The organism is Bacillus sp. MMSF_3353, from assembly GCF_030733445.1.
GTDB classification, from domain to species: domain Bacteria; phylum Bacillota; class Bacilli; order Bacillales; family Bacillaceae_G; genus Bacillus_A; species Bacillus_A wiedmannii.
Genome location: NZ_JASHJA010000004.1, coordinates 460,770 through 518,440, shown reverse-complemented (window position 1 = coordinate 518,440; position 57,671 = coordinate 460,770). Strand labels below are relative to the sequence as shown.

Below are 57,671 nucleotides of genomic sequence, written 5' to 3'. Positions count from 1 at the left end.
ATATTCTATCAAAAGGGCACTTAGTTGAAGCTGAACGTGCGGATCTTGTAGGAGAGTACATCGGTCATACAGCTCAAAAAACAAGAGATTTAATAAAAAAAGCAATGGGAGGTATTTTGTTTATTGATGAGGCGTATTCATTAGCCCGAGGGGGAGAAAAAGATTTTGGGAAAGAAGCAATTGATACACTCGTAAAGCATATGGAAGATAAACAACACGGTTTTGTATTGATATTAGCCGGATATTCAAGAGAAATGAATCACTTTCTTTCATTAAATCCAGGTCTGCAATCACGTTTTCCGTTTATAATTGAATTTGCGGATTACTCAGTAAATCAGCTGTTAGAAATAGGGAAGAGGATGTATGAAGAACGTGAATACCAGTTATCGAAAGAGGCTGAATGGAAATTTAGAGATCATTTACATGCCGTAAAGTACTCATCGCAAATTACATCGTTTAGTAATGGAAGATATGTACGGAATATTGTTGAAAAATCGATTCGTACACAGGCTATGCGGTTGTTGCAAGAGGATACGTATGATAAATATGATTTAATTGGGATATCAAGTTGTGATTTGATGCTTGAAGAGGAGACGCACAGTACGTAAACTGTGCGTCTGTTTTTTGTATAAGTGCTTTTACTCTTTTTTTGCTTTTTCTTGATAAGATTTATGGAAGTGTTCCATTTTAGCGCTTTTTTCGTGTGCAGAATTAGGATCGTGTCCAATTTGACCTACTGAGCTTTTTTGAGCGCCTTTATTAACATGGTTTGTCATTTGTATTCACCTCGCTTTGAGGATTAGTATAAACATTATGTAAAGAAAAACTCATTAGAAAAGAAAAACCTCTTTACGATATGTAAAGAGGTTAGATTGCTATTTATGCATTGAACGTTCTTTTGTATCGATACGTCTATGCGGTAAATGCCATTTGTAATGAATAGAAACCATGCGGAAGCAAACAATTAAAATGAATAAGGTATATAGAGCCCAATCGCTAACAATAATTTGAGCGCCGATTAAGAAACCTGCTAGAATCGTCCAAAAGGCATATACTTCAGCTCGAAGGACGAGAGGTTTTCTGCGGGCTAAAAGATCGCGGATGATACCACCGCCAATACCAGTTAAAACAGCTGCTACGATTGTAGCGCTAATTGGTAAATTTAATTTTTGAGCATATAATGCTCCTTGTACGGCGAATGCTGATAAGCCAATAGCATCAGTGATATTTTCCCACTTTTTCCAATGTCTAATTAATTTATTAGGAAAAAGAAAAATAATCGTCATTGATAGTAGTGCGATTTGGAATAACATGTCTTGTTGCCAAAACGCGACAATCGGATAACCGATTAATAAATTACGAAGGGCACCTCCCCCAAATGCGGTTGCCATTCCTAAAATATACACCCCGAAAATATCATAATCCTCTTCCATTGCAACAATGGCTCCGCTTAGTGCGAAAGCGATTGTGCCTATGATGCTAAAAATCTCCCATGCCATGAATTTTCTCCCCCGCTAACTAGATGAAATGTGCTTCCTCTGCTATTATATTAGAAGGTTTAAATTTCGAAAAGGATGAGTGAACATATTTGATGGAAGAAAAAGAAAAAGTCATATTAGTAGGCTGTCAATTGCCACAAGATGATGATGAAAAGTTTATGCATTCCATGAAAGAGCTTGCATCGCTAGCGAAGACTGCACGAGCAGAATTGTTAGTGTCTACAACGCAAAAACGACCGAAGTTTCATCCGGCGACCTATATAGGTAAAGGTAAATTAGAAGAGCTTACAATGTTAACGGAAGAATTAGAACCGGATGTTATCGTATTTAATAACGAATTAACGCCGAGTCAAATTCGGAATTTATCCTCAGTATTAGATGCGAGGGTGATTGATCGAACGCAACTAATATTAGATATTTTTGCGCAACGTGCGAAGTCGAGGGAAGGTAAGCTTCAAGTAGAATTAGCTCAGTTGCAATATACAATGCCACGTCTTATGGGGCAAGGATTGTCTTTATCACGTCTTGGTGGTGGTATTGGAACGAGAGGGCCGGGTGAGACGAAACTTGAGACGGATCGTCGTCATATTCGATCACGCGTTGATGAAATAAAGAAACAACTTGCAGTTGTTGTGGAGCATCGAAAAAGATATCGTGAGAGAAGAAAAGATAATAAAGTATTTCAAGTTTCATTAATAGGGTATACGAATGCGGGAAAATCTACACTGTTTAATAGATTGACGGAAGCAGATACGTTTGAAGAAAACTTGTTGTTTGCAACGCTAGACCCGACGACAAGGAAGATGCCGTTACCTTCAGGTTATACAGTATTACTAACTGATACGGTGGGCTTTATACAAGATTTACCTACGTCATTAATTGCTGCTTTTCGTTCGACATTAGAAGAAGCTGGTGAAGCGGATGTTATTTTACATGTAGTTGATTCAGCGGATCCTAATTATGTAGGGCATGAGAAAACAGTAAAACAATTATTGTCAGAACTTGAAATTAATCATATTCCTATTATTACGTTATATAATAAAAAAGATGAATTACATCAAAACTTTATTCCGTTTCCGAAAAGTGACTTCTTAATGACTAGTGCCTTTGAACAAAGTGATTTATTGCATATAAAAGAAGCGATAGAAACGAAAATGAAGGAAGAAATGAATCGTTATCAAGTGGGAATTCCACCGAGTGAAGGTAAGTTGTTAACGCTATTAAAGACGGAGACGCTATTAACAAAGATGGAGTTTCTGGAAGATAAATTTGTATATAATTGCGTGGGGTATATTTTTGCTCATTCATCGCTTAATGTGCAATTAAAGAGATTTTTAGTGGAAGAAGGAGAAAATAAAAATGTTTGATCGTTTGAAAAATGGAGAAAAAATTGCTCCAATCGTAAAAGAAGTAGAGAGCCAGATTACAGAAGTACATAAACGCGCGGATGAAGTAATTGAAAGCAATCAGTTTCGAGTGTTAGAAAGTTTCCGTAAACATAAAATTAGTGACTCGCATTTTATTCCGACGACAGGTTACGGTTATGATGATATTGGCCGTGATACGTTAGAAAAAGTGTATGCGGATGTATTTGGAGCGGAAGCTGGTCTTGTTCGTCCGCAAATTATTTCAGGTACTCATGCTATTTCTACAGCGTTATTCGGTGTTTTACGTCCGGGAGATGAGTTATTGTACATCACTGGCAAACCGTATGATACATTAGAAGAAATCGTTGGTGTACGCGGAAAAGGTGTAGGTTCATTTAAAGAATATAATATTGGTTATAATGCAGTTCCGCTTACTGAAGAGGGGCTTGTTGATTTTGGAGCTGTTGCGACTGCAATTCATAGTAATACGAAGATGATTGGGATTCAGCGCTCAAAAGGTTATGCTACTCGTCCATCGTTTACTATTTCTCAAATTAAAGAGATGATAGCATTCGTTAAAGAAATTAAACCTGATGTTGTTGTGTTTGTAGATAACTGTTATGGTGAGTTTATTGAAGAGCAAGAACCATGTCATGTAGGTGCAGATTTAATGGCAGGTTCGCTTATTAAAAACCCTGGTGGTGGAATTGTTAAAACTGGTGGTTACATTGTTGGTAAAGAACAGTATGTTGAAGCGTGTGCATATCGTTTAACATCTCCGGGAATCGGTGCGGAAGCAGGGGCATCTTTATACAGTCTGCAAGAAATGTATCAAGGTTTCTTCTTAGCGCCGCATGTAGCGGGACAAGCGCTAAAAGGTGCGATTTTTACAGCTGCATTTTTAGAGAAGTTAGGAATGAATACATCACCAGCATGGAATGCACCAAGAACAGATTTAATTCAGTCTGTTCAATTTGATGATAAAGATCGTATGATTGCATTCTGCCAAGCGATTCAATATGCATCTCCAATTAATTCTCACTTCACTCCATATGCCAACTATATGCCGGGTTATGAAGATGATGTAATTATGGCTGCGGGAACGTTTATTCAAGGTGCAAGTATTGAATTGTCAGCTGATGGTCCAATTCGTCCGCCTTATGTTGCTTACGTGCAAGGTGGGTTAACTTATTCACATGTGAAGATTGCGATTTGTTCTGCAATTGATGCGTTAATTGAAAAAGAATTATTAACAATTTCTTAAGGGGAAGCTGTCGATTTCGACAGCTTTTTTCGTGTGAAAGTAATGATTAATCTCATTAGAAAAAAGAATGAAAAAATTTATAAAAAAATCATGTAAGAAAAGCTAACATCTATTGACACTAAACATAACATGGTATAAAATGAGAAGCAGTTAAGGCGAAGGAGGAACTGAAACAATGAAAGAAGATAGACGTTCTGCCCCGCTGTTTCCTATTGGTATTGTTATGGATTTAACACAATTATCTGCACGTCAAATTCGCTACTATGAAGAGCATAATCTTGTTTCTCCAACCCGTACAAAGGGGAATCGTAGATTATTTTCATTTAACGATGTAGATAAGTTGTTAGAGATTAAAGATTTATTAGATCAAGGCTTGAATATGGCTGGTATTAAACAAGTGTTACTAATGAAAGTAAATCAAACAGAAACAGTGAAAGTAAAAGAAGAAACGAAAGAAATTTCAAAAACTGAGCTTCGCAAAATACTTCGAGATGAACTACAACATACAGGTAGATTTAATCGGACTTCATTGCGACAAGGTGACATTTCAAGGTTTTTTCACTAAAGATAACTGATTCTGAAGGTGTTTAGAGGGACTAAGGAGGAATTTATAATGGCTAGGTACACAAGAGAAGATATTTTCCGTTTGGCGAAAGAAGAGAATGTAAAGTATATCCGCTTACAATTTACGGACCTTTTAGGAGTAATTAAAAACGTAGAAATTCCAGTGAGCCAATTAACAAAAGCTCTTGATAACAAAATGATGTTTGATGGATCTTCTATTGAAGGTTTCGTACGTATTGAAGAATCTGATATGTACTTATATCCAGATTTAGATACTTGGGTAATTTTCCCTTGGACAGCTGAAAAAGGAAAAGTAGCTCGATTAATCTGTGATATTTACAATGCAGATGGCACTCCATTTGATGGCGATCCACGTAACAACTTAAAGCGTGTATTAAAAGAAATGGAAGCATTGGGATTCTCAGATTTCAATCTTGGACCAGAGCCAGAATTCTTCCTATTTAAAGTAGATGAAAAAGGAAATCCAACATTAGAATTAAACGATAACGGTGGATACTTCGACCTTGCGCCGATGGATCTAGGGGAAAACTGTCGTCGTGATATCGTGCTTGAACTTGAAGAAATGGGCTTTGAAATTGAAGCGTCTCACCATGAGGTTGCTCCAGGGCAACATGAAATTGACTTTAAATATGCAAATGCAATTCGCTCATGTGATGACATTCAAACATTCAAACTTGTTGTAAAAACAATTGCTCGTAAACATGGTTTACACGCAACATTTATGCCAAAACCATTATATGGTGTGAACGGTTCAGGTATGCACTGTAACTTATCACTATTCAAAAATGGTGAGAACGTATTCTTCGATCAAAACGGTGACTTACAATTAAGTGATGATGCTCGTCACTTCATCGCAGGTATTTTAAAACACGCACCAGCATTTACAGCGGTAGCAAATCCAACTGTAAACTCTTACAAGCGTTTAGTACCTGGATACGAAGCTCCTTGTTACGTAGCATGGTCTGCGCAAAACCGTAGCCCATTAGTACGTATCCCTGCATCTCGTGGTATTAGTACACGCGTAGAAGTACGTAGTGTTGACCCAGCTGCAAACCCATATTTAGTAATGGCTACATTATTAGCAGCAGGTCTTGATGGAATTAAAAACAAATTAACTCCACCAGCTGCAGTAGACCGTAACATCTATGTAATGACAAAAGAAGAGCGCGAAGAAGCAGGTATCGTTGACTTACCAGCAACATTAGCGCAAGCATTAGTTACATTACAATCTAATGAAGTAGTATGCGGTGCACTAGGAGAACATTTACTTGAGCACTTCATCGAAGCAAAAGAGATTGAGTGGGACATCTTCCGCACGCAAGTTCACCAATGGGAACGCGACCAATATATGTCTCTATACTAAGAGAGAAAAAAGCCTTGATACTACGGTATCAGGGCTTTTTTTATTTGTGGGCAAATATAAAGGCTTGTGAAATGAATTAGATGGGTGCCCGCAAAATGCCCGAAAAAAGTCATGTGGATTATTTAAAATGCGTGCTAGCTATGAATGAAAATGTGGAAGTTGAAATATGGTGTGGATGTATTTAATTCGAAAATTAAGTATTGAAAAATATAGTACCTTGCAATGAATAATACTAAGTGGTATATTATGGATATAACGGGTACCGTGTATTGAATAGTACTGAAATAAGAAAGGGGGATTGACCTTGAACGTTCAGTTTAAAAAAGGCGTGTTAGAACTGTGTGTTTTAGCACTTGTGAAACGTAAAGATTGTTACGGCTATGAACTTGTTCAGCAAATCTCAAATAAATTTTTAATATCGGAAGGGTCAGTGTATCCTTTATTACGTCGTTTAACGAAAGAAGGATATTTTCAAACGTATTTAAAAGAATCTACAGAGGGACCGCCTCGTAAATATTATCAACTAACTGAGCAAGGGGAAACGCAACTGAATTTGTTAGTAACGGAGTGGCGTGATTTTGCAAAAGGCGTACAAGAAATTATTGAAGGGGTGGAATGGGATGAGTAAAGAACAGTTTCTTAAAGAATTATCAAGTCATCTTAGAAAGTTACCGGAAGAAGAGAGGGAAGATATTTTATTTGATTATGAAGAGCATTTTCAGTTTGGAATAGAAGAAGGAAAAACTGAATCGGAAATAATAAAGGGCCTTGGCTCTCCGAAAGTAATTGCAAAAGACTTACTTGCTTTGTATCGCTTTGACGAAATGAAAAAGGACCCATCAACTACCAATATAACAAGGGCTGTTATGGCAGCGATTGGACTTAGTTTGTTTAATTTTATTATTGTGTTAGGCCCGTTAGTTGCAATTATTGCTTTTATATTTTCCTTCTGGCTCGGTGGAATTGCTAGTGTAGTGACACCATTTTTCGTTATTGGAAAAGTATTTATGGGTACTTTTATATGGTTGGATTTATTCGTTAGTATAACGTTTGTTGGAGTAGGTTTGTTGTTATGTATTATCGCTTATTATAGTACGAAGTGGTTTAAAAAGTTATGCGTACGTTATGTAATATGGAACTTCAAAATGATAAAAGGGGAGTAGATGATGAAGAAAATATTGTTAGTAGCTATCGCTTGTATCATTATTGGAGTAATAGGGATTTCACAAACATATGAAAAAGTAGTGCAAACTGCAGAAGAAGGAAATAAAGAAGACGTAATTAAAAACGAAACACTAAAAAATATAGAAGTTAAGTTAGATGCTGGGGATATTGTTGTCCAAAAATCTCCCGACTCTTCTTTTTATGTAAAGCAATCAGGAGATGTACGTAAACACGAGGTTCGTATTGCCGAAGATGGTGACACATTAAAAATTATTGGGGAAAGAGAAAAAGGTGCTTCATTTGATTTTTCTTTTTACGATTTTAGATTTCAAACGTCTACAATAACTCTCCTTGTGCCTGAACGTTCATACCAAGAGATAAAAATAAATTCATCAGCTGGACAAATAGAAATAAGTGATGTGAAAAGTGATTGTGTAAGTGTTGGGACACTCGCTGGAGAAGTAGATTTGAAAAATGTCACAGCAAAAAGTGTGGAAGGATCTTCAAAAGCTGGTGAGGTGAGCTTTAAGAAGGTAATAGGAAAAGTAACTGCGAAGTCGGCTAGCGGGGAAGTGCATATTATGGATCATGATCCTAAATATGATGTAGAGGCAAGTTCAACCGCTGGGGATGTAGATATTACTTTATTAGAAAAACCACAAGATGCAGTTATAACGGGGCAAAGTGCTGCTGGCGAAGTAATGATTTTTAATGAAGAAAATAAAAATATAACAATTGGCAATGGTAGTAAAAAGATTAGTGGTAAAACAGCTGCTGGCGATGTGACGATTGAAACTCGTTCATAAGAAATAAAATGTATGAAAATCTATCAAAATACAAAAAAAGAAGATAATTACCGTATATAAATAAGGTAATTATCTTCTTTTATTATTCTTAATGTAAATCACGATATACGCCAATTACTTTTCCAATAACTGACACTTGTTTTAAAATGATAGGTTCTAATGAAGAGTTTTCCGGTTGTAGACGGAAATGGTCTTTTTCTTTATAGAAACGTTTAACAGTTGCTTCGTTATCTTCTGTTAAAGCGACTACAATTTCACCGTTGTATGCAGACTGTTGTTGGCGAACAACAACTAAATCCCCATCGAAAATACCAGCTTCAATCATACTATCTCCGGAAATACGTAACATAAATACTTGGTCTGCTCCAGCAACAATGCTAGCTGGAAGTGGGAAATGATCTTCTACACTTTCAACTGCTGTAATAGGTAATCCAGCAGTAACTTTTCCGACAATTGGAACTTGAATAACAGATTGTGTCTCTGTATCCATTCGGTTGTCACCTAAAATTTCAATTGCTCGTGGTTTTGTTGGATCGCGTCGAATATATCCTTTTTCTTCTAGTCGTGATAAATGTCCGTGCACTGTAGAACTAGAAGCGAGGCCGACTGCTTGACCGATTTCACGTACGGAAGGTGGATATCCTTTTTCTTGTACTTTTAGCTTAATAAAGTCGAGAATGTCTTGCTGGCGTTTCGTTAACTTTTCCATGTTTTCTAACACCTCGTTTTCTTTCATTTTTCTTATTAATAAGTATAACATGCGAAAAAACATTCTACAAACATAAGTTCGAACGAAAGAAGAATTTATGATACACTATAAGGAAAATATAGTGAGAAAGAAGGGTTCAATATGAATGCAATTATTTATGCACGTGTGAGCACAACAAAAGAAGAACAGGAAACATCATTATTGCGTCAAAAAGATGAATTATTGCATTTAGCTGAGCGCTATCAAATGAATGTTGTAAAGGTGATTGAGGAGCAGGCTAGTGGTTATACAATTGAACGTGATGGCATATTAGAAGTGCTAGATACAATTCGCGATGAACAAGTTGATGTACTTCTCATACAAGATGAAACGCGCCTTGGTAGAGGGAATGCAAAGATTGCATTAATGCACTGTTTACATAAAGAGGGAATAAAAGTATATACGCATACGCATAATGGAGAATTAGAACTCTCTGACTCTGATTCGATGGTACTAGATATAATTGGGATTGTTGAAGAGTATCAAAGAAAGATCCACAATTTAAAAATTAAACGTGGCATGCAAAGAGCGGTAGAGAAAGGATTTCGTCCAGAGAATAATTTGAAAAATCGTCATTTAAGTATAGGACGTGAGAAAAAAGAAGTGCCAATTGAGGAAATTGTACGTTTACGCCGGAATGAATTAACTTTTGAAGAAATTGCAGCAACACTTCGTGGTTTTGGTCATGATGTTTCAAAAGCAACTGTACATCGAAGATATGTAGAATATACAAAGCAATTGCTTGATAAAGAGGACTAACTATTGTATGATAATAATCAGTTTTGAGTAAAAGGGGGATTCGAGATGCAAAGTCACGAACTCATTGAACGCATTAACTTCTTAGCGAAAAAAGCAAAAGCTGAAGGTTTAACTGAAGAAGAACAACGTGAGCGCCAATCGCTACGTGAACAATATTTAAAAGGATTTCGTCAAAATATGTTAAACGAACTTAAAGGAATTAAAGTTGTTAACGAAGAAGGTACTGATGTTACACCGGCGAAATTAAAAGCTTTAAAAAAGCAAGATAATGCAAAATTAAACTAAAAGATGGGCGAAGCCCATCTTTTTTATTTATTATATCCGTTATTTAATAACTTTCCAGTTGTTATTGACTGTTGCTTCTATCTTTTTGTGCTTCAATATATAGTTAGCGATAAGTTCAGACATATCTGTTGGTATGTCTTTTATTACGGGCTTATTTTGAAACATAAAGAAGTTCCCTCCGCCACTTGCGCGATAATTATTCATAACGACGTCATATTCTTCATTCATATGAAGTGGAGCGCCTTTATACTGTAAGGATTCTACTCTCTCGCCAATTGGTTTGGAAATGTTTAATACGTACGAAATTCCTTCCCACATATCGTAATTATAGTGTTGCGGCTTTGGTTCTATGTAGGTGGGGTTTACGATGATAGTTCCATCTGCTTTTAATATGAAATAAGAAGCAGAGAGTTCAAGGGCATCTTTTATATCCGCTCCAGTTATTCTAATTACTTTTAATGTATTTGGATAAATATAATTAGAAACGATGTCACGCATTGTTACATATTTCGGGAAACCTGGAGATGTATTATGGAATAAGCTTGTACAAGAAATGGAAACATTAGCTATATCCATCTGTATTTTATTTATGAATTCAATAAAAGGATGGTTTTGCAAACGAGTTTGCATAGCATCTGAAATTTGCATGTTCCCATAGATTACTCCAATAGGTTGATCGAGCCAATTTTGTGTTTTTTCTTCATAATCGGCAACCAAGGAAAGAATATGTTGGTCAGCCTCAATTCCTTGTACGGGCAATAATTGTGAATCACTCTCTTTTTTTACCCATTTTTTTTCTGTTTTTTCGAATGTTACTGTTACTTTTCCAACGGAGTGTCCATTGCATCCAGTCTGTAAAATTGTTACACCATTCATTACGGTGTGAGCGATTTCCCGGTGTTGGTGGCCTGTTAGTAAAATGTCTATGCCTTCAATTTCATGGCACATTGCATATCCTTGGTTTTCACCTGTTAAAACTTCAGTCGGTACCCCAGTTTGTAAATCGCGTTCAAATCCCCCATGGTAGGCTACGACTAATAAATCGGGTTTCTCGTGTTCGCGAATGTAAGAAACCCATCTTTTTGTTGTTTCTAATGCATCTTCAAATTGTAAATCTTGAATGTGATGGGGTTGTTCCCAATTGGGAATGTAATGCGTTGTCATCCCTAAAATAGCAATTTTTATATTTGATTCAATATGTTTTATTATATATGGTTTCCCGAAATAAGGTTCTTTTCTGTTTTTATCTAAAATATTTGCTGATAGATACGGAAAGTTTGCAGTAGAAATAGCATTATTTAATATGTCCATTCCATAATTAAATTCATGATTCCCAATAACTGCAGCATCATAACGTAAATAGTTCGCTAATAAAGACATTGGATTTTTCTTATCTTCTTCATATGTAGCGTAATGATAAGTAAAGGGTGTTCCTTGTATGAAGTCACCGTTATCAATTAAAAGAACGTTTCTATTTTGGGAACGTTCTTTTTTTATAAGAGTAGAAATTTTGGCTAAACCAATTTCAGCTTGGGAGTTATCTTGGTAGTGAATTGGATAAACAGTGCCATGTATATCACTTGTTAATAAAATGTTTAAAGTTACAATTTGATTTGGATTCAATATCATTCACCTTTTCTATTGTTATCTACTAATTAAGCATATCAAATATATGAAGAGAATTTTAATGAGAATGTATAGAATGTGTAAAGATTCTGTAAATAAGAAAATATACGTGAAAATGTGTGATATATTTCTTCATGTTTACGGAAGGCAATTTTATAACAACAAAATTGGAGGCATTAATATGTTGAAAAAAGTTTTTGCAATGAGTACGACAGTTGTACTAGCGGCGGGATTATTAAGTGGTTGTGGAACGAAAGAATCAAGTGCAAGTAAAACTGAAGATACGAAAAAAGGTTATGTACCGAAGACTTTAAATGTTCAATTTGTTCCTTCTCAAAATGCAGATACGTTAGAGGCAAAGGCAAAACCATTGGAAAAGTTATTAAGTGATAAATTAAATGTTCCGGTAAAAGTTAGTATTTCAACGAATTACAATACAATTGTAGAAGCGATGGCGTCTAAGCAAGTAGATGTAGGGTTTTTACCTCCAACAGCGTATGTGCTAGCGCATGAGAAAAAGGCTGCAAACGTAATTTTACAAGCACAACGTTTTGGAGTAGATGATGAAACGGGAGCTCCTACAAAGGATTTAGTAGACTTTTATAAATCTGAGTTTGTAGTTAAGAAAGATTCAAATATTAACAGTGTAAAAGATTTAAAAGGTAAAAAAATTGGTTATCAAGATGTAACGTCATCAGCGGGGTATGTATGGCCTGCGGCTGTATTGTTAAAAGAGGGAATTGATCCGCTAAAGGATGTGAAACCTGTTACATTAAAAGGTCACGATCAGTCGCTGATTGCTCTTTTAAATGGTGATGTAGATGTATCTGTTGTATTCCAAGATGCTCGTAATATTGTGAAAAAAGATTATCCGAATATATTCGATCAAACGAAAATAGTGAAATTTACGGAAAAAATTCCTAACGATACGATTTCGGTACGTTCTGATTTAGATGCAGAGTGGAGTAAGAAATTACAGGACGCTTTCATTGAAATAGGAAAGAATGAGGAAGGTCACAAAATCATTAAAGAAGTATATTCACATGAAGGATATGTTAAATCTGATGATAGTAAATTTGATATCGTTCGTGAATATGGAAAGAAAGTAAAAACGCAATAATACATATGGAAATGGCAGCTAACTGGAAGGTGTATGTTTCCAGTTAGTTTGCCATTTTGAATACATAGAAGGTAGGTAAGATGTGTGATAGAATTTCGAAATGTTTCCAAAATGTATCCGAATGGTACAAAAGGATTGAATAATATAAACTTGAACATTCAAAAAGGTGAGTTTGTTGTAATGGTAGGGCTGTCGGGGGCTGGAAAGTCTACACTTCTTAGATCGGTAAATCGCCTTCATGAGATTACAGAAGGAGAAATCTTGATTGAAGGTGAGTCTATTACTGCTGCGAAAGGAAAAGAATTACGACGCATGCGCCGGGATATTGGTATGATTTTTCAAAGTTTTAACCTTGTAAAACGATCAACAGTTTTGAAGAATGTATTAGCTGGGCGTGTTGGATACCATTCGACTTTTCGTACAACGTTAGGTCTATTTCCAAAAGAAGATTTGGAGCTTGCCTTTCAATCGTTAAAAAGGGTGAAAATTTTAGAAAAAACATATGCGCGAGCTGATGAATTATCAGGAGGACAACAGCAACGTGTATCGATTGCTAGAGCGTTGGCACAAGAAGCAAAAATCATATTGGCAGATGAACCTGTTGCGTCGTTAGATCCGCTAACAACAAAGCAAGTATTAGATGATTTGAAAAAAATTAATGAAGATTTTGGGATTACAACAATTGTAAACTTACATTCTATTGATTTAGCTAGGCAATATGCGACACGCATTATTGGATTACATGCAGGCGAAATTGTTTTTGATGGTTCAGTAGAAGAGGCAACGGATGAAAAATTTGCTGAAATTTATGGAGATGTAGCGCAGAAAAGTGAATTATTAGAGGTGGCAGTTAAATGAATGACGCGACGATATATTCGAAATCGATACCGAAGCCGCCGAGTAAGTTGAAACATATGTTAACGGCTATTCTAGTCATTTTACTGTTGTGGGGAAGTAGTGTACAGGTTGACGCATCATTTTCAAAACTAGTAGTTGGTTTTCCCAATATGATTGATTTGTTAAAAGAGATGGTGCCGCCTGATTGGAGTTATTTTCAAGTTATTACAACAGCGATGTTAGATACAATACGTATGGCGATTATTGGGACGACTTTAGGAGCGATTTTAGCTATTCCACTGGCACTATTTGCGGCAAGTAATGTGTTTACTAGTACATTTTTGTACGGTCCAGCTCGATTGGTTTTAAATTTTATCCGAACGATACCAGATTTATTATTAGCAGCAATTTTCGTAGCTATTTTTGGAATAGGACCACTTCCAGGTATTTTAGCTCTTACTTTTTTCTCAATTGGGCTCGTGGCGAAATTGTTGTATGAGTCAATGGAATCGATTGATCCAGGTCCATTAGAGGCGATGACAGCAGTAGGAGCAAATAAAGTGCAATGGATTGTGTATGGGGTAATTCCGCAAGTGAAAGCACATTTTGTCTCCTATGTTCTTTATACATTTGAGGTGAATGTACGTGCAGCAGCTGTTTTAGGTTTAGTAGGAGCGGGTGGTATTGGGTTGTATTATGACCGTACACTTGGATTTTTACAATATCAACAAACTGCATCTATTATTATTTATACTCTTGTTGTTGTATTGTTAATTGATTATGTAAGTACATTGTTGCGGGAGAAATTATAATGAGTAAAACGACGATAATTGTACCAAAACCGAAGAAACCGAGTGTGTATCGCTGGTTTATTTTTATAGCACTTGCATTTGTTTATGTATGGGCTTTTTCAGGAGTCCCGCTAGAGGGAATAAAGGATACGGCAAGAGAAATTACAAAAGCAATTATGACAGGTGTATTGAATCCAGATTGGTCGTATGTATCTTTGCCAGATGGTGAAGATTTATTACATGGCTTAATTGATACGTTGGCAATTGCGATATTAGGTACATTTATTTCTGCCTTTTTATCTGTTCCATTCGCTTTTTGGGCGGCAACGAATATGAGCAGTGGAAAATTAACGGCAGGAACTGGGAAATTTGTACTTAGTTTTGTTCGTACATTTCCTGAATTAGTTATGGCTCTTTTATTTATAAAAGCTGTTGGACCAGGCTCCTTTGCCGGAGTTCTAGCTTTAGGATTACACTCTATCGGAATGTTAGGGAAATTATATTCAGAAGGAATTGAAAATATAGATAAAGGACCGACGGAAGCGTTAATAGCTACAGGTGCGAATCGCTTTCAAATACTTTGGTATGCAGTATTGCCACAAGTATTACCGGATTTTCTATCGTATACGTTATACAGGTTCGAAATTAATGTACGATCCGCTGCCATTTTAGGTGTTATTGGAGCAGGTGGGATTGGTACGCCTCTAATTTTTGCACTGAGTTCACGCAATTGGTCTCGTGTGGGTATTATTTTATTGGGTATTATTTTAATGGTAATTATCATTGATTTTATTTCAAGTTCGATACGGAAGAAAATTGTATAATTTATTTTAAGCACCTATAAAAGGTGCTTTTTTATATAATAAGAATAATAAATGTGAGCAATAGGGGGGATAATTTGGCTTTACAGCACGAGTTTGTATTTGTTTCGAATGAAAAAAAAGGGTTGGATTTTATAGGTATAGATTGGATTGAACTTTGTTTTCTATATAAAGAAGAGGCAACGATAGATGAGTGTGTTGTATTAAGTGATGAGCTAATCGTATATCTATTAGATTTTACCCATTGGATTCCGACCTATTATCCAGCGAAAAGAGCAGAAGGGTTTGGAATTCACTATTATGGTATTACGAAAATAGAACAGCAAGGGGCAGTGATAGCAGAACAGTTATTTTGTTCGCTAGTTAACATGTTTTCTCTAGCGCCAGAAACAATCGAACTGACAGGGCAGTTTCAATGGGAAAATGATAATAATACTGATGGAGGATATGAAAGATACGTATTTGATCGAGATAAATTATGCCAAGATTTAAATTCTTTTATTCGTTTGCTTTGCAGAGTGAAAAATGGGGAAGGATATATTTTGCATTATGGAATTTGAAAATGATGAATAAATATACAGATAATTCCCTTTCTTTTTAAAATAAAAATAATGAAAAAGTATGTCATATTGAATACCCATACATTCCCGAAATCATTGATTTTTTTATGAAAAGCCAAAAAAATATCAACATATTTGTCGATACATGTTGTATAATCTTGCGTGGGAAGCTATCATATAAATGTATAAAACGTTTACTAATATAAGCGAAGGGAAGAATAGCATGTCACATTCAATCGAACAACTTTCTATCAACACGATTCGCACATTATCCATCGATGCGATTGAAAAAGCAAACTCTGGTCACCCAGGAATGCCAATGGGTGCAGCACCAATGGCTTATACATTATGGACTCAATTTATGAAACACAATCCAAATAACCCAACGTGGTTTAACCGTGATCGTTTCGTATTATCTGCAGGTCATGGTTCAATGTTACTATACAGCCTACTTCACCTATCTGGTTATGATGTAACAATGGATGACTTAAAGAACTTCCGTCAATGGGGAAGCAAAACTCCAGGACATCCTGAGTACGGTCATACAGCAGGTGTAGACGCAACTACTGGTCCACTTGGACAAGGTATTGCAACTGCTGTAGGTATGGCAATGGCTGAAAGACATTTAGCGGCTAAATATAACCGTGATGCGTATAATGTAGTAGATCATCATACATACGCTATTTGTGGTGATGGAGATTTAATGGAAGGCGTTTCTGCTGAAGCATCTTCATTAGCTGCTCATTTACAATTAGGTCGTCTTGTTGTGCTTTATGATTCAAACGATATTTCATTAGATGGCGATTTAAATCGTTCATTCTCTGAAAGTGTAGAAGATCGTTACAAAGCATACGGATGGCAAGTAATCCGTGTTGAGGATGGAAACGATATTGAAGCTATCGCGAAAGCAATCGAAGAAGCGAAAGCTGACGAAAAACGCCCAACGCTAATTGAAGTAAGAACGACAATTGGTTTCGGTTCTCCAAACAAATCAGGAAAATCAGCTTCACATGGTTCTCCACTTGGTGTAGACGAAACAAAATTAACGAAAGAAGCATATGCTTGGACTGCTGAGCAAGACTTCCATGTAGCAGAAGAAGTATATGACAACTTCCGTAAAACTGTACAAGATGTTGGTGAAACTGCGCAAGCAGCGTGGAACACTATGCTAGGTGAATATGCACAAGCATACCCAGAATTAGCAAACGAATTACAAGCGGCAATGAATGGTCTTCTTCCAGAAGGTTGGGAGCAAAACTTACCAACTTATGAATTAGGATCAAAAGCAGCAACTCGTAATTCTTCAGGTGCTGTAATTAATGCAATTGCAGAGTCTGTACCATCATTCTTCGGTGGATCTGCTGACCTTGCTGGTTCTAACAAAACATACATGAATAACGAAAAAGACTTTACAAGAGATGATTACAGCGGAAAAAACATTTGGTACGGTGTACGTGAGTTCGCAATGGGTGCAGCAATGAACGGTATTGCACTACATGGCGGTTTAAAAACTTACGGTGGTACGTTCTTCGTATTCTCTGACTACTTACGTCCAGCAATTCGTCTTGCAGCATTAATGCAATTGCCAGTAACGTATGTATTCACACACGACAGTATCGCTGTTGGTGAAGATGGTCCAACACATGAACCAATCGAGCAATTAGCAGCGCTACGTGCAATGCCAAATGTATCTGTTATTCGTCCAGCTGATGGTAACGAATCTGTTGCAGCTTGGAGACTAGCTCTAGAATCTACAAACAAACCAACTGCTTTAGTATTAACTCGTCAAGACCTTCCAACATTAGAAGGTGCAAAAGAAGATACGTATGAAAAAGTAGCAAAAGGTGCATATGTAGTTTCTGCAAGCAAGAAAGAAACAGCTGATGTAATCTTACTTGCATCTGGATCTGAAGTAAGTCTAGCTGTTGAAGCGCAAAAAGCGTTAGCAGTAGACGGCGTTGACGCAGCTGTTGTCAGCATGCCATCTATGGATCGCTTTGAAGCTCAAACAGCTGAGTACAAAGAATCTGTATTACCGAAAGCCGTAACAAAACGTTTCGCAATCGAAATGGGTGCTACATTCGGATGGCACCGTTACGTAGGTCTTGACGGAGATGTGTTAGGTATCGATACATTCGGTGCTTCTGCTCCTGGTGAGAAGATTATGGAAGAGTATGGATTTACTGTAGAGAACGTTGTTCGTAAAGTAAAAGAAATGCTTTAATGATTTTAGAAAAATCTCTCCGGCATGGAGAGATTTTTCTATGTAAATGAGTTTTTTCGACAGAAAAAGTTTTTTATCTCTCCGCAGTCAGACAATCATTGCAAAATTTCTTCTATATAATGAAGGGAAAAGGTTGTCCAGATTGGGAGGCGAAAGATGAAAACGTATGAATTGTATTTAATTCAAGAGGATATTGCGAAAGCTTACTTTGGTCGTGAATATTTGTTTTTTGATTTATTTGCTAGATTTTCAGAATCTGGGTCCCTTTCGGAGAGAAAAGTGTTATATAAACAAATGATGTATATAACGATGCCATTACAAGTAATGAAAATTCACCATAAATTAGAACAAGCTTTGCGCGTTCTTGGTAAATATGATCGAACACATCATACACATACACTTTATACAGGAGCGGAATACGGCGAAATAATGGTGAAACCGCACTATATTCGCATGAATACCTCTGGAAACGTTTCTATGGAAACGACTTTCTTTGAGGTGTTAAGAAAGTGTGAATTAACATTTTTAGCTATGGATTATGAAAATACAAAGTACGGATGGCTGAATCCTCTAAAACAAGTACGAACATATGTGTAAAAAATGTCGAATTGTATCTTGTCTTATTGAAAAGGTTTTAGTACACTGTAAGGTAGACAACATGAAGGAGGAAAATATATGCCAATTTGGTTAGGTATTCTAGTGGGCGTAGTAGCACTAGTAGCAGGCGTGGCGTTAGGATTTTTCATTGCCCGCAAATACATGATGAACTACTTAGAAAAAAATCCACCAATTAATGAACAAATGTTAAAAATGATGATGATGCAAATGGGACAAAAACCTTCCCAAAAGAAAATCAATCAAATGATGAGCGCGATGAATAAGCAACAAACGAAATAAGCGCTAAAAGACACTCGCTAAGAGTGTCTTTTCTTTTTGTTAGTTATGTAGTTTAAAACTTTTAAAAATTCAGTATTTTTGGTAAACTGAAAACATCGCTCATTTTAAGGGAGGAGGATAAAAATGAAGGTATTTATTAATTTAGCGTGGTTTTTTAAACAAGAAAAACGAGCGTACATAATCGGAATTATTATGTTATTTGGTGTCGCGCTTCTTGAACTTGTAGCTCCGAAAGTACTAGGTATTGTAGTAGATGAAATTAATAATGGAACATTAACATCTGAAAAATTGTTGAAGTGGGTTATTCTGTTAGTAGTTGTAGGGATTACTATGTACATATTACGTTATTTATGGCGTATTATGATTTTTGGATCTTCGTTAAAACTAGCCCGTCAATTACGAAAGAATTTATATGAACATTTTACAAGGATGAGCCCATCTTTCTATCAATCACGTCGTACGGGTGATTTGATGGCGCATGCGACTAATGATATTCAGGCGATTCAACAAACTGCTGGATCGGGCGTTTTAACACTTGTTGACTCATTAGCGGTTGGGGGATGTGTACTCGTAGCGATGGGTTTTACAATTAGTTGGAAGTTAACATTGTTAAGCTTAATTCCAATGCCGATTGTAGCGATTTCGACAAATTATTATGGAACGTTATTACATAAAAGGTTTCATAAAGCGCAGCAATCGTTTTCAGAAATCAATGATAAAGTGCAAGAGAGTATGAGTGGGATGAAGGTAATTCGATCACTTGGACAAGAGAAAGAAGATTTACAAGCATTTCGAAAAAAATCAGAAGATGTTGTACATAAAAATATGTTAGTCGCACGTATTGATTCGTTGTTTGATCCAACAATCTCTCTTATCGTTGGATTTTCTTTTTTAATTGCAGTGTGTTACGGGTCAGTATTAGTTGTGAGGGGTGAATTAACTGTAGGTGATCTCGTTACATTTACAACGTATTTAGGTACCCTCGTTTGGCCAATGTTAGCCTTTGGATGGTTGTTTAATATTATGGAGCGTGGGCGTGCTTCGTATGACCGTGTAGAAAAAATTCTCTCGCAAAAATCAGATGTAGTAAATAGAGAAGATGCTGTACATAAAGTAGCAAGCGGTGATGTTACATTTGCGGTCGATTCATTTTCATATAAGAAAAATGAACTGTTACAGCTAATAGATGTTCACTTTGATTTGAAGAAGGGTGAAACACTAGGAGTTGTCGGACGTACAGGAGCAGGGAAAACGACTTTATTAAAATGTTTAATCCGTGAGTATGATCATTTTAGTGGTGAATTAAAAGTTGGGGAGCGGGATATTCGCGATGTAACACTTTACGGTGTCCGTTCTGCCATTTCATACGTGCCGCAAGATCATTTTTTATTTTCAGCGAGTATTGGGGAGAATATTGCCTTCGGAAAGGCGGATGCTACATATAATGAAATAACCCGCGCTGCAGAGATTGCTTGTATTCATAATGACATCCTCCAATTTTCAGAAGGGTATGAAACGGTAGTAGGAGAAAGAGGCGTTTCGTTATCTGGAGGTCAAAAACAGAGAATCTCTATTGCACGTGCTTTATTAACGAATGCGGAAATTTTAATTTTAGATGATTGTTTATCAGCGGTAGATGCAAAAACAGAAGAAACGATTTTAAATGCATTAAAGAGGGAAAGAGCAGGAAAAACAACGATTATTACTGCTCATCGTTTAAGTGCAATTCAACATGCCAATCTTATACTTGTTGTGGATGAAGGCAGAATTGTGCAACGAGGTACACATGAACAATTAATGAAAGAAAACGGTTGGTATAAAGAAATGTACGAGAGCCAGCAGTTAGAAGCATTAGTCGAGAAAGGAGGCGTATGATGACCGGGAAGAAGCGGAGTGATTTAAGTAGATTACTTTCTTATATGAAGCCATATAAAAGGTTACTATCTTTAGCATTTATCTTTTTAGTTGGTGCAACTGTAACTGAAATGATGGGTCCTTTTTTAATTAAACAATTTCTTGATGAACATTTAGTACCACGTAACTTTGATCAATCAGCACTTGTTACTCTATTTGTAGTGTATCTTATTGCTCACTTATTAAAAGTATTATTTACTTATTTAGACTTATTGTATTTTCAAAATATCGCTTTTAAAATTGTTCAAGATATGCGTGTTGAAGTATATAATCATGTTCAAAAGTTGTCATTAAGTTTCTTTGATCGTACGCCGATTGGTACGCTTGTATCGCGCATAACGAATGATACGGAAGCAATTAAAGATTTTTATGTCAGTGTATTATCCACATTTGTCAAAAATGTAGTCTTTTTAATAGGTATTTTAGTAGCAATGTTTTTATTAAATGTAAAACTAGCTCTATTTTCTCTCGTATTAATTCCGATAATGTTTGCAATTATGGTGCTATATCGCCGGAAGAGTGCAGCCTTTTATTTAGAAGTACGTAATCAATTAAGCGTGTTAAATGCAAAGTTGAATGAGTCCATTCAAGGAATGAATATTGTTCAAGTGTTCAGGCAAGAAAAGCGTATGAGAAAAGAGTTTGAAGAAGTGAATAATAAACATTATAGTGCAGGGCGACGGACGTTAAAGTTAGACGCGTTACTTTTACGTCCAGCAACTGATTTAGTTCATATTGTGGCTATTGCGTTAGTACTTGGTTTATTTGGAATTGATGCTTTGAAGAGTCCTGTTGAAGTAGGTGTCTTATATGCGTTTGTTAACTATATACATCGTTTCTTCCAGCCTGTAAATGAGATGATGATGAAATTATCATTTTTCCAACAGGCACTTGTTTCATCATCACGTGTATTTCATTTAATGGATGAGAAAGATTTAGCTCCAGTTCAAAAAGGGGATGGAAATCCTCAAGTTGTTAATGGAGAAATTGAATTTAAAAATGTTACTTTTTCGTATGATGGAAAACGTGATGTTTTAAAAAATGTATCTTTTCACGTGAAACAAGGGCAAACAGTTGCTTTCGTTGGGCACACTGGTAGCGGAAAAAGTACTATTATGAATTTGTTAATGCGATTTTATAATATTAAGTCCGGAAATATTGTAATAGATGGTGTAGATTTAGAGAGATTTGAAGAAAGAGAAATTAGAAAGAAAATAGGACTCGTATTGCAAGATGCATTTTTATTTGCGGGAAATGTAAAACAAAATATTCGTATGTACAATGAAGAAATTACGGATGAAGAAGTAAAAGAAGCGGCACAATTTGTGCAAGCGAATACGTTTATTGAAAAATTACCAGAGCAGTATGAAACAGAAGTAGTAGAAAGAGGAGCTGCATTTTCTAGTGGTCAACGACAATTAATTGCTTTTGCTAGAACGATAGCAACGAATCCGAAAGTATTAGTATTAGATGAAGCAACAGCTAATATTGATACAGAAACAGAAGATGCGATCCAAACAGCATTACAGCAAATGCGAAAAGGGAGAACGACTATAGCAATTGCACACAGATTATCTACAATTCAAGATGCAGATCAAATTTTTGTTATGCATGATGGAGAAATAGTAGAAAGAGGAACACATCAAGAATTACTGAGTGAGCAAGGGTTGTATTATAATATGTATTTACTACAAAATAAAGGGATTTTACAAAAGGCCTTGTAATTATAAGGCCTTTTTACTTTGTTTATAAAATATGTTTGCTCTCAATTTCTATAGTATAAACGTCGTGACCCTTTATTAAAGTTGTACATATTGTATGTATACGAAATGAAAAAAATTGATAGGAGCTTTTATATGCAAGATAGATCTAGTTCAAATATTACGTTTATCGATGTGTCTCATTGGGAAGGGAACATTGATTGGAATGCAGTGAAGGGATCGGGTATTTCAGCGGCGTATGCAAAAGCGACAGAAGGTGTGAATAATCTTGATCCTACTTTGGTTCAAAATGTACAAGCAGCACGAAATGCGAATGTATTAATCGGTGCATACCATTTTGCACATCCAGAACTAAATGATGCAATTTCAGAAGCGAAACATTTTGTGAATATATTACAAAGCAATCAGACAGACTTAATGCCAGTTTTAGATTTAGAATCACCGATAGATCCGAGTAATAGTAATTTAACTGGTACTGCTATATCTAATTGGGCAAGAAGTTTCATAAATTATGTGAAACAGGCTACTGGAAAAGATGTCATGTTATATACAGGAGTTTGGTATATTAATGAGTTTGGAATTAACGGATTAAGCGATATTCCACTTTGGATTTCTAAATACTCTAGTACGCCGCCTGCTGATGCTGGTGGATGGACAGAGTGGACAGCATGGCAATACACAGATTCTGGTCAAATTTCAGGTGTAGTAGGAAATTGTGACGTATCAGCAGCGGTTTCATTAGAAGCTTTGCAAGGAAATGGAACAAATGGTGGTGGAAATGTTTCTCCACCTAGTACTGCTACTGCAGTCTACGGCGTTGCTGTAATTAAAGGCGATAATGTAAATTTACGGGGTGGACCATCTTTACAATCTAGTGTAATTCGCCAGCTAAATAGAGGAGAATCATATGAAGTTTTGAATGAACAAGATGGTTGGCTTGCTTTAGGTGGAAACGAATGGATATACTATGATCCAAGTTACATTCAGTATAAACATTATGTGGCGACTATTACTGGTGATAATGTGAATCTGCGGGATGCTCCATCATTAAATGGAAATGTTATAAGACAGTTACATCGCGGTGAGGCTTATAGAGTATGGTGTAAGCAAGATGGCTGGCTTGGTTTAGGTGGAAATGGCTGGATATACTATGATTCAAGTTATGTTCAGTATGGTGTACAATAAAATGCACGTAAAAGGTATCTCGCCTGAGATTCCTTTTATTCTGCTATTTGCGAGCAACCTGAAACAATCAGTAGGGAATGAGAAAAATCGCTTATTAAAGTCTCTCTTCATTAAAAATATGTGATTTTTACAAAGTGTATATTGAAAGCATAGTATAATATAATGGATGTTTATAAAAATAAATGAAAATGGAATAAAGGAGTAAAGATATGGATTATGTGCTAATAGGTGTGATTTTATTATTATTAGCTGTAGTATTCGTGCTGTTCTATAAAAATAAACAGCTAGAATCAGAGAGTCAGCAAGTAGAATTTGAAAAGAAACAAGCAATTGAAACGTATGAAACTGAAATTGCAGCTACGGTTACAGAGCATAAAGAACAACAAAATACATTGAAAAATATGGAACAGAAGAAATACAATGATTTACAAATAAGTGCAGCTAGAGAACTTGAAAATATGCGTATGATGAAAAATCAATTAGCTATGCAACATAGTAAAGAACGAAGTGAAATACAAGAAAAACATAGTAACGAAATACACATGTTTCAAAAGTTAATTGCAAATTTGCGAGAGTATACGAAAAATGGAGCTGAAGTGAATACACACGAAACATTACATTATATGAAGCGTGGCTTCGTAGAGCAAGGCATAATACTAGACACTGAATTGCATATTATGCCAAATGTTTTTATTAGAAATCAGCATGGAGGAAATGATTGTCGCATTCATCATCTTGTCTTAAGTAAAACGGGTATGTATCTACTTGAGACGAAAGAATGGACAGGGAAATTAATTCATGGCTTAACGAAAGAAAATGCTAGTATATATTCATTTATGATTGATGAAATTGGCAAGTATCAACAAGAAGTAGAGAAAGAAGAGACATTTGAATGCGTTACAGGTGAAGATTCATTAACGATACAAGTGAAAAATGAAGGGAATCCAGTATATAGAGCGAAGAAATTATCTCATATTCTATACAATTGTTTAAAAGAAATACAAGTTGATATTGTAAAGGAAAAAGTAAAACCGATTGTATATTTTTATAATGAGAGTGGGAAAGAAGTGCTAGATCTGTCTGAAGAAAAAACGCCGAGATTAAAAGATAGAGAGCAAATTGTAACGTTCTTCAGAAATGAGATCTTAACAGGGAAAGTAATATATACAGATCAAGAGTTAGAAAAACTTCGAGAAATCATTAGCCGGATGAATTATAAAATAAATTAAAAAGAGGTGGGCTTTTTGAGTGCTATATTAAGGGGTATTTTGTATGTTTATGTTTGTTTGTATATACTAATGTATCTTGCGTTTATGTTTGTTATTGATGTGGTTCATATGTCAGTAAGTGTAAAAAGTATGTTTGTAGTAGTCATGCCATTTGCTATATTAGTCGTAATTCAAAAGTTCGTCTTACGTACTTCTGTAAATCATAATACAGAAAAAAAGCAAATGCTAGGTGTAATGATAGTAGGTTGTATTCTATTGATAGTGTGCACTGCGCAATTAAGTATGAATACATACACCTCTAAGTTTAATCAAGATCAGTGGTTACATGCTGAAGAGAAACGGGTACATATGGTAGATGATCTAATGCAAAAATATAAATTAACAGGGAAGTCAAATGAAGAAATCACAAAATTATTAGGAACGCCTACTGAAACGAGAAATGGAGAAGAAGGGATTACCACTTCGTACTATCTTGGAAATGAACGTGGCTTTATTTCAATAGATAGTGAACAGCTTGTTTTACAATTTGATAGAGATGGTAGAGTTATGGAATATAAGGTGCATAGAGGTTAAAGAAATGTAGAGGGAAGCTATATATTATAGCTTCTTTTTATATTCCAATATAGTAAATGTAGGCAAATAGTAGTCATTCCTATCTATACGAATCGGAATGAGTCTGTTATATTGTAAATGGTTATGTAGTTTAATAGTTTACTAGATGTCCTATATTTTGGTTGAGGAGGGGGAAATTAACACGAATTTAATTATGGCGTGTTAAGTATTATGATGAAAAAAAGATTTTATAATGTTTTAGCTGCATCGATTGTATTTAGCGTGGTAACGATTCCGAATTATTCCTATGCTAATGAGTTGGAAAAAACTGTAGCGGTTTCACCTGATGAACAAGCTTTAAAAAGTATTGAAAACCATATGAAAGAGGAAGATGGTCGAGGAGAAGATAAAGGAGTAAAAAATGAAGTGCAAGGCGAATTTCTTGTACAAATAGTGAAAGAAGTACCTTTATATGATTCTAGTAATTTTCAAAAAGAGACAGGGGTTCACATTTCGAATCAAGTTGTAAAAGCTGAGAAGAGAAAAGGAAACGCTTACTATGTTCGGACTTCATCTGGAACTGGATGGATAGAAAATAGTGAGGGGAATGTAGAGGTTAAAGAATTTCACCCTTTATTAAGTGAAAAGTTGGTTATTAATGAAGTAACCTCTACTTACTCTGAACCATTTACTTCATACAAAGAAGAAAATGTATTGGAGCCACAAAATATTCAAGCAATTGGACAGGCCGGAGAATGGTTCCAAGTAAAAATAAATGATGAGATAAAATGGATTTATTCACCTTCAGCAAAATTTGAAGGAACAAAAGCTTCAATTATTCAAGAGGCAACACCAGCACGTACAAAACGTGCAGCAGTTATGTATGCTGCACCAATAGAAGAGAAAACAACGGATATTTATGGTGTAACTTTAAAAGAAATGATTGTACCGAAAGGAAATGAAAATATCCGTCCCGGTTATGCGATGAAGCCGGAGTATATTACGATTCATGAGACAGATAATTACAGTGTTGGGGCAAATGCTAAAAACCATGCAATATATTTATATAACCAAGCAACGGGAACGGAAGATCGTTCAGCGTCATGGCACTTTACGGTAGACGATAAAGAAATTTACCAACATCTTCCATTAAACGAAAATGCTTGGCATGCAGGAGATGGAGCAGAAGGAACTGGAAATCGAGAATCAATTGCGATTGAAATTGCTGTAAACGAAGATGGTGATTATAATAAAGCTGTTGAAAATGCTCGTAAATTAACAGCTTACTTAATGGGAGAATTACATATTCCTTTAGAAAATGTGAAGAAACATCAATTCTGGAGTGGAAAGAATTGTCCGGCTATTATGATTAAAAATAATGCGTGGGAACCATTCTTACAAGGAACAAAGGTTTATTATGATGCGAACCATAAAGATGATATAACAGGTGGTTGGTACGAAGCAGACATTCGTGAATTAGATAAACGAGGCATTATGATTGGGGATGGGAAAGGTTCTTATTGGCCAGAGCGTCTTGTCACACGTGGCGAATTTGCGAATTTAATTTCAAGATCATTACAGTTACCTGAAGGATCATCGAATTTTAATGATTTAAATACAGCACATCCATCGCTAATAGATGGTATTAATCGTGCAGCAACTGCCGGGATAATAAGTGGTAGAGGAAATGGGACGTTTGCTCCAAATGATACGATTAAACGAGATGAAGCTGTTATCATGATTGATCGTGCACTGCAATATAAAAAAATTAAAGGTAACTTAGTTCCGTTACCATTCTCGGATCAAGATTTAGCATATGATAAACAAGCTGTACAACGTGTTTATGGATTAGGTATTGTAAAAGGAAATGAAAATAATGAATTTATGCCGAAAGGTTCTGCAACGCGTGGAGAATCGGCAGCATTTATTAATAGAATGTTAAAAGTAATAGAAAGTAAATAATAAAAAAGCACTCGCTTTTGCGAGTGCTTTTTTATTTTTCAATATGTTACGGAAGGGAGAGAAGGATTTTGAGTGGAATAAGGAATGAAAGCGGAGGTGATGCATATATATGGATGCATTGGGTTGTTTTTATCTCGCTATTTGCGGGCAATAAGACTCCCACTTCAAAGTTTCACTTTATCATATTGTATAAATGAAAAGGAGGTAAGACGGTGAAAGCAATCCCGACTGATGTCCTGAGTAAAGAATTAATGGAAAGAGAAGGAGTTATATCTATTACAGTAAAGGAATTTGAAAAGATAGAAGTAGCCGGAGTAGTAGTCGCTGGTCCGGCAGTTATTTTGATTAATCAAGATTAAGTACATATTATTGAAATAAAAAGCATCCATCTAGGATGCTTTTTATTTGTATACAAGGAAGAATATGATGGATAATTGCTTTACTGGAGGGAAAGTCTGTGGCAATTATTATAACGATGTTAGTAATGGGAGTTTTATTAGGATTTGTTGGAGCAGGGGGAGCTGGTTTTATTATCGCAATACTCACTTTAGTATTCCACATTCCTATTCATGTTGCGCTTGCAACGTCTTTAACTGCAATGGCATTTACGACATTATCTGGGGTTATAAGTCATTATCGTGAAGGAAATGTTGTAGTTACTATAGGAGGGATTGTTGGTGGATGTGGAGCACTTGGTTCTTATATTGGTGCAAAGCTTGGTTCACTTATACCACCGCATCTTCTTCATTGGTTTACAGCTGGGATGTTATTTTTATCTGCAATTTTTATGTTTGTTAAATTAATTAAGTTTCAAAATAGGGAAGAACTACTTTTAGCAGAAATTAAAGATTTTTCGAAAGAAAATATAATGAAATGTATATGTCTCGGATTAGTCACTGGAATGATGGCTGGTTCATTTGGGATTGGTTCTGCACCATTTATTCAACTTGGATTAATGGCTCTATTAGGATTAACAATCCAGCAATCTGTAGGAACAACAATGCTTGTCATATTGCCGATTGCGATTGGAGGTGGGCTAGGATATAGTTCAGAAGGCTACCTAGATTATATACTGTTATTGCAAGTATTAATGGGCACGATGTTAGGAGCGTATATCGGGGCGAAGTTTACAAATTATGCACCACGTATGCTTTTGAAGCTTTCAATGATTATGACACCAGTTGTAGCTGGATGTATGTTATTGATGGAATAAAAATAATATAGCAAACTAATATGTTTTACGAATGAATTATGTAAGTAATTCATATTTCCCATATAAAAGGATTTACTTTAATATAATGAGTGTAAAGTTCGAGTATTCGAAGTACTACTTGAATTATATCCCTATCCCTTTTCTAAAAATGCGAACAAGTTTTGCCCTATTCTATTCAATAATTAATTGCATAGAAATATATTGTTCGATGACCATTATGGAACGTACATAATGGGAAAATCCCGATCCTTAAAGAGGATGCCCCTAATCTTCATGTGAAAATATGATCGGATAAGAAAGCTGACCAATTTATGGTCGGCTTTCTTTTTGTTCAAAAGTTATTTCTTCTTTAATTTCTGTTTGCAATAATAAAGCTTTTCCGAAACGACGTTTACATTCCGCACGCACTTTTTCAATGGCTAGTAGCTGAGTAGTGGCGGGAACTGTTACGATAGCTTGGCGTGGTTTTCGATTTTCTTCACAAAAGACACATTCCACAACATATTTAGAAATCATATTTTCATCCTTCCGTTTTTAATTTCTAAGAAGGGATTGTCTATGAAGTTAATGTGATTTTTCGTCATTAGTTTACTTTTTTCCTCCTTTTTCAAGGAGAAAATGATAAAAAAGGTGAATTTTTGTAGGGGAGGGATGTATATGGAAAGATGGATAGGTTGTGCAGCAGTATGTATAAATGAAAAAAATGAAGTTTTAATGGTGTTGCAAGGGCAAAAGGGTGAAGAAAAAAGGTGGTCTGTTCCAAGTGGAGGGCTTGAAAAGGGAGAGACACTAGAAGAATGTTGTATTCGAGAAGTTTGGGAAGAAACAGGTTACAATGTGGAAGTTGTAAAGAAAATATACGAAAAAGAAGGTATTACATATGGGGTTCCTGTATACATTCATTATTATGTCGTTAAAAAAATAGGCGGTAGTATGAAAATCCAAGATCCTGATGAGTTAATACATGAAATTGCTTGGAAGAGGATAGATGAAATGAAGGAATTAACGCTATCTTTCCCGGAGGATTATGAGGTTTTAAATAAATATATAAATAAAAAAGCGAGTGTTTAAACACTTGCTTTTTCAATGTATCCACGACAAGAAAAGCGGAACGATAACTAAACTAGCTCCTGCTGTTAAAAGCATAGATAAACTTGCAATGGTTCCTTCTACAGGGCCGATTTCGAATGCTTTTGATGTACCGGTTCCATTTGCGCTAGTGCCTAACATAATGCCTTTTGCGAGCGCTGTTTTAATACGGCATATACGTATGAGAGCAGGTCCGAGCAATGCTCCTGTTAACGCAGTTAAAACAACAAATACAGCTGTTAATTGTGACATACCACCGATCATTTCTGAAATGGCCATTGCAATTGGTGTCGTTACAATATGAGGCGCTAAACTATGTTCTAACGATGAATCAATTTGAAAATAATTAGCTAGTAGTGCTGAAGTAATAACTGATAAAAATGAGCCGACAATGACATTAAGTAAAATAGCTATTCCATGTTTCTTGAGTAAATCAAAGTATTTATAGATTGGCCATGCGAAAGCAACTGTTGCAGGCTTTAATAATTCTGTTAACCATTGACCACCTGTTTCATATGTTTCATAAGTTGTGTCTAGTCCGAGTAATAAAGCAATTAAAATAATAGGGCAGACGAGAAGAGGAGAAAGTAAGCTCCAATTCCAGCGTTGATACATTTTCTTCGATATCCAATATGTGAATAGTGTTAATAGTAAACAAAGAAAGCCGATCATTGTGTTGATCCTTTCCGCTTTAGTAGCAATTCTGTTAGGAGTCCTGTAGCGAGAGTGACACAAAGTGTACTAATCATAATAATTAAAATGAGATCGATTCCATATTGTGATAGTGTATCTTTGTAGCGTATGACAGCGACTGCAGAAGGAATGAAAAATAAAATAAGTTCTTTTAATAAAAAGTCTGCTCCGTCCTGTACCCACTCTTTTTTCACTAGGTTAAATTTTAATGAAATTAACAATAAAAAAATACCGAGTATACTTCCTGGAACTGGGAGGTGTGCCTGTTTTGCAATCCATTCACCTGTCCAAGCGAAACAAAATAATAATAAAATTTGTCCGCTTAATTTCCACCATTTCATACAGTACCCACCTCTTTCTTTTTTTACATAAAAATTGTAAAAAAGAATTAACAATTTCTACTATACGTTCATTCGAAAAATTTGTCTAATATATAAATTATATGTTATTAATATATTAGATGTATTAATTGAAAGTGAAAAGGGTGTCCAAAATGGAATTACGGCATTTGCAATATTTTGTTGTAGTGGCAGAGGAGTTACACTTTGGACGAGCAGCTGCTCGTTTACAAATGACACAACCACCGCTTAGTCAACAAATTCAGCAATTAGAAAAAGAAATGGGAGTTATGTTATTTTCAAGAACGAAGAGAAAAGTTGAATTAACAGAAGCTGGAGAAATGTTTTTAAAAGAAGTAAAAAAAGCGTTCGAACAAATTGATAAAGCAGTAGAAGTTGCACAAAGTGCCCAAAGGGGAGAAGTGGGATCACTTTCAATTGGTTTTGTAGGTGCGGCGATATATGATATTTTACCATCTATCGTAAGGGAGTATAGAAAGAAATTTCCGAGAGTGTCTGTTGCATTACATGAACTGTCAACACCGGATCAGGTGCATGCACTTCACGATAACCGTATTGATATTGGCTTTTTGCGTCCGCCAATTCCAACGCAATTACTAGAGTTAGAACCAATTCAAAAGCTTTCTTGTACGTTATGTTTACCGAAGGCACATCCACTTGCTGAAAAGGATGAAATACATATTGAAGATTTAAGAGACGAACCGTTCGTATTTATTACGAGACCGGTATGGCCAGCGTTATACGATACAATTTTATCACTTTGCCGCGACGTAGGATTTAGTCCACACATTGTACAAGAAGCAACGGAATATCAAACAGTTATGGGACTTGTAGCGGCAGGAATCGGAATTACGGTAATACCTGTATCGGCGAATAAATTGTATAAAACCGAAGTCGTATATAAAGAGTTATGTGATTCTAATTTTGTTGCAGAAATGTCAGTAGCGTACAAAAAAATGAATACTAATCCAGAACTTTTAGAGTTTTTGAAAATTGCAAGAGAGAAGAAAAGAATAGAAGTTGAGGATGAGATTAATTAATTTGTTAAAAAGTACACCTCGTTAAACACTAAAGCGGAAATGCAATATAATTGCATTTCCGCTTTAGTGTTCTTTTTTTAGTTCTATACTAAAGAGATAAACATGTTCGTTTTTTTGTAATAGTTGGTCAATAGCAGTTTTTTCCTCAAGCATTGGAATTCTTACGGTTTCTTTATTCGTTTTTATTATAGCCGCTAAAGTCGTCTTTTGATTGTATGTTAAGTTTATAGCAGATTGAAGAGTAGTAGAGGTAGAGCTATTTATGATTGGAGGTGCTTCTTCAGGAGCGAGCATGGAACTACCTTCAATATTAACATACCAATGTTTTTGCACTTGTACATCTTTATCGAGTTGGGATTGAGGTGGTAAAAAAGAAAGCTTTACTTTCTTTTTTTGAAAATGGGAGGTAGCTATATTCGCAATTACGTTTGTTTTTTTACCATTTTGATAATAATCAATTGTAGCATGTATTTCATCTTTTTCATTTTTTAGGGTAACGTTATAAAACATGCTGTCTCCTTCTTGAAAAGGAGTCATTTGTAAAATAGAAGATTGCTCTTCTGTTAATTTGTATGGCTCAACAATGGCGATCTCATTGTTTTTAAGTGAGCTACAACTTGTGAGAAATAATAAAAATAAGATTGATAGTAATTTTATGCGCATGCAACCCCCTCTTTTTTACAATTATATTCTGAATATGATTTATTTTCCATTTTATTTTCTAGGACTAAAGACTTAGAAAAAATTCAGATTGTAGTGCGATGTTTAAAATGTCATATTTTTATACACTAGTAGTATAGAATGAGTATGGTATGAAGTAAGGTAGGGGAAGAACATATGTCTTTATGTCAGTTAGTGAGAAAAAATATAAGAACATTTGCTGCCAAAAGGATGAAGCAATTCATGTGGGTTGCTATGAGTACTATGATTTTATTTTTTATGATATCGCTCCAATTTAATGAAGGAGCTATTGGGAAATTAGAGACTACACTTTTATTTCAAATGAGCTTTTACATGCTGTTTATTGTATTCATTTTTATTTGTATTTTTACTACATATAAAATAACGTTTTCTCTTCTGCAAGTGAGGAAAGAGGAAATTAAATCTTATGTAGCAGAGAGTAGGAAGAGAAATGACGTACTATGTTTATTATGTCAGGAGCAATTATTTATTTATGGAGCAGCGTTTGTTTTTGGATTAGTGAATGGGATGTTATTTTTGAAATTATTTACGATTATCTTTATGAAAATAGCAGGAATACAAGGGATAAATAGTGCACCGATTACAATATATGCAATAGTAGTTGTTAGTATAATTATGATTGTGGTCGTCCTATTATCGATGATGCAATGTTTTCGATTTGTTCAAAGTTTACAAGATTAAAATTCGTTTTAATTTAAGGAAAAGGCATGAGAAATCATGCCTTTTCTTATTTTACACATAAAAATAATCATGTTAAAGTGTAAAGACCTGACAAAGAATGGGAAGGAAAGGTTGTATAGTATGACAAATGAACAATCAATTGTAAAGGTTGAGCGGTTAACGAAGCGAATCGGTTCAAAGACACTTGTAGAAAATATTAGTTTCGAAGTTAAAAAGGGTGAAGTAGTTGGCTTGCTCGGACCAAATGGTGCTGGAAAAACGACTTTAATGAGAATGATGGTCGGCATGATTCGTATGACAGAGGGTGAAGTTTGGATTGACGGTCAATCTGTAAAAAAGCAATTTGAAAGTACTGCTGCGAAAATTGGAGCAGTAATTGAGACACCGGAATTTTATCCTTTTTTGAGCGGCTATGAAAATTTAACATATTTCGGACGAATGAATGGTAACGTGACGGAAGAACGTATCGATGAAGTAGTGAAATTGTTAGGGATGGGACAAGTAATTGACCGAAAAGTAAAAGCATATTCACTCGGCATGAGACAACGTTTAGGAATTGCTCAAGCGCTTATTCACGATCCAGATGTATTAATATTAGATGAACCAACGAATGGATTAGATCCTAGTGGAATACATGAAATGAGAATGTACATAAAGAAAATTGCACATGAACAAGGGAAAGCGGTACTTGTATCTAGTCACTTACTTTCAGAAGTTGAATTAATGTGTGATAGAGTTATCATTATTCAGCATGGAGAATATGTGGCGACGCAAAATATTCAGCATAATCAAAGAGAAGAGATGGAGACAATCCGTATACGTGTAGATGATGCGAATAAAGCAGCAGAAATGTTAGACCAAGATGTTTTAATAAAAGGTAATGATCTACTTATTCATGTAAAAGATGAAGAAATCCCAAATGTTATTCGTATATTGCTTGAGAAAAATATTCAAGTGTATCGTGTATATGAAGAAAGAAAAACGTTAGAAGAGCAATTTTTAGAATTAACAGGGGGAAAAGATATTGTTTAATTTAGTGTATAACGAACTGTATAAAATATTTAAGCGAAAGCGAACGATTATTCCCTTTGCAGTTATTGCAGTATTAATAATTGGATTAGGGTGGGTTACGGTAAAGTATTTAGAACCGGAAACAAAAGGATGGAAAGCCGATTATACAGAACGAACTGTAGAAATAGAGAAAAAGCTAGGTATGAAAAAAGAAGCTATATTAGCAGAACGATCTGGGGACGAGCTTGTAAAGGAATATCAGCTTAAGATGAAGCATTTAGATACAGATACAGCACCGGCAAGCAGTTCTCCGCTTTCTTTCATGAGAGATACAGGTTTTATCGTATTTCCAATATTGCTCCCATTTATCCTCGTGTATGCAAGTACAATTTTTGCGAATGAATATAGCTGGGGAACATATAAATTTTTAACGATACGACCAGCGAGTCGATTTAAAATTTTGACAGCTAAATTTTTAGCAATTGTGATATTTGCAGCGTTATTGTTTATATTTAATATGATTTTCTCCACTTTATGTGGACTTGTTATTTATAAATTCCAACAGCCTGCATGGAGCGAGCTTATTTTCCAAGATGGAAATATTATAAAACAAAATATTTTTGTGGAAGCTAGTAAGTATTATATCTTATCGTGGTTGCCGACGATTGTGTACGCAGCGTTTGCATTTATGATTTCTGTATTAACAAGATCTAGTGGAGGCGCGATTGGTATTTCACTATTTCTTGCTTTATCAGGAAATATTGCATTATTAGCAGCGACTAGATATGATTGGGCGAAATATTTATTGCCAGCAAACACAGATTTATACAGTATTTCAAAGAATGGAAGTTTTATTGATGGAGTAACATTCCCGTTTGCTTCATGTATGTTATTACTATATTTATTTGTATTTTTAAGCATTTCCTATACAGTATTTTTAAAACGCGATTTAACTTAAAAAAGGAGCCGTTAAGTATTTCTTAACGGCTCCTTTTTTATGCAAATTGTTTAAGTGCTTTTTCAGCTAACAAAGCGAAGTATTCTGCACTTATAGGTAATGCTTGCTCATCTACTGTAAAAGCTGGATGATGCCATTCATGTGTACCACTCGTTCCCATAAAAACGAATGAACCAGGTATTTCTTGTTGATAAAAAGAAAAATCTTCTCCGGCCATTGACGGGGTAGGAGAGATGATATTTAAATTCATTTTTTCAGCAACTTGAGAGGATAAGTTTGTTAAAGATGTATCGTTATGAACAGCAGGAGGACCTGCATAAAAACGAAATTCTGTTTTTACACCTAATGCATCAGAAACTCCTTGAATAATACGTTTCATTAGTGCAGGAATCTTTTCACGTGTTTCAGTTTGGAATGTACGTACAGTTCCTTCCAGCGTTGCTTTTTCAGGAATTACGTTCCACGTATTTCCTGAATGGATGTTTGTGACACTGACGACGGCATTATGTGAAGAGCTTATATTTCGGCTTACAATTGTTTGGAGTGCCATCACGATTTGAGAGGACGCGACAATAGGGTCTACCCCAGCATCAGGTACAGCTGCATGTGTACCAACTCCGTGAATTTTAATTTCAAATCGATCGACCCCGGCCATCAGTGGACCATCTTTAATACCGATTGTACCTACTGGTAAATCAGGTTTATTATGCATACCGAAAATAGCTTGCACGCCATGTAAATGCCCGGCTTCAATTATTTTGCGAGCACCATTGCTACTTTCTTCAGCTGGTTGGAATATAAAGCGTACAGTTCCGCTAAGAGAAGATTCTTTTTCTTTTAATAAATAAGCGGCACCTATAATAGCAGCTGTATGAAAATCATGCCCACAAGCATGCATTTTACCGGGAATTTTTGAAGCGTACGGTAAATGTGTTTCTTCTTGAATAGGAAGGGCATCAATATCAGCACGGATTGCTATAATTGGTCCGCTATTATTCCCTGAAATTTCAGCAATAACGCCTGTTTCTAAACTAGAATTTATAATCGTAATGTTTTTCTCTTCTAACCAATTTTTTATAGTCTTCGTCGTTTCAAATTCTTCGTATGATAATTCTGGATGCTCATGTAAATTTCGACGAATAGAAATTAGCATCTCAGTTAATTGCTCTAGATTTGCTGCCACGTATAATGCCTTCTTTCTTAATTAATGTATTTACATTAATTATACAATAAGAAAAGAGAGGATTCTCAAATGAAAATCCTCTCTCGTTTTATGCTGCCAATTTTTTGTGTGTATGATGTTTATGATAACGCCCACGCATTGCATAGGCAATTTGCGGGATTGCAATACCGATTAAAATAAGTGATACACCGATCCATTGTGAAGATAGCACCGCTTCTTTTAAAACGAATACAGACATAATTGTTGTAACTGGTAGTTCTGCTGCACCAAGAATAGTCGCTAAGCCAGAACCGATCTTTGGAATACCGATTGTAAAGGCGATAGAAGGAATGACGATACTAAATGTTCCTAATCCTAAACCGTATTTCCAAAGTCCTTCAGAAATTGCACCGCTAAAAATAAATGTTGGCGGGAATACGATCATTACTAAAGTTAAAGCGCCAGTCATTAAGAGAACACCGCGCGGTAATGAAGGTACTTCAACAGCAACTTTTCCGCTCACGAAAATGTATGTTGCGAATGTAACAGCAGATAATAAACCTAGTATGATTCCAGTCATATCGAAATCACCTGCTGATTTTTCTAGTAAACCACTTGATAAAAATGTACCTGCAAGTAAGAAAATAACGGAAATAACCTTTTCTCTTGAAGGTAATGTTTTTGTTGCGACTGCTTCAATAATAATTCCGACCCAAACGAATTGGAATAAAAGTATAATTGCAATAGATGCTGGTACAGTTTTTAATGAAGCATAATAAAAAATTCCAGTAAAACTTGCAGATGTACCTGCAACGAATAAAATTAACGCTTGTTTTAATGGAACACGATGTCTAGAAAATAGAAGAGTAATAGCAAGCAAAATAATCCAACCGAACAAATATTGGCTGCCAATTACCTCTCCAAGTGAAAATCCTTCTGCATAGGCAAGTTTAACGAAAATAGCTAAAATCCCATAACTACACGCTCCTAATAAAACTAAAAGAGAATAACGAAGCATGAAAAATTCCTCCCATCTATATGAAATTGTTCCTAACGGACATATATAACTAGAGGGAAGTATACAAAATTAAAAATAAAGGGTCAAATAAAAGAAAAGTGTGACATTTTATAGAATAATAATAAAAGTATGATATTTATGCATAATCTTGAAATTAGTAATAATAAAAGTATTGTAAAATCAGCTTCGTATTGTATAAAGACAGCATTTGAAAAAAATATTTTTTAGGGATATAGAAGGGTAGTCCATTATAGTGTGCTAATCATTTGAGAAACTATGTTACCTTTGTTATGTTAATAACAATTAGAGAAGTTTCTTAGTCCAATTAAGATTGTTCTATATAATAGAAGGAAATGAAAACGTTTTATTAGAAACTGTTTGTAAGGGTAGTTTTTCTTATTATCACGTTGTTAAAGTGAGTTCACGAATTGTTCATAGTATTTTTATGTGTTTTTGCTACAATATGTAAGGAGAGGAGTGGAATCATGCAAGATATTAGTATTTTTTTAGCGTTTGGCGCTGGATTTTTATCATTTATTTCCCCATGTTGCTTACCGCTTTATCCGGCATTTTTATCGTACATAACAGGTATGTCGGTTTCTGAGTTGAAAGAAGAAAATGCAATGCTTCGCAAAAGAAGTATGATACATACAGCGTTTTTCTTACTTGGATTTTCAATTATATTTATTGCAATTGGATTTGGTACAAGTTTTATTGGAGGCATCTTTACAAATTATAAAGATTTAATTAGACAGTTAGGTGGTATATTTATCATCGTGTTCGGTCTTATTATTGTCGGTGTGTTTAAGCCAAAGTTTTTAATGCAAGACCGTAAATTTACGTTTAAAAATCGTCCGAGTGGCTATTTGGGATCCGTTCTAATTGGGTTGGCCTTTGCTGCAGGATGGACACCATGTACTGGACCTATTTTAGTGTCTGTAATTGGATTAGCTGCAACAAATCCAGAATCAGCAATGATTTATATGATAGCATACATACTTGGGTTTGCTATCCCATTTTTCGTACTATCATTCTTTATTACGAAAATGTCTTGGATTAAAAGAAATAGTATGAAATTCATGAAGATTGGAGGATATGTTATGATTGTCATGGGTATCTTCCTATATTTCAACTGGATGACGAAAATTATCGTATATTTCTCAAGTTTATTTGGTGGTTTTACCGGTTTTTAGTATTATTCTGTGAAAATGTTGGAAATACTAACGGAAAAGCATATAATGAAAGTATATTTTGCATATAGCCACAAAAAAGGATGAGAAAATATGAACATAGTTGTTTTATCCAGTATCGTTGCTGTTTGTATGGCTGTTGGTGCGATGTTTATTCGTTTAAAAGCAGCTAAGAAACCGGCAACATTGAAAAAAATTATACTCCCACCATTTTTTATGAGCACGGGAGCGTTGATGTTTGTTTTTCCTGAATTTCGATTAACTCCAGCAGAAATGTTAGAAGCAATTGGCGTCGGTTTGTTTTTCTCTATTTTTCTTATTAAAACATCTAAATTTGAAATTAGAGGACAAGAGATTTATTTGAAGCGTTCAAAAGCATTTGTTTTTATATTAATTGGATTACTTGTCGTGCGGATTGTATTTAAAACATACTTAAGTCAATCTCTTGATTTAGGACAACTTAGTGGCATGTTCTTCTTACTGGCGTTCGCGATGATTGTGTCATGGAGAATTGCTATGTACCGTTCCTTTACGAAATTACAGAAGGAAATGGAAAAAGAAGATGGTTTTTATAATGAAAAAGATATGAAATTAACTTAAAAACTGTATATGTATAAAATAAAAAGACAGCGTCAAAGGCGCTGTCTCTTTTATTGAAAATAATGTGAAGTTATTTTGCGAGTAAAGACTTATAGTTTGAATAATCAATCTCTTTTTCTTGTAGTTTTTTTACTAAAAATTTATGATCACGCTTCGGTGTAGCAATAATATATCCTTTGATAATTAAATCTTGTGTAATTTGAGAGGCTTTTTCTTGTAATGCCAGTTCTCCGATTTTGCCAGCAATTTTTGATTTAGCAACATCGCGAAATAGTTCTGGAACAGGACTTACGAGCTCTTCTAACAATTGTTTTTGTTCTTCATCCCATAAATGTCTAGTTTTATTAATATAGTGCTCTTCCCAATCTAAAATGGACATACCATCTTCTTTAGGTAATCGTTTTAGGAATTTTCTGAACATAAAGTATCCACCGATAGACATAAGTCCTAATAAAATAACAGTCCATAGCACTATGAACCAACTGAACCATCCTTCGAGCAAGCTTATCCCCCCTTAATGATTGCGGTTTTCTTTTATTCATATTATAAACAGTGATATTCATAGAAAGCAAGAACGCCTGGTCAATTTGACCAAGCGTTATCATTTAAACAAAGTATAGTTGTTCAACACATAAATTATTATTATCATCTTCTACATATTCAATGATTAATGTGCCAACTTTACGATCTTTATCTTCAGTTGTGAAAATAGAGTAAGAAGTAAAACGTGCTGTTGATAGGCCGCTTATATGTGTAGGTAAAGAAATGTAGTCGTTATCGCGGAAGAATTCCATCAGTTCAATATCTTCAAATTCTTTTCGATCAACTTGTTTGTTTGTATAGCGGCGTTGAAGTTGTTTTAAAGACTCATTCCAAGAAATTGCTTTTGTATCGTATACCATTGTTCTATCTCCTTACTGTATGTAATCATTAAGAACATACGTTCTAAATTAGTATACTCTTTTTATTAGAAAAGGGAAAGCAAAAAATAATGTAAGCTTGGATTTCCAAGCTTACATTATTGATGCGTCCGTCATAATCTCTATTTTTATTATAAGTTAGATAAGATTAAGAAACAAGATGATATATATTCTGTTTATAGTTTTCAAAATTCTGTATATTATAGGTGTACTAAAGTGCAAGGGAATGAGAGGAATGGCATATGTAATTTCACTCCAAGGACCGATGGCAAGTGGGAAAACAACATTGGCTATAAGGTTAGAGCGATGTGGATTTTCAATTATATATGAAAATCCATATCCAATTGTAGAAAAGAGAAAACAATTAAATTTGGATATGAATTCAAAAGAAGGGTTTATTATAAATCAAAAAATGTTCATGGAAGCAAAAATAAAGGAGTTTCAAAATGTGAAAGATTCAGTCGTGATTTTTGATCGCGGACCAGAAGATATTGAATTTTATACACTCTTTTATCCGAAAATGATAGGGAAAGAGTGGGATATAGAAACAGAATTAAAAGATGAATTGTATAAATTAAGAGAATGCTGTTCGGATGCAATTTTTTATTTAGATGTTACGAAAAAGAATGTATATGATAGAAAAAATAATGATAGGACAAGAAACCGCAGTACATTTGAAGAACTATTTAAATTAGTAGAAACTGAAAAAGAATGGTATAAACAATTTCCTGTAACTTATGTGGACACGAATACATTAACAGTGGATGAGTTAGAAGCATATTTTATGGGCTGGTTAAAGGAGAAAGGACTATGAAAAAAATATTATTATTCGTATACCCAACATTTGCGGAGTTTGAAATTACAGTAGCAACAGCATTGTTGAAAAAGAAATATGAAATCATTACTGCGGGCTTAACAAAAGAGTTGATTATAAGTGAAACAGGATTGCAAGTACAACCGCATATAGAATTAAGTGAAGTGCGTGTAGATGAATATGAGGGGATTATGATTCCAGGGGGAGACGCAGTACATATGAAAGACGCAGATATTCTCTTTTCAGTCATTCGCCAATTTTCTGAAAAAGTAAAATTAGTAGCTGCGATTTGTGCTGGACCGTATGCGATAGCAAAAGCAGGCTTATTCAAAGACATCTCGTATACAGTGACTATGGATTATAAAAAATTAGATTGTTTTCCAGTAGAAAATTTTGTGTATGAAGAAGTTGTGCGACACTCAAATATTATTACAGCACAGGGGCATGCATTTGTACCATTCGGAATAGCGGTTGCTTCTTATTTTGGAGTAGCGAACGAACATAATATAAATTTTTACGGTGGTAAGGGCAATATGATGCTGGAGAAACTTTTACATGAGAATGTATAAAAGCTAGCATTTGCTAGCTTTTTTCTTTTTTACATCGATAAATGGCTAACGTTTTCGGGTCGCGCCATATACCGTTATGAAGTGACAATTCATTTTCTACTTCTTCTTTTAGCCATTCCTTCATTTCGGCGTGAAGATATGTATTATCAGGTATATTTAGCGATGGAAACATGCTAGAAATATAGTTTACAATCGGAGTAGCATGATGAAAAACGAGAGCATTATGAATAACTGTTTCTTCAACAGTTGGAAAAACAGACTGTAATATCTCTTTACCATTTTCTAAACAAAATGGAGTGACTGATGATGTTGTTTTTGGTAAATCAAATGCGTCTAACATGCGGTTACACATTTCAACTATACGAGGTAATGTAACGTCAGAATTTGTTGTAGCTAAAAGTGAGCCTCCGGGACGAATTACTTTATGGAATCCTTGAACTGTTTTTTCGACATCTTTCATGTGATATAACATATGTCTTGCGATGACCCAGTCATAGCAATTAGCTTCAAAAGGAAGTTTACCAGCATCACCTAGTCTCCATTCAATTATGCTATTCTTTATTGCAGCTTCAGAAAGCATCGTTTTCGATTGATCAAAACCGGTTAGTTGGCCTTTATGACCGTTAGTTTGTAAAAGGGAAAGAAAATTTCCATTAGCACACCCAACCTCTAATATTTTTTCTTCTCCTTGAAGTTGTAAATGTTCCATGACGAGTTCATCTAAATTCATTTGTTTTTCTTCGTAATGTTTATGCGTATCGATACGTGTCTGTAAATGGTTGCTTACGTTATATTGGCGTTTTACATCATTCATTTTTTCACATTCCACCTTCGTGCAAAATTGCTGAATCGCGTGTGTTAATACGTCGGTTTTCCTTAAACCTTCGTAATGGAGTGCAGCTTCAAACCTTTCAAGTAATTTTTCTTCAATTCGAAAATGAATATCTTTTCGCTTCTTCATTGAAATCTCGCCCCTTTGCATCTGTTAGTGAGACTATAGCACGCCTGAAAAATTCGTGTAAATAATTTGTGTACACAAATGGAGGGGATGAAAAAATTGTTCGAATGTGAGTTTAAACTATTGACGATTTAACCGTTTTCATATATTCTTAAATTAAGAAATATTCAAATAATTAAAAGAAATGAGAGAGTCACATGCTTCTTCAAGGAACACATCGAATTGGTCGTATGGCCATGTTGTTGGCACTTGCGGATGAGAATGAAAGCCCTGTATTATCTATTCCAAAAGGTTGGAAGTATTGTACGGGGAAAGTGGGTTCGATGAATTCGCAAAAAGTTGTAGCAGCAATGGAAACAGCGGCTAAGAGCACCCAAGTTATTGAAACAGATGTTTACAGAGAAACACATGCACTTTATCATGCAATTATGGAAGCTTTGTACGGAGTGACGAGAGGTCAAATTCAGTTAGCAGACGTTCTTCGTACAGTAGGACTTCGCTTTGCGATTGTGCGCGGTAGACCATACGACGGAAAAAAAGAAGGCGAATGGGTTGCTGTTGCATTATATGGAACGATTGGTGCACCTGTAAAAGGATCTGAGCATGAGGCGATTGGTTTAGGAATTAATCACATATGATTTGCCCATAGTCTATTAGTTAGAAGGGGGCCTTACTTTTTTAGGACAGAAGTCTGTCTTAAAAAGATAAGGTCCCCTTTTGCCTTTTTAAGGAGGAAAAAGAATGATTACGTTAACAGGACACACATTGACAATTGAAGAAATGAAGAGGTTGTTACTTGAAGGGGAAGGTGTAACAGCTTGTCCAAATAGTATGCAAAAGGTGGCGGAGTGCCGCGAAGTTGTTGAGAAAATTGTAGAGGACGGAAAAGTCGTTTACGGTATTACAACTGGATTTGGAAAGTTCAGTGATGTGCTTATTCAAAAAGATGATGTAAAGGCACTTCAACACAATTTAATTCAGTCACATGCATGTGGTATAGGTGATCCATTCCCTGAAGAAGTATCACGCGGTATGTTAATTTTACGAGCGAACACGATGCTAAAAGGAGTATCTGGTGTTAGAACACTTGTTGTAAATATGCTTCTTGAGTTTGTAAATCGTAAAATTCACCCAGTCGTTCCGCAACAAGGGTCACTTGGTGCGAGTGGCGATTTAGCACCTTTATCTCATCTTGCGCTTGTATTATTAGGCGAAGGTGAAGTGTTCTATAAGGGGAAACGCGTTCATGCGATGGTTGCTCTTACAGAAGAAGGTCTTGAACCGATTGAACTTGAAGCGAAAGAAGGGCTTGCATTAATTAATGGTACGCAGGCGATGACAGCGCAAGGAGTTCTTTCTTATATAGAAGCAGAAGCAATGGCGTATCAAGCTGAATTCATTGCTTCGATGACAATTGAAGGATTACAAGGCATTATTGATGCATTTGATGAAAATGTTCATAAAGCGCGTGGTTATAAAGAGCAAGTGGAAGTAGCGAGCAGAATTCGTAACATCCTTCATGATAGTAAATTAACAACAAAACAAGGAGAACTACGAGTACAGGATGCATATTCACTTCGCTGTATCCCGCAAGTACACGGTGCTTCTTGGCAAGTTTTAAATTATGTGAAAGAAAAATTAGAAATTGAAATGAATGCAGCAACAGATAATCCGCTAATCTTTGATGGCGGAGAAAAAGTAATTTCGGGTGGGAATTTCCATGGTCAACCGATTGCGTTTGCGATGGACTTCTTAAAAGTAGGAATGGCGGAACTTGCAAATATTTCAGAGCGTCGTATTGAGCGTTTAGTAAATCCGCAATTAAATGATTTACCTCCATTTTTAAGTCCAGAACCAGGACTTCAGTCTGGTGCAATGATTATGCAATACGCTGCAGCGTCACTTGTTTCTGAAAATAAAACGTTAGCACATCCAGCGAGTGTTGATTCAATCCCGTCATCAGCTAACCAAGAAGATCACGTAAGTATGGGAACAATCGCTTCACGCCATGCACATCAAATTATTCAAAATGTAAGACGTGTTCTTTCAATTGAGATGATTTGTGCGATGCAAGCAGCGGAATATCGCGGTATTGAAAACATGAGTACAGTGACGAAGAGCTTCTACCATCAAGGCCGTCAACAAGTACCTTCTATTACAAATGATCGCATATTCTCAACGGATATTGAAAATATTACGCACTGGTTAAAAACGAATTATTCGATAAAAGAAAGATTAGATGTAAACGCGGCACTATAAAATGAGAAAAGGGAGAGATTGAAATGGAAAAAGTTAAACAAACAATTCGCGCGCCAAGAGGTACTGAATTACAAACGAAAGGGTGGGTTCAAGAAGCTGCACTTCGTATGTTAATGAACAATTTAGATCCTGAAGTTGCTGAAAAACCAGAAGAATTAGTTGTATATGGCGGAATTGGCCGTGCAGCTCGTAACTGGGAAAGCTACCATGCGATTGTAGATTCATTAAAAACGTTAGAAAGCGATGAAACATTACTTGTTCAATCAGGAAAACCAGTTGCAATCTTTAAATCGCATGAAGATGCACCTCGCGTTCTTTTAGCGAATTCAAACTTAGTACCAAAATGGGCGAACTGGGATCACTTCCGTGAACTAGAGAAGAAAGGTCTTATGATGTACGGACAAATGACAGCAGGTAGCTGGATTTACATTGGAACACAAGGTATTTTACAAGGAACATATGAAACGTTTGGCGAAGCGGCACGTCAACATTTCGATGGTTCATTAAAAGGTACATTAACACTTACTGCCGGCTTAGGTGGTATGGGTGGTGCACAACCTCTTGCTGTAACGATGAACGGCGGTGTTGTCATTGCTATTGATGTTGATAAGCGCAGCATCGATCGTCGTATTGAAAAGAGATACTGTGATATGTATACAGAATCATTAGAAGAAGCATTAACGGTTGCGAACGAGTATAAAGAGAAGAAAGAACCAATTTCAATTGGTTTATTAGGAAATGCGGCAGAGATTTTACCAGAACTAGTGAAGCGCAATATTACGCCAGATTTAGTTACGGATCAAACATCTGCTCATGATCCATTAAACGGTTATATTCCAGTAGGTTTCACATTAGAAGAAGCAGCGAAACTTCGTGAAGAAGATCCAGAACGTTACGTACAATTATCAAAAGAAAGCATGACAAAACATGTAGAAGCAATGCTTGCTATGCAAGAAAAAGGCGCAATTACATTTGATTATGGAAATAACATTCGCCAAGTTGCTTTCGATGAAGGTTTGAAAAATGCATTCGATTTCCCAGGATTCGTTCCAGCATTTATCCGTCCATTATTCTGCGAAGGAAAAGGACCATTCCGCTGGGTAGCACTTTCTGGTGATCCAGAAGATATTTATAAAACAGACGAAGTAATATTACGTGAGTTTGCGGATAATGAGCATTTATGTAACTGGATTCGTATGGCTCGTCAGCAAGTTGAGTTCCAAGGTCTTCCATCTCGTATTTGTTGGTTAGGTTACGGTGAGCGCGCGAAATTTGGTCGCATCATTAATGAAATGGTGGCAAATGGTGAATTATCAGCACCGATCGTTATCGGCCGTGACCATTTAGATTGCGGATCAGTAGCATCTCCAAACCGTGAAACAGAAGCGATGAAAGACGGTAGTGACGCAGTAGCCGATTGGCCAATTTTAAATGCATTAATTAATAGTGTAAACGGTGCGAGCTGGGTGTCTGTTCACCACGGTGGTGGCGTTGGTATGGGTTATTCACTTCACGCTGGAATGGTTATCGTTGCAGATGGAACAGAAGCGGCAGCAAAACGTATTGAGCGCGTATTAACTTCTGATCCTGGTATGGGTGTTGTTCGTCACGTTGATGCAGGATATGACTTAGCTGTGGAAACTGCGAAAGAAAAAGGCGTTAACATTCCAATGATGAAATAAGGAGGAGAAAACATGCTGGACACTTTACTAATAAATATCGGTCAATTACTAACAATGGATCAAGAAGATGGCTTGTTAAGACGGGAAGCGATGAACACGCTTCCTGTTATCGAAAACGGTGCGGTTGGAATTGAAAATGGCGTAATTACTTTCGTTGGAACAGCGGAAGAAGCTAAAGGATTACAAGCGAAAGAAGTTATTGATTGCGGCGGGAAAATGGTTTCTCCTGGTCTTGTTGATCCGCATACTCACCTTGTATTTGGTGGATCTCGTGAAAATGAAATCGCACTAAAATTACAAGGAGTTCCGTACTTAGAAATTTTAGAACAAGGCGGAGGTATTCTTTCAACTGTAAATGCAACGAAACAGGCGTCGAGAGAAGAACTTGTTCAAAAAGCGAAATTCCATTTAGACCGTATGTTATCTTTCGGAGTTACAACTGTAGAAGCGAAGAGTGGTTACGGATTAGATGATGAGACGGAATGGAAACAATTAGAGGCAACTGCACAATTACAAAAAGAGCACTCGATTGATTTAGTTTCCACATTTTTAGGTGCTCATGCAGTTCCGAAAGAGTATAAAGGTAGATCAAAAGAATTTTTACAATGGATGTTAGACCTACTACCAGAAATGAAAGAGAAGCAATTAGCTGAATTCGTTGATATTTTCTGTGAAACAGGTGTGTTCTCTGTTGAAGAGTCAAAAGAGTTTTTATTAAAAGCGAAAGAGCTTGGGTTTGATGTGAAAATTCATGCAGATGAAATTGACCCTCTTGGTGGCGCGGAAGCAGCGGCTGAAATTGGTGCAGCATCAGCGGACCATTTAGTTGGCGCTTCTGATAAAGGAATTGAAATGCTTGCAAACTCTAATACAGTAGCGACTTTATTACCAGGAACAACTTTCTATTTAAATAAAGAAAGCTTTGCTCGTGGACGTAAAATGATTGATGAAGGTGTTGCGGTTGCTTTGGCTACAGACTTTAACCCAGGTAGTTGTCCAACTGAGAACATTCAGCTTATTATGAGCATTGCAATGCTCAAGCTGAAAATGACACCAGAAGAAGTTTGGAATGCAGTAACAGTTAACTCTTCTTACGCAATTAATCGTGGCGATGTAGCTGGGAAAATTAGAGTTGGTCGCAAGGCAGATTTAGTTCTATGGGATGCTTACAATTATGCTTACGTACCGTATCATTACGGCGTAAGTCATGTAAATACAGTATGGAAAAATGGTAATATCGCATATACAAGAGGTGAACAATCGTGGAGCACGGCCACTATTTAAAGAAAAATGCAAAGTTTATCGATCGTGAAGTGACGAAATGGAGTGAGATGATTAAAGATTGGGAGGAAGGCTTGGAAATATTCGGTGCTGCCTTAATTGGAGCACCCCTTTCTAAACCATCTATTAGTCATTCAGGAGCAAGTTTTGCACCAAAAACAATTCGTTCAATGTTAGATGCATATAGCACGTACGCGATTACAGAAGAACATGATATGAAAGAAAGTGTCTTATATGATTGCGGCGATATTACGATGCATGTGACGGATATAAAAGAAAGTCATAAGCGAATTGCGAAAACAGTTGGTCATGTAACGAAAGTAAATCCGAACATGATACCAATCGTTCTTGGTGGTGACCATTCGATTAGTTTTCCGAGTATAACAGGGTTTGCAAATAGTAAAGGGAAGGTCGGCGTTATTCAATTTGATGCCCATCATGATTTACGTAATTTAGATGATGGTGGCCCATCAAATGGGACACCGTTCCGTAGTTTACTAGAAAATGATGTCATTACAGGAAAACAACTCGTTCAAATCGGAATTCGTAATTTTTCAAATGCACGAGCGTACCATGAATATGCAAAAGAACATGGCGTGACAGTGTATACAATGAAAGATGTACGAGAGCGACAAATCAAAGATATTATCACAGAAAGTATTGAAGTATTAAGAAAGCAAGGCGTGACTTCTATTTACATTTCTCTTGATATGGATGTACTAGATCAAGCATTTGCACCAGGTTGTCCAGCAATTGGTCCTGGCGGTATGGATAGTACGACTTTACTTGATGCGATTGAATTTCTTGGTAAAGAACCGCTCGTTCAAGGGATGGATATAGTAGAAATTGATCCAACCCTTGATTTCAGAGATATGACGAGTCGAGTAGCTGCACAAGTGATTATGAGTTTTCTTTTAGCGAGAGAGACAGTACGTAAGCAGGTAAGTGTATAGGCGTGAAATTAATAGGGAATGTTTAACGATTCCGTATAAAAAACACATTACTATTTATATGTAGTAATGTGTTTTTATGTAAAAAGAGAAGGTGAAATTAGAATGTATATATGTGAGGAAAAGTTAATAAGATTGCGGGTTTTTAATGATATTTTACGAAATTATTTTCTTAGTTCGAAAGGATTGACATTAAAAATAATTTTATGATAAAATAAAAATTTTGCTAAAAAATTGATTGTGTGTTAAGATTGAGAAGGTTACCATATATGGAGGTGGATTATTTGTTTCAAATTGGCGATAACATTGTTTATCCAATGCAGGGAGCAGGTATAATTAAAGCCATAGAAGAGAAGGAAATCACAGGAGAAAAACAACAATATTATGTTATAAAAATGTCGGGTAGTAATATGGAAGTAATGATTCCGGCAGGGAGAATATTGAGCTCAAATATACGACCAGTCACGGATATAACGGCAATAGCACACATATTGGATATTTTTCAACATGGAGAATCTGATAGATTACTTACGTGGAAACAAAGGTATAAATTGAACACTGATAAAATAAAGACGGGTAAAATACAAGAAGGTGCTGAAGTTGTACGTGATTTATTACGTATGCAGAAAGAAAAAGCACTTAATGCAAGCGAAAAGAAAATGTTAGATAACGCACACGAATTTTTGATTAGTGAACTGGGATTAATTGAAGGTATCACAGAAAGTCAAATAAAAAGCTTTTGTTAAGATTCATTACAAATAATGTATTAGATCCCAAAAAAGGTTTTGAATTTTTTGGGAACATAATTATAGAGAATTAATCATTTCAAAGACATTCAATTCTTTCAAACCACTTTTAGAGCATTAACCTCTTTTGTTATTACTACAATCAAATCCATTTTTATTTTTTAAATTCTTTACGAATATTCGAAGTTTAATTAAACACTTCGATAGAATAGTTACTTGATTTTTGCAATCCTGATTCACACTGGCACGGACGAGGAGCCGTAAGGATGAAAGAGAGGTAGGGCTTTCATTGTTTTAGGTTTATAAGTTATTATTTTTAGAAGAATACTGAACCATTCTCACTTCTACTGCTAAGGAATTTTTTATATGTGAAGAGATAATAATTGTTTATATTCTTTATATTAAAGAGATAAATGAATTTTTAGCCATATACGGTCAACTAAAAAGGAGTGTCATATAGTCGATAATTCGACTATGTGACAGCTCCTTTTTTCATGGGGATGAACGGATAAATAGAAAAAACAATGTGTTAGATATGCAATTATTATCGTAATGCTTGTTGTTTGCATGTTGGAAACGAATTTGTTCCCTATCTTCTTTAGAGCAATGACAGAGATGGAGACTAGGCGATGTGGACTAAGAAATCAATCGCGAAAGAATATAAATGGCGAGGCTGATGTACGTATATGGGGAAAAACCCGTGCTTTTGCACGGCTTTTTTTATGTTAGTTATCAAGAGAAAGCAAACAGATGTTACTCCATTACGATAATCGGCTTAATCGTTTTCCCTGTTTTAGAATCTTCAAATGCTTGAGCGATTTCTTCAAAAGAATAGAATTGTACAAATGTATCGAATGGGAATAATCCTTTTTGATAGAAATTAATTAATTTTGGAATGAATAGTTGTGGCACTGCATCACCTTCAACTACTCCTTTAATTGTAATAGCTTTTACGACAATTTCATTTGTTACGTTTATAGTTAAATCTTTTTTACCGACAGCAACAGTTGCCATAGTCCCTTTTACTCGTAAACATTGAATGGATTGAAGTGTAACAGTATTTACGCCAGTTGTTTCAAATGAGTAATGAGCTCCACCGTTTGTAATTTCTTTAATTTTGGCAACTGGATCTTCGATTAAGCTATTAATCGTGTGTGTAGCCCCTAATTCTTTTGCTAATTCTAAACGACTATCATGAATATCAACGGCAATGATTGTGGTACATCCAGCAATTTTAGCTGTCATTAAGCCACTAAGACCAACAGCGCCAGTTCCAAATACAACTAGGCTACTACCTGGTTTTGCTTGTAGTGAATGTAAGATTGTACCGCTACCAGTCATAATTCCGCAACCAAGTGGACCTAACAAACGTATATCAACATCTTTTGTTACTTTTACAACATTATTTTCATCAACTACGGCATGGTATGCGAATGAAGATTGGCCGAAGAATTGAGAAATATCATTATTGCTAAGATCGTGTATAGGTGTTACATGGCGTTTGTTTTTTCCAGAGAAGTTTAACTCAATCATATTTTCGCAAGCAGCAGCATTACCATCTAAGCAACTTTCACAATGACCACAGTAAGAGAATCCGAGTACTACATGGTCACCAGGTGTAACGGATGTTACATTACTTCCCACTTTTTCCACAATACCAGAACCTTCATGTCCTAAAACAACTGGTTTTGGTGTGGGCATTGTCCCGTCTAAAACTGTTGCATCTGTATGACATATACCAGAAGCGATAATTTTTACTAGTACTTCATCGTCTTTAATCTCGTCTAAGTATACTTCTTGCATATTAAAATCTTTTTCGGGTTTAGAAACGATAGCTTTTGTTTTCATTGTTATCCTTCTTACTAAAAGTTAAATAAGAAAAAATACGTTCAACTATGTAGGAGTCTTTTATTCGTTCCTAAAATTTTGTTTGTACAATAAAAAACAAATGAATGATTGAAGCCTCGTTACTGTAAGTTTGAATATAGTACAATGGAAATCGTTTTTTTAGTAAATAGTTTGAAAAACAATTACCAATATATTCTATAGTAATAAAACTAGAAGAAAAGAAAACATCCACTTAACAAGTATTTTCCTCATCCACTTACTGAACATAAAAATAGACAGTAGTGTCTTGAATACCAGAACCCTTAAAGTTAAAAAACAGTTAGTTTTATTATGCGAATATTTCTACATAAGAGCGTATAAATTGACGTTACTATCTAAAAGTAAGTATGATGCGATTATAGTAAGAATTTTTTAGGGGGAAGAAAAATGACAAGTTCAAATAATAAAGCAGCAAGTATTTATGAAGGAACAAATATAAATGATTGGGGTTCTTTTGAAAATATTGAAGAAACGAAGTTATTTGACTCGATTCAAATTGGATCTTGGTCTCTTCGTAATCGCATAGCAATGGCACCGATGACGAGATGTTTCGCGAATCATGAAACAGGAATCGTTGGTACTGATGTAGTCGAGTACTATAGAAAACGTGCAGCTGATGGAGTTGGCTTAATTATTACAGAGGGAATCGTCATTAGCCCAAGAGCAAAAGGAAATCCAGGAGTACCAGGGATTTATACACAAGAGCAAATCGATTCGTGGAAGCCTGTTACAGAGGCAGTACATAAAGAAGGTGGAACGATTATTGCTCAAATATGGCATGTTGGCCGTATGAGCCATCACGAGATAATTGGTGGGCAAATGCCACAAGCACCGTCTGCTATCGCTGCAGAGGGAAATGTTCCGCGTTTTCGTAAACCGTTCGACACGCCAGAAGCAATGACGTTAGAAGAAATACAAGAGGTGATTGGTCAATACGCACAAGCTGCGAAAAACGCGATCGAAGCTGGATTTGATGGAGTAGAAATACACGGTGCACACGGATATTTAATCGATCAATTTACTTATGAGTTCGCAAATAAGCGTACTGATAAATACGGCGGAGATTTAAAGCAAAGGCTAACGTTTATGAAAGAAGTAACAAAGGCTGTAATAGAAGCTGTTGGGGCTGATAAAACACTTCTTCGCTTCTCTGCTTTCAAAGGTGATAATCCAACTTATATGTGGGAAAACCCTGAGCTTGCAATTGAAACGTTTGTAAATATGTTCAACGAAGTTGGATTAACGATGATTCACCCTTCAACGATGAATTATACAGCAGTTATTGCTGACGGAAAGAATTTTCATCAATTAGTAAGAAAATATTGGGAGGGTACGATTGTAGGAGTAGGGAATTTAAATCCGAAAGAGGCTGAAGAAGCGTTGCAAGAAGGAACAATTGATGTAGTGGCATTCGGAAGACCTTTAATAGCTAATCCAGATTTTGTTCATCGAATTAAAAATGCTGAAAGTTTAGTTGAATATGATGCGAAAGAGCATCTTGCTACGTTAATTTGAATAAAGATAAAAGGAGAACACATCAGGTGTTCTCCTTTTATTATGGATTTTCATAGGAGGAAGCGGGATGAGTGAAACGCTACTCGTTATTATTAGTATATTGCTCTTATTGATGTTACTATTAATCATTTTTTTTATTATTACATTTTTTATTAAAAAACGGACGCATCATTCTATATTAAAGCTGCATCCATACTTAGGAAGGATGCGTTATTTACTTGAAAAGATAGGACCGGAATTTAGGCAATATTGGTTTGATCATGATACGGATGGAAAGCCCTTTTCACGTTATGATTTTCAAAGTGTAATGTTTCTAGCAAAATACCGTTCAGAAATACTCGGTTTTGGATCAAAACGAGATTTTGATGCATCTGGATATTATATTGCTAATACATTATTTCCGATATTAACAGATGAATTAAGTGTGAATGTAACGCAAGAACGTGAAGGGAAAAAGTATGTGATTCATAAAGAAGGGTTATTTTCACGAAGAGAAAAATTGACAGCGGATACAACGAATCTTTGGTTATATGAAGAAGACGATGCAATTATCGTCGGTGAAAACCGCAAATATCCGTGGAAACTACATGGCATGTTTGGGGCATCTGCGACTTCTTACGGTGCGATTGGCGAAAATTATATTTTAGCGAGCGGATTTGGTGCGAAGATGGCTGGCGGATCGTGGATTAATACTGGCGAAGGTGGCGTTATTCCAGAACATTTACATACAGGTGCGAATATCGTTGCGCAAATTGGTCCGGGTTTATTTGGGTACCGTGATGAGGGTGGTAATTTTTCAATGGAGAAATTTATGGAGAAAGCAAAAGAAAGCAATATTAAAGCATTTGAATTGAAATTTGGGCAAGGTGCGAAAATACGTGGTGGTCATCTAGAGGGACAAAAAGTAAATGAGAAAATTGCTTCTGTTCGGAATGTGCGAAAAGGAGAAACGATTAATTCACCGAATCGATTTCCATTTTTAAAGAATGCAGCAGATACACTTTATTTTATTCAACGTTTGCAAGAAAACGGCGGTAAACCAGTTGGGATGAAGATTGTAATTGGACAGCAGGAGCCGTTGGAAGATTTATTCAAAAGGATGAAAGAGTTAAGCATCTATCCAGATTTCATTACAATTGATGGTTCAGAAGGTGGATCAGGAGCAACGTATAAATCGATGGCAGATAGTATGGGGATGCCGCTTATTCCAGCGTTACTGACATGTATTGATACAGCGAATCATTATGATGTTCGGGACAAATTCAAAGTGTTTGCCTCGGGGAAATTAATTACACCAGATAAAGTGGCAATTGCTTTAGCTATTGGTGCAGATGCTGTAAATTCAGCACGTGGATTTATGATGGCAAGTGGCTGCATAATGGCACTTCAATGTAATTCCGGACAATGTCCATCTGGAGTTGCCACGACGAATCCGCACTATCAAAAAGCGCTAGATCCGTATGAGAAGAAATGGCGAGTAATGAATTATGTTGTTAGCATGAGATATAGTTTGTTCTCACTTGCGGCCGCAGCGGGAGTAAAGAGCCCGCGTCATTTAACGAGAGAGCATATTGTGTTTAAAGATGAGGTGGGGCGGATAGTCCCTCTTTCAGAATTGTTTCCTACTAGTAAATAGAAGATAAGCTATGTTTAATAGATTAAAAGTCATACATTCGTATGGCTTTTTTTCTTTTGAAATTTGTCTGATAAGTGAATGAAAATAAGGTATTATATTTTCTGAATATTTTTACTTTAATTTATTTTAAAACCGGGGTAATCCACTGGGATAAAGGCGTTTATAAAGGTTTTCACATGTAGTGAAAAGGGCTTGTTCACTTGAAAGAACAAAAAATGTTTGTTAAGGTAGGGAACCATAAGCGAAAACAAGAAAATAGAAAAAGTCATTTTTCGAAATTTTGAATGGCTTATGTAACTAAGGGAGAGATTTGGTGAAGATTGAGATTATGGTTTCGCTTGCTATTTATATGGCAGGTATGTTGTATATCGGTTATTGGTCTTATAAGAAGACATCCGATTTATCAGATTATATGTTAGGCGGAAGGGGACTCGGTCCAGCAGTTACAGCTTTATCAGCTGGTGCTTCTGACATGAGTGGTTGGATGCTAATGGGATTACCTGGTGCGATGTATGCAACAGGATTATCTAGTGTATGGATTGCGATAGGGTTATTAATAGGTGCTTATGCAAACTATTTAATTCTTGCCCCGCGTTTGCGAACGTATACAGAAGTGGCAAATGATTCAATTACGATTCCAGACTTTTTAGAGAATCGATTTAAAGATCGTACGAAAATACTTCGTTTTGTCTCCGCTATCGTCATTTTAGTATTTTTCACATTTTATGCGTCGGCTGGTTTAGTATCAGGTGGGCGTTTGTTTGAAAACTCTTTCAACCTTGATTACAAAATTGGTTTATTTGTAACTGTCGGTGTCGTAGTTGCTTATACACTATTCGGTGGCTTTTTAGCAGTAAGTTGGACCGACTTTGTGCAAGGATGTATTATGTTTATTGCGCTTGTATTAGTACCAATTGTTGCTTTTACAGATGTGGGCGGTGTAACAGAAACATTCAATACAATTAAGCAAGTTGATGCATCGCGTTTAGATATGTTTAAAGGGACTACAATTCTTGGTATTATTTCATTTTTAGCATGGGGTCTTGGGTATTTTGGGCAACCGCATATTATTGTTCGCTTTATGGCAATTACCTCTATTAAAGATTTAAAAACTTCTCGTAGAATCGGTATCGGTTGGATGACGATTTCAATTATAGGTGCAATGCTTACTGGTCTAATTGGTATTGCTTATTACGCTAAAAATAATGAGACATTACAAGACCCGGAAATGGTCTTTGTAACATTCTCAAATATTTTATTCCATCCGTACATTACTGGGTTTTTACTATCAGCTATTTTGGCTTCGATTATGAGTAGTATTTCCTCGCAATTACTTGTTATTTCAAGTGCAGTAACGGAAGATTTCTATAAAACATTTTTCCGTCGGGACGCTAGTGATAAAGAACTTGTATTTATCGGTAGACTGTCAGTATTAGTAGTAGCTATGATTGCAGTTGTTTTAGCATATCATCCAAGTGATACAATTTTAACACTTGTCGGTTATGCTTGGGCAGGATTTGGTTCAGCATTCGGACCCGCTATTTTATTAAGTTTATATTGGAAGAGAACGAACAAATGGGGCGTTCTTGCTGGGATGATTGTAGGTGCAGTAGTTGTTATTACTTGGGTACAAATTCCAAGTTTAAAAGCCACTATGTATGAAATGGTACCTGGATTCTTCTGTAGCTTATTAGCTGTTATTGTTGTAAGTTTATTAACGAAAGAACCAGTGAAAGCAATTCATCGTGAATTTAATGAGATGGAAGCAGTGTTGGAAGAGGAAACGAAATAATTAGCGAAGAGAGTAAATGATAACTAGCATTTACTCTCTTTTGATTTAAAATGAAAATAAGTAACTTGTTGACAACTAAAAGTAAGTAACTTATAATAAATCTTAAGTTCAAGATAATTTATTTCCGAATAAAGATTTCAGATGGAGTAAATATTTTTTGGAAATTATCTCGAATTCGAGATGAATTCAGTGATATAGAAGATAATGCGTAATTTCACAGCTTATATCTCGAATTAAAGATAAAATCATAAAGATGGATTTTACTTTGCAGTATGGACAAAATGAATAATGAATTTTAATGTATACAAGTTTTTAAAATGAAATAAAAAGGGGCGGAGAAAATGGAAAAGAAAATGATGGGAATTCATCACATTACAGCAATCGTAGGACACCCACAAGAAAATGTAGATTTTTATGCTGGTGTGTTAGGTTTACGTTTAGTGAAACAAACAGTGAATTTTGATGATCCAGGCACGTACCATCTTTATTTTGGTAATGAAGGAGGAAAGCCTGGAACAATTATTACGTTTTTCCCATGGGCAGGTGCTCGTCAAGGAATTATTGGTGACGGTCAAGTAGGCATTACGTCTTATGTCGTACCAAAGGACGCAATGGAGTTTTGGGAAAATAGATTAGAAAAATTCGATATTTCGTATACAAAAATGACTCGATTTGGAGAGCAGTATTTAGAATTTGATGATCCACATGGTTTGCATATAGAATTAGTAGAAAGAGAAGAAGGCGAATTAAATAATTGGACTTTTGGAGAAGTTACGCCAGAAGTAGCAATTAAAGGATTTGGCGGTGCTGTTCTTTTATCTGCACAACCTCAAAAAACAGCTGAATTGTTAGAGCATGTTATGGGTCTTGAGAAAATTGGAGAAGAAGGTGAATTCGTTCGATTCCGTTCTTCTGCTGATATTGGGAATATTATTGACTTGAGGCTATCGACAATCGGGCGTGGCCAAATGGGTGTTGGTACAGTCCACCATATTGCTTGGAGAGCGACTAACGATGATGATCAACTAGACTGGAAAGAGCATGTGTCTCGTTTTGGATATCACGTAACTCCTGTACAAGATCGAAATTATTTTAACGCAATTTATTTTAGAGAACACGGGGAAATCTTATTCGAAATTGCAACAGACCCTCCTGGTTTCGCTCATGACGAATCGTTAGAGACGATGGGTGAGGAATTAAAGTTACCGGAGCAATATGAACCACATAGAAAACAAATTGAACAAACACTTTTACCATTTGAAGTGAGAAATTTAGACGAAAAGTGATTGAAAGGGGAAAAGGATTATGATGAAACATATTTTTCAAAAAGGAAAAGATACGTCAAAACCAGTGTTGTTATTACTTCATGGTACAGGAGGTAATGAATTAGATTTATTACCACTTGCAGAAATAATTGATCGGGAAGCATCTGTATTAAGTGTTAGGGGGAATGTATTAGAAAATGGCATGCCACGTTTCTTCCGCCGATTGGCAGAAGGCATTTTTGATGAAGAGGATTTAATTTTCCGTACGAAGGAATTAAATGAATTTTTAGATGAAGCTGCAAAAACATATGAATTTGATAGAAATAACATTGTAGCTATCGGTTATTCAAATGGAGCAAACATTGCTGCAAGCTTATTATTCCATTACGAAAATGCATTAAA

Annotated in this window: 61 protein-coding genes (2 of these 61 cut by a window edge); 47 read left to right on the top strand and 14 right to left on the bottom strand. The window is 35.7% G+C overall.

Annotation, left to right across the window (positions count from 1 at the left end):
• On the top strand, positions 1-608 hold the 3' portion of the coding sequence (gene spoVK / locus RBB48_RS13475; protein WP_087982006.1) for a stage V sporulation protein K. 349 nt of this gene lie to the left of the window's left edge; the window shows 608 of its 957 coding nt (coding positions 350-957); its start codon lies off the left edge, out of view; the stop codon is at positions 606-608.
• A 30-nt stretch (positions 609-638) separates the two neighbouring features.
• Here spoVK and RBB48_RS13470 read toward each other — a convergent pair whose 3' ends face one another.
• Both RBB48_RS13470 and RBB48_RS13465 read right to left on the bottom strand, forming a co-directional pair.
• Positions 639-776 carry a hypothetical protein gene (locus RBB48_RS13470; RefSeq protein ID WP_165775587.1) on the bottom strand — a complete coding sequence of 46 codons (138 nt, stop codon included), beginning with the start codon at positions 774-776 and terminating at the stop codon, positions 639-641.
• Between the two features lie 99 nt (positions 777-875).
• Positions 876-1,499, bottom strand: a complete 624-nt coding sequence (locus tag RBB48_RS13465) for a trimeric intracellular cation channel family protein (protein WP_000312270.1) — start codon at positions 1,497-1,499, stop codon at positions 876-878.
• A gap of 92 nt (positions 1,500-1,591) precedes the next feature.
• Here RBB48_RS13465 and hflX point away from each other — a divergent pair, with 92 nt between their 5' ends.
• From hflX to RBB48_RS13430, 7 genes are all read left to right on the top strand, one after another.
• Positions 1,592-2,866, top strand: a complete 1,275-nt coding sequence (gene hflX / locus RBB48_RS13460) for a GTPase HflX (protein ID WP_142398718.1) — start codon at positions 1,592-1,594, stop codon at positions 2,864-2,866.
• Positions 2,859-4,130 carry a methionine gamma-lyase family protein gene (locus RBB48_RS13455; RefSeq protein WP_000460307.1) on the top strand — a complete coding sequence of 424 codons (1,272 nt, stop codon included), beginning with the start codon at positions 2,859-2,861 and terminating at the stop codon, positions 4,128-4,130. The genes hflX and RBB48_RS13455 overlap by 8 nt, the downstream gene beginning before the upstream one ends.
• 175 nt (positions 4,131-4,305) lie before the next feature.
• Entirely contained in the window at positions 4,306-4,695 is a 390-nt protein-coding gene (gene glnR / locus RBB48_RS13450; RefSeq protein ID WP_000656785.1) for a transcriptional repressor GlnR, read from the top strand.
• A gap of 48 nt (positions 4,696-4,743) precedes the next feature.
• Positions 4,744-6,078 carry a type I glutamate--ammonia ligase gene (gene glnA / locus RBB48_RS13445; RefSeq protein WP_000135338.1) on the top strand — a complete coding sequence of 445 codons (1,335 nt, stop codon included), beginning with the start codon at positions 4,744-4,746 and terminating at the stop codon, positions 6,076-6,078.
• A gap of 304 nt (positions 6,079-6,382) precedes the next feature.
• Positions 6,383-6,706 (top strand): PadR family transcriptional regulator, encoded by a 324-nt coding sequence (locus tag RBB48_RS13440; RefSeq protein ID WP_001102620.1) that lies wholly within the window; start codon positions 6,383-6,385, stop codon positions 6,704-6,706.
• Positions 6,699-7,241, top strand: coding sequence for a DUF1700 domain-containing protein (locus RBB48_RS13435; RefSeq protein WP_097907534.1), 543 nt, complete (start codon positions 6,699-6,701; stop codon positions 7,239-7,241). The genes RBB48_RS13440 and RBB48_RS13435 overlap by 8 nt, the downstream gene beginning before the upstream one ends.
• Positions 7,242-8,048, top strand: coding sequence for a DUF4097 family beta strand repeat-containing protein (locus RBB48_RS13430; protein ID WP_306007753.1), 807 nt, complete (start codon positions 7,242-7,244; stop codon positions 8,046-8,048).
• A gap of 88 nt (positions 8,049-8,136) precedes the next feature.
• Here RBB48_RS13430 and lexA read toward each other — a convergent pair whose 3' ends face one another.
• Positions 8,137-8,757, bottom strand: a complete 621-nt coding sequence (lexA, locus tag RBB48_RS13425; RefSeq protein ID WP_000413737.1) for a transcriptional repressor LexA — start codon at positions 8,755-8,757, stop codon at positions 8,137-8,139.
• A gap of 141 nt (positions 8,758-8,898) precedes the next feature.
• Between lexA and RBB48_RS13420 the strand changes: the two genes are divergently transcribed.
• Positions 8,899-9,555, top strand: coding sequence for a YneB family resolvase-like protein (locus RBB48_RS13420; RefSeq protein ID WP_046956545.1), 657 nt, complete (start codon positions 8,899-8,901; stop codon positions 9,553-9,555).
• Between the two features lie 45 nt (positions 9,556-9,600).
• Complete coding sequence (locus tag RBB48_RS13415) at positions 9,601-9,840, top strand: DUF896 domain-containing protein (protein WP_001190582.1); 240 nt, start codon at positions 9,601-9,603, stop codon at positions 9,838-9,840.
• A gap of 39 nt (positions 9,841-9,879) precedes the next feature.
• On the opposite strand, the gene RBB48_RS13410 is transcribed toward RBB48_RS13415, so the two are convergent.
• Positions 9,880-11,463 carry a bifunctional metallophosphatase/5'-nucleotidase gene (locus tag RBB48_RS13410; protein ID WP_306007752.1) on the bottom strand — a complete coding sequence of 528 codons (1,584 nt, stop codon included), beginning with the start codon at positions 11,461-11,463 and terminating at the stop codon, positions 9,880-9,882.
• A gap of 184 nt (positions 11,464-11,647) precedes the next feature.
• Here RBB48_RS13410 and RBB48_RS13405 point away from each other — a divergent pair, with 184 nt between their 5' ends.
• The 16 genes from RBB48_RS13405 to RBB48_RS13330 all read left to right on the top strand — a co-directional run bounded on the left by RBB48_RS13405 (position 11,648) and on the right by RBB48_RS13330 (position 28,492).
• On the top strand, positions 11,648-12,586 hold the full coding sequence (locus RBB48_RS13405) for a phosphate/phosphite/phosphonate ABC transporter substrate-binding protein (RefSeq protein WP_088064232.1): 939 nt from the start codon (positions 11,648-11,650) through the stop codon (positions 12,584-12,586).
• A gap of 84 nt (positions 12,587-12,670) precedes the next feature.
• Positions 12,671-13,444 carry a phosphonate ABC transporter ATP-binding protein gene (phnC, locus tag RBB48_RS13400; RefSeq protein ID WP_306007751.1) on the top strand — a complete coding sequence of 258 codons (774 nt, stop codon included), beginning with the start codon at positions 12,671-12,673 and terminating at the stop codon, positions 13,442-13,444.
• Entirely contained in the window at positions 13,441-14,235 is a 795-nt protein-coding gene (gene phnE / locus RBB48_RS13395; protein WP_000996079.1) for a phosphonate ABC transporter, permease protein PhnE, read from the top strand. The genes phnC and phnE (RBB48_RS13395) overlap by 4 nt, the downstream gene beginning before the upstream one ends.
• Positions 14,235-15,038: a phosphonate ABC transporter, permease protein PhnE gene (phnE, locus tag RBB48_RS13390; protein WP_306007750.1), complete on the top strand. Its 804-nt coding sequence runs from the start codon at positions 14,235-14,237 to the stop codon at positions 15,036-15,038. Before phnE (RBB48_RS13395) ends, phnE (RBB48_RS13390) begins: the two co-directional genes overlap by 1 nt.
• Positions 15,039-15,112: 74 nt before the next feature.
• Positions 15,113-15,595 carry a coproporphyrinogen III oxidase gene (locus tag RBB48_RS13385; protein WP_088608934.1) on the top strand — a complete coding sequence of 161 codons (483 nt, stop codon included), beginning with the start codon at positions 15,113-15,115 and terminating at the stop codon, positions 15,593-15,595.
• A 223-nt stretch (positions 15,596-15,818) separates the two neighbouring features.
• A complete protein-coding gene (gene tkt / locus RBB48_RS13380) occupies positions 15,819-17,819 on the top strand; it encodes a transketolase (RefSeq protein ID WP_060487429.1) in 2,001 nt (666 codons plus the stop codon).
• 156 nt (positions 17,820-17,975) lie between these two features.
• Positions 17,976-18,416 (top strand): sporulation inhibitor of replication protein SirA, encoded by a 441-nt coding sequence (gene sirA / locus RBB48_RS13375; RefSeq protein WP_048527522.1) that lies wholly within the window; start codon positions 17,976-17,978, stop codon positions 18,414-18,416.
• 78 nt (positions 18,417-18,494) lie between these two features.
• Positions 18,495-18,716, top strand: a complete 222-nt coding sequence (locus RBB48_RS13370) for a YneF family protein (RefSeq protein WP_001123315.1) — start codon at positions 18,495-18,497, stop codon at positions 18,714-18,716.
• Positions 18,717-18,839: 123 nt separating this feature from the next.
• Positions 18,840-20,591, top strand: coding sequence for an ABC transporter ATP-binding protein (locus tag RBB48_RS13365; RefSeq protein WP_048544175.1), 1,752 nt, complete (start codon positions 18,840-18,842; stop codon positions 20,589-20,591).
• On the top strand, positions 20,591-22,354 hold the full coding sequence (locus RBB48_RS13360; protein WP_060487428.1) for an ABC transporter ATP-binding protein: 1,764 nt from the start codon (positions 20,591-20,593) through the stop codon (positions 22,352-22,354). Before RBB48_RS13365 ends, RBB48_RS13360 begins: the two co-directional genes overlap by 1 nt.
• A 132-nt stretch (positions 22,355-22,486) precedes the next feature.
• Positions 22,487-23,536 carry a GH25 family lysozyme gene (locus RBB48_RS13355; RefSeq protein WP_306007749.1) on the top strand — a complete coding sequence of 350 codons (1,050 nt, stop codon included), beginning with the start codon at positions 22,487-22,489 and terminating at the stop codon, positions 23,534-23,536.
• A 209-nt stretch (positions 23,537-23,745) separates the two neighbouring features.
• Complete coding sequence (locus tag RBB48_RS13350; protein WP_088064227.1) at positions 23,746-24,765, top strand: nuclease-related domain-containing protein; 1,020 nt, start codon at positions 23,746-23,748, stop codon at positions 24,763-24,765.
• A gap of 6 nt (positions 24,766-24,771) precedes the next feature.
• Positions 24,772-25,338, top strand: coding sequence for a hypothetical protein (locus tag RBB48_RS13345; protein ID WP_306007748.1), 567 nt, complete (start codon positions 24,772-24,774; stop codon positions 25,336-25,338).
• A gap of 213 nt (positions 25,339-25,551) precedes the next feature.
• A complete protein-coding gene (locus RBB48_RS13340) occupies positions 25,552-27,279 on the top strand; it encodes an S-layer homology domain-containing protein (protein WP_306007762.1) in 1,728 nt (575 codons plus the stop codon).
• A 212-nt stretch (positions 27,280-27,491) separates the two neighbouring features.
• Positions 27,492-27,638, top strand: a complete 147-nt coding sequence (locus RBB48_RS13335; RefSeq protein ID WP_000644411.1) for a BC1881 family protein — start codon at positions 27,492-27,494, stop codon at positions 27,636-27,638.
• Positions 27,639-27,736: 98 nt separating this feature from the next.
• Positions 27,737-28,492, top strand: a complete 756-nt coding sequence (locus RBB48_RS13330) for a sulfite exporter TauE/SafE family protein (protein ID WP_306007747.1) — start codon at positions 27,737-27,739, stop codon at positions 28,490-28,492.
• A gap of 309 nt (positions 28,493-28,801) precedes the next feature.
• Here RBB48_RS13330 and RBB48_RS13325 read toward each other — a convergent pair whose 3' ends face one another.
• Positions 28,802-29,008 carry a DUF3903 domain-containing protein gene (locus tag RBB48_RS13325; RefSeq protein ID WP_000624203.1) on the bottom strand — a complete coding sequence of 69 codons (207 nt, stop codon included), beginning with the start codon at positions 29,006-29,008 and terminating at the stop codon, positions 28,802-28,804.
• 141 nt (positions 29,009-29,149) lie between these two features.
• On the opposite strand from RBB48_RS13325, the gene RBB48_RS13320 reads away from it, so the two are divergent.
• Complete coding sequence (locus RBB48_RS13320; RefSeq protein WP_088064224.1) at positions 29,150-29,563, top strand: NUDIX hydrolase; 414 nt, start codon at positions 29,150-29,152, stop codon at positions 29,561-29,563.
• Positions 29,564-29,575: 12 nt separating this feature from the next.
• On the opposite strand, the gene RBB48_RS13315 is transcribed toward RBB48_RS13320, so the two are convergent.
• Both RBB48_RS13315 and RBB48_RS13310 read right to left on the bottom strand, forming a co-directional pair.
• Entirely contained in the window at positions 29,576-30,253 is a 678-nt protein-coding gene (locus RBB48_RS13315) for an LrgB family protein (RefSeq protein WP_088064223.1), read from the bottom strand.
• Positions 30,250-30,615 carry a CidA/LrgA family holin-like protein gene (locus RBB48_RS13310; protein ID WP_088608932.1) on the bottom strand — a complete coding sequence of 122 codons (366 nt, stop codon included), beginning with the start codon at positions 30,613-30,615 and terminating at the stop codon, positions 30,250-30,252. The genes RBB48_RS13315 and RBB48_RS13310 overlap by 4 nt, the downstream gene beginning before the upstream one ends.
• Before the next feature lie 152 nt (positions 30,616-30,767).
• On the opposite strand from RBB48_RS13310, the gene alsR reads away from it, so the two are divergent.
• Complete coding sequence (alsR, locus tag RBB48_RS13305; RefSeq protein WP_000423221.1) at positions 30,768-31,673, top strand: acetoin biosynthesis transcriptional regulator AlsR; 906 nt, start codon at positions 30,768-30,770, stop codon at positions 31,671-31,673.
• 63 nt (positions 31,674-31,736) lie between these two features.
• On the opposite strand, the gene RBB48_RS13300 is transcribed toward alsR, so the two are convergent.
• Positions 31,737-32,336 carry a histidine kinase gene (locus RBB48_RS13300; RefSeq protein ID WP_098082516.1) on the bottom strand — a complete coding sequence of 200 codons (600 nt, stop codon included), beginning with the start codon at positions 32,334-32,336 and terminating at the stop codon, positions 31,737-31,739.
• Between the two features lie 174 nt (positions 32,337-32,510).
• On the opposite strand from RBB48_RS13300, the gene RBB48_RS13295 reads away from it, so the two are divergent.
• The 3 genes from RBB48_RS13295 to RBB48_RS13285 all read left to right on the top strand — a co-directional run bounded on the left by RBB48_RS13295 (position 32,511) and on the right by RBB48_RS13285 (position 35,025).
• Positions 32,511-33,056 carry an ABC transporter permease gene (locus tag RBB48_RS13295; protein ID WP_097889936.1) on the top strand — a complete coding sequence of 182 codons (546 nt, stop codon included), beginning with the start codon at positions 32,511-32,513 and terminating at the stop codon, positions 33,054-33,056.
• A 120-nt stretch (positions 33,057-33,176) separates the two neighbouring features.
• Positions 33,177-34,088, top strand: a complete 912-nt coding sequence (locus RBB48_RS13290; RefSeq protein ID WP_142293479.1) for an ABC transporter ATP-binding protein — start codon at positions 33,177-33,179, stop codon at positions 34,086-34,088.
• Positions 34,081-35,025 carry an ABC transporter permease gene (locus RBB48_RS13285; RefSeq protein ID WP_000482782.1) on the top strand — a complete coding sequence of 315 codons (945 nt, stop codon included), beginning with the start codon at positions 34,081-34,083 and terminating at the stop codon, positions 35,023-35,025. Before RBB48_RS13290 ends, RBB48_RS13285 begins: the two co-directional genes overlap by 8 nt.
• Positions 35,026-35,062: 37 nt before the next feature.
• On the opposite strand, the gene RBB48_RS13280 is transcribed toward RBB48_RS13285, so the two are convergent.
• Complete coding sequence (locus tag RBB48_RS13280; RefSeq protein ID WP_097889933.1) at positions 35,063-36,208, bottom strand: M20 peptidase aminoacylase family protein; 1,146 nt, start codon at positions 36,206-36,208, stop codon at positions 35,063-35,065.
• Between the two features lie 88 nt (positions 36,209-36,296).
• Complete coding sequence (locus tag RBB48_RS13275; RefSeq protein ID WP_087982059.1) at positions 36,297-37,205, bottom strand: EamA family transporter; 909 nt, start codon at positions 37,203-37,205, stop codon at positions 36,297-36,299.
• 331 nt (positions 37,206-37,536) lie between these two features.
• On the opposite strand from RBB48_RS13275, the gene RBB48_RS31680 reads away from it, so the two are divergent.
• The 3 genes from RBB48_RS31680 (at position 37,537) to RBB48_RS13265 (ending at position 38,995) form a co-directional block, all read left to right on the top strand.
• Complete coding sequence (locus RBB48_RS31680) at positions 37,537-37,674, top strand: peptidase T (RefSeq protein WP_079999649.1); 138 nt, start codon at positions 37,537-37,539, stop codon at positions 37,672-37,674.
• 16 nt (positions 37,675-37,690) lie between these two features.
• Entirely contained in the window at positions 37,691-38,398 is a 708-nt protein-coding gene (gene ccdA / locus RBB48_RS13270; RefSeq protein WP_001152685.1) for a cytochrome c-type biogenesis protein CcdA, read from the top strand.
• A 90-nt stretch (positions 38,399-38,488) separates the two neighbouring features.
• Positions 38,489-38,995 carry a CcdC family protein gene (locus tag RBB48_RS13265; protein ID WP_001028637.1) on the top strand — a complete coding sequence of 169 codons (507 nt, stop codon included), beginning with the start codon at positions 38,489-38,491 and terminating at the stop codon, positions 38,993-38,995.
• Between the two features lie 70 nt (positions 38,996-39,065).
• On the opposite strand, the gene RBB48_RS13260 is transcribed toward RBB48_RS13265, so the two are convergent.
• The gene (locus tag RBB48_RS13260; RefSeq protein ID WP_000889390.1) at positions 39,066-39,497 is read right to left on the bottom strand and encodes a DUF2621 domain-containing protein; all 432 of its coding nucleotides are present in this window, start codon (positions 39,495-39,497) and stop codon (positions 39,066-39,068) included.
• Positions 39,498-39,600: 103 nt separating this feature from the next.
• Positions 39,601-39,897, bottom strand: a complete 297-nt coding sequence (locus tag RBB48_RS13255; RefSeq protein WP_000262403.1) for a hypothetical protein — start codon at positions 39,895-39,897, stop codon at positions 39,601-39,603.
• Positions 39,898-40,150: 253 nt separating this feature from the next.
• On the opposite strand from RBB48_RS13255, the gene RBB48_RS13250 reads away from it, so the two are divergent.
• Complete coding sequence (locus RBB48_RS13250; RefSeq protein ID WP_097889932.1) at positions 40,151-40,729, top strand: AAA family ATPase; 579 nt, start codon at positions 40,151-40,153, stop codon at positions 40,727-40,729.
• Complete coding sequence (locus RBB48_RS13245) at positions 40,726-41,298, top strand: DJ-1/PfpI family protein (protein WP_088608927.1); 573 nt, start codon at positions 40,726-40,728, stop codon at positions 41,296-41,298. Before RBB48_RS13250 ends, RBB48_RS13245 begins: the two co-directional genes overlap by 4 nt.
• A 13-nt stretch (positions 41,299-41,311) precedes the next feature.
• On the opposite strand, the gene RBB48_RS13240 is transcribed toward RBB48_RS13245, so the two are convergent.
• Positions 41,312-42,259, bottom strand: coding sequence for a class I SAM-dependent methyltransferase (locus RBB48_RS13240; protein WP_141542802.1), 948 nt, complete (start codon positions 42,257-42,259; stop codon positions 41,312-41,314).
• 194 nt (positions 42,260-42,453) lie between these two features.
• Between RBB48_RS13240 and hutP the strand changes: the two genes are divergently transcribed.
• The 6 genes from hutP (at position 42,454) to RBB48_RS13210 (ending at position 49,174) form a co-directional block, all read left to right on the top strand.
• The gene (hutP, locus tag RBB48_RS13235) at positions 42,454-42,894 is read left to right on the top strand and encodes a histidine utilization transcription antiterminator HutP (RefSeq protein ID WP_000926520.1); all 441 of its coding nucleotides are present in this window, start codon (positions 42,454-42,456) and stop codon (positions 42,892-42,894) included.
• 103 nt (positions 42,895-42,997) lie between these two features.
• Entirely contained in the window at positions 42,998-44,515 is a 1,518-nt protein-coding gene (hutH, locus tag RBB48_RS13230) for a histidine ammonia-lyase (RefSeq protein WP_306007746.1), read from the top strand.
• 23 nt (positions 44,516-44,538) lie between these two features.
• Positions 44,539-46,197 carry a urocanate hydratase gene (gene hutU, locus RBB48_RS13225; RefSeq protein WP_000416700.1) on the top strand — a complete coding sequence of 553 codons (1,659 nt, stop codon included), beginning with the start codon at positions 44,539-44,541 and terminating at the stop codon, positions 46,195-46,197.
• Positions 46,198-46,209: 12 nt separating this feature from the next.
• Entirely contained in the window at positions 46,210-47,481 is a 1,272-nt protein-coding gene (hutI, locus tag RBB48_RS13220) for an imidazolonepropionase (RefSeq protein WP_097889929.1), read from the top strand.
• Positions 47,460-48,431: a formimidoylglutamase gene (gene hutG / locus RBB48_RS13215; protein WP_097889928.1), complete on the top strand. Its 972-nt coding sequence runs from the start codon at positions 47,460-47,462 to the stop codon at positions 48,429-48,431. Before hutI ends, hutG begins: the two co-directional genes overlap by 22 nt.
• 281 nt (positions 48,432-48,712) lie before the next feature.
• Positions 48,713-49,174: a CarD family transcriptional regulator gene (locus tag RBB48_RS13210; protein WP_170771247.1), complete on the top strand. Its 462-nt coding sequence runs from the start codon at positions 48,713-48,715 to the stop codon at positions 49,172-49,174.
• A gap of 753 nt (positions 49,175-49,927) precedes the next feature.
• Here RBB48_RS13210 and RBB48_RS13205 read toward each other — a convergent pair.
• Positions 49,928-51,022 (bottom strand): NAD(P)-dependent alcohol dehydrogenase, encoded by a 1,095-nt coding sequence (locus tag RBB48_RS13205; RefSeq protein ID WP_157349719.1) that lies wholly within the window; start codon positions 51,020-51,022, stop codon positions 49,928-49,930.
• Positions 51,023-51,448: 426 nt separating this feature from the next.
• Between RBB48_RS13205 and RBB48_RS13200 the strand changes: the two genes are divergently transcribed.
• From RBB48_RS13200 to RBB48_RS13180, 5 genes are all read left to right on the top strand, one after another.
• The gene (locus RBB48_RS13200) at positions 51,449-52,576 is read left to right on the top strand and encodes an alkene reductase (RefSeq protein ID WP_098082513.1); all 1,128 of its coding nucleotides are present in this window, start codon (positions 51,449-51,451) and stop codon (positions 52,574-52,576) included.
• A 67-nt stretch (positions 52,577-52,643) separates the two neighbouring features.
• A complete protein-coding gene (locus RBB48_RS13195) occupies positions 52,644-54,212 on the top strand; it encodes an FMN-binding glutamate synthase family protein (protein ID WP_098082512.1) in 1,569 nt (522 codons plus the stop codon).
• Between the two features lie 313 nt (positions 54,213-54,525).
• Positions 54,526-56,004, top strand: coding sequence for a sodium/proline symporter PutP (gene putP / locus RBB48_RS13190; protein ID WP_048544125.1), 1,479 nt, complete (start codon positions 54,526-54,528; stop codon positions 56,002-56,004).
• 341 nt (positions 56,005-56,345) lie between these two features.
• Positions 56,346-57,290 carry a ring-cleaving dioxygenase gene (locus RBB48_RS13185; protein ID WP_306007745.1) on the top strand — a complete coding sequence of 315 codons (945 nt, stop codon included), beginning with the start codon at positions 56,346-56,348 and terminating at the stop codon, positions 57,288-57,290.
• Positions 57,291-57,309: 19 nt separating this feature from the next.
• Positions 57,310-57,671: the 5' portion of an alpha/beta hydrolase gene (locus RBB48_RS13180; protein ID WP_088064204.1), read on the top strand. Its footprint extends 247 nt past the window's final position; the window shows 362 of its 609 coding nt (coding positions 1-362); the start codon lies at positions 57,310-57,312; the stop codon falls past the right edge of the window.

Bases quoted from the DNA above. Each gene is read 5' to 3' on its own strand.
- RBB48_RS13310 (WP_088608932.1), bottom strand. From the start codon at position 30,615: ATGAAATGGTGGAAATTAAGCGGACAAATTTTATTATTATTTTGTTTC.
- RBB48_RS13415 (WP_001190582.1), top strand. From the start codon at position 9,601: ATGCAAAGTCACGAACTCATTGAACGCATTAACTTCTTAGCGAAAAAA.
- RBB48_RS13205 (WP_157349719.1), bottom strand. From the start codon at position 51,022: ATGAAAACAAAAGCTATCGTTTCTAAACCCGAAAAAGATTTTAATATG.
- glnA (WP_000135338.1), top strand. From the start codon at position 4,744: ATGGCTAGGTACACAAGAGAAGATATTTTCCGTTTGGCGAAAGAAGAG.
- RBB48_RS13405 (WP_088064232.1), top strand. From the start codon at position 11,648: ATGTTGAAAAAAGTTTTTGCAATGAGTACGACAGTTGTACTAGCGGCG.
- RBB48_RS13315 (WP_088064223.1), bottom strand. From the start codon at position 30,253: ATGATCGGCTTTCTTTGTTTACTATTAACACTATTCACATATTGGATA.
- hflX (WP_142398718.1), top strand. From the start codon at position 1,592: ATGGAAGAAAAAGAAAAAGTCATATTAGTAGGCTGTCAATTGCCACAA.
- hutH (WP_306007746.1), top strand. From the start codon at position 42,998: ATGATTACGTTAACAGGACACACATTGACAATTGAAGAAATGAAGAGG.
- RBB48_RS13350 (WP_088064227.1), top strand. From the start codon at position 23,746: ATGGATTATGTGCTAATAGGTGTGATTTTATTATTATTAGCTGTAGTA.
- RBB48_RS13240 (WP_141542802.1), bottom strand. From the start codon at position 42,259: ATGAAGAAGCGAAAAGATATTCATTTTCGAATTGAAGAAAAATTACTT.
- alsR (WP_000423221.1), top strand. From the start codon at position 30,768: ATGGAATTACGGCATTTGCAATATTTTGTTGTAGTGGCAGAGGAGTTA.
- lexA (WP_000413737.1), bottom strand. From the start codon at position 8,757: ATGGAAAAGTTAACGAAACGCCAGCAAGACATTCTCGACTTTATTAAG.
- RBB48_RS13320 (WP_088064224.1), top strand. From the start codon at position 29,150: ATGGAAAGATGGATAGGTTGTGCAGCAGTATGTATAAATGAAAAAAAT.
- RBB48_RS13290 (WP_142293479.1), top strand. From the start codon at position 33,177: ATGACAAATGAACAATCAATTGTAAAGGTTGAGCGGTTAACGAAGCGA.
- phnE (WP_000996079.1), top strand. From the start codon at position 13,441: ATGAATGACGCGACGATATATTCGAAATCGATACCGAAGCCGCCGAGT.
- sirA (WP_048527522.1), top strand. From the start codon at position 17,976: ATGAAAACGTATGAATTGTATTTAATTCAAGAGGATATTGCGAAAGCT.
- RBB48_RS13365 (WP_048544175.1), top strand. From the start codon at position 18,840: ATGAAGGTATTTATTAATTTAGCGTGGTTTTTTAAACAAGAAAAACGA.
- RBB48_RS13370 (WP_001123315.1), top strand. From the start codon at position 18,495: ATGCCAATTTGGTTAGGTATTCTAGTGGGCGTAGTAGCACTAGTAGCA.
- RBB48_RS13420 (WP_046956545.1), top strand. From the start codon at position 8,899: ATGAATGCAATTATTTATGCACGTGTGAGCACAACAAAAGAAGAACAG.
- hutP (WP_000926520.1), top strand. From the start codon at position 42,454: ATGCTTCTTCAAGGAACACATCGAATTGGTCGTATGGCCATGTTGTTG.
- hutI (WP_097889929.1), top strand. From the start codon at position 46,210: ATGCTGGACACTTTACTAATAAATATCGGTCAATTACTAACAATGGAT.
- ccdA (WP_001152685.1), top strand. From the start codon at position 37,691: ATGCAAGATATTAGTATTTTTTTAGCGTTTGGCGCTGGATTTTTATCA.
- glnR (WP_000656785.1), top strand. From the start codon at position 4,306: ATGAAAGAAGATAGACGTTCTGCCCCGCTGTTTCCTATTGGTATTGTT.
- RBB48_RS13200 (WP_098082513.1), top strand. From the start codon at position 51,449: ATGACAAGTTCAAATAATAAAGCAGCAAGTATTTATGAAGGAACAAAT.
- RBB48_RS13470 (WP_165775587.1), bottom strand. From the start codon at position 776: ATGACAAACCATGTTAATAAAGGCGCTCAAAAAAGCTCAGTAGGTCAA.
- RBB48_RS13265 (WP_001028637.1), top strand. From the start codon at position 38,489: ATGAACATAGTTGTTTTATCCAGTATCGTTGCTGTTTGTATGGCTGTT.
- RBB48_RS13340 (WP_306007762.1), top strand. From the start codon at position 25,552: ATGAAAAAAAGATTTTATAATGTTTTAGCTGCATCGATTGTATTTAGC.
- RBB48_RS13300 (WP_098082516.1), bottom strand. From the start codon at position 32,336: ATGCGCATAAAATTACTATCAATCTTATTTTTATTATTTCTCACAAGT.
- RBB48_RS13325 (WP_000624203.1), bottom strand. From the start codon at position 29,008: ATGATTTCTAAATATGTTGTGGAATGTGTCTTTTGTGAAGAAAATCGA.
- RBB48_RS13255 (WP_000262403.1), bottom strand. From the start codon at position 39,897: ATGGTATACGATACAAAAGCAATTTCTTGGAATGAGTCTTTAAAACAA.
- RBB48_RS13250 (WP_097889932.1), top strand. From the start codon at position 40,151: ATGGCATATGTAATTTCACTCCAAGGACCGATGGCAAGTGGGAAAACA.
- RBB48_RS13245 (WP_088608927.1), top strand. From the start codon at position 40,726: ATGAAAAAAATATTATTATTCGTATACCCAACATTTGCGGAGTTTGAA.
- tkt (WP_060487429.1), top strand. From the start codon at position 15,819: ATGTCACATTCAATCGAACAACTTTCTATCAACACGATTCGCACATTA.
- RBB48_RS13195 (WP_098082512.1), top strand. From the start codon at position 52,644: ATGAGTGAAACGCTACTCGTTATTATTAGTATATTGCTCTTATTGATG.
- RBB48_RS13185 (WP_306007745.1), top strand. From the start codon at position 56,346: ATGGAAAAGAAAATGATGGGAATTCATCACATTACAGCAATCGTAGGA.
- RBB48_RS13430 (WP_306007753.1), top strand. From the start codon at position 7,242: ATGATGAAGAAAATATTGTTAGTAGCTATCGCTTGTATCATTATTGGA.
- RBB48_RS13455 (WP_000460307.1), top strand. From the start codon at position 2,859: ATGTTTGATCGTTTGAAAAATGGAGAAAAAATTGCTCCAATCGTAAAA.
- hutU (WP_000416700.1), top strand. From the start codon at position 44,539: ATGGAAAAAGTTAAACAAACAATTCGCGCGCCAAGAGGTACTGAATTA.
- phnE (WP_306007750.1), top strand. From the start codon at position 14,235: ATGAGTAAAACGACGATAATTGTACCAAAACCGAAGAAACCGAGTGTG.
- RBB48_RS13465 (WP_000312270.1), bottom strand. From the start codon at position 1,499: ATGGCATGGGAGATTTTTAGCATCATAGGCACAATCGCTTTCGCACTA.
- RBB48_RS13295 (WP_097889936.1), top strand. From the start codon at position 32,511: ATGTCTTTATGTCAGTTAGTGAGAAAAAATATAAGAACATTTGCTGCC.
- RBB48_RS13355 (WP_306007749.1), top strand. From the start codon at position 22,487: ATGCAAGATAGATCTAGTTCAAATATTACGTTTATCGATGTGTCTCAT.
- RBB48_RS13360 (WP_060487428.1), top strand. From the start codon at position 20,591: ATGACCGGGAAGAAGCGGAGTGATTTAAGTAGATTACTTTCTTATATG.
- RBB48_RS13275 (WP_087982059.1), bottom strand. From the start codon at position 37,205: ATGCTTCGTTATTCTCTTTTAGTTTTATTAGGAGCGTGTAGTTATGGG.
- RBB48_RS13435 (WP_097907534.1), top strand. From the start codon at position 6,699: ATGAGTAAAGAACAGTTTCTTAAAGAATTATCAAGTCATCTTAGAAAG.